Source organism: Intestinirhabdus alba (assembly GCF_009711095.1).
In the GTDB taxonomy this organism is placed as follows: domain Bacteria; phylum Pseudomonadota; class Gammaproteobacteria; order Enterobacterales; family Enterobacteriaceae; genus Intestinirhabdus; species Intestinirhabdus alba.
In genome coordinates this window covers 1-57,671 of record NZ_WMJZ01000007.1, presented here as the reverse complement: position 1 = coordinate 57,671, position 57,671 = coordinate 1, and the positions used below count along the sequence as shown (strand labels likewise).

General features: G+C 58.0%; 47 protein-coding genes and 5 pseudogenes (1 of these 52 running past the window's edge). 20 read left to right on the top strand and 32 right to left on the bottom strand.

What is annotated here, in order from left to right; all coding sequences use genetic code 11:
• Positions 1–42, bottom strand: the beginning of a protein-coding gene (gene yncE / locus GJV78_RS07005; RefSeq protein ID WP_155107652.1) for a 7-bladed beta-propeller protein YncE. 1,020 nt of this gene lie to the left of the window's left edge; 42 of the gene's 1,062 nt are visible here — the first part of the coding sequence; it begins with the start codon at positions 40–42; the stop codon falls past the left edge of the window.
• A 26-nt stretch (positions 43–68) separates the two neighbouring features.
• On the opposite strand from yncE, the gene GJV78_RS07000 reads away from it, so the two are divergent.
• Both GJV78_RS07000 and pqqU read left to right on the top strand, forming a co-directional pair.
• Complete coding sequence (locus GJV78_RS07000; RefSeq protein ID WP_155107651.1) at positions 69–323, top strand: hypothetical protein; 255 nt, start codon at positions 69–71, stop codon at positions 321–323.
• 11 nt (positions 324–334) lie between these two features.
• Entirely contained in the window at positions 335–2,455 is a 2,121-nt protein-coding gene (gene pqqU, locus GJV78_RS06995; protein ID WP_155107650.1) for a TonB-dependent receptor PqqU, read from the top strand.
• Between the two features lie 758 nt (positions 2,456–3,213).
• Here the strand turns inward: pqqU and GJV78_RS06990 are convergent.
• The 3 genes from GJV78_RS06990 to GJV78_RS06980 all read right to left on the bottom strand — a co-directional run bounded on the left by GJV78_RS06990 (position 3,214) and on the right by GJV78_RS06980 (position 5,896).
• A complete protein-coding gene (locus GJV78_RS06990; protein ID WP_155107649.1) occupies positions 3,214–3,894 on the bottom strand; it encodes a GntR family transcriptional regulator in 681 nt (226 codons plus the stop codon).
• Positions 3,895–4,234: 340 nt separating this feature from the next.
• Entirely contained in the window at positions 4,235–5,272 is a 1,038-nt protein-coding gene (locus GJV78_RS06985; protein WP_155107648.1) for an NADP-dependent oxidoreductase, read from the bottom strand.
• Between the two features lie 15 nt (positions 5,273–5,287).
• Positions 5,288–5,896, bottom strand: a complete 609-nt coding sequence (locus GJV78_RS06980) for a helix-turn-helix domain-containing protein (protein WP_155107647.1) — start codon at positions 5,894–5,896, stop codon at positions 5,288–5,290.
• A 37-nt stretch (positions 5,897–5,933) separates the two neighbouring features.
• Here GJV78_RS06980 and GJV78_RS06975 point away from each other — a divergent pair, with 37 nt between their 5' ends.
• Both GJV78_RS06975 and GJV78_RS06970 read left to right on the top strand, forming a co-directional pair.
• A complete protein-coding gene (locus GJV78_RS06975; RefSeq protein WP_155107646.1) occupies positions 5,934–6,452 on the top strand; it encodes a GNAT family N-acetyltransferase in 519 nt (172 codons plus the stop codon).
• Positions 6,449–6,898 carry a DMT family transporter gene (locus GJV78_RS06970; protein ID WP_155107645.1) on the top strand — a complete coding sequence of 150 codons (450 nt, stop codon included), beginning with the start codon at positions 6,449–6,451 and terminating at the stop codon, positions 6,896–6,898. Before GJV78_RS06975 ends, GJV78_RS06970 begins: the two co-directional genes overlap by 4 nt.
• Before the next feature lie 25 nt (positions 6,899–6,923).
• Here GJV78_RS06970 and GJV78_RS06965 read toward each other — a convergent pair whose 3' ends face one another.
• The gene (locus GJV78_RS06965; protein ID WP_155107644.1) at positions 6,924–7,157 is read right to left on the bottom strand and encodes a YdcY family protein; all 234 of its coding nucleotides are present in this window, start codon (positions 7,155–7,157) and stop codon (positions 6,924–6,926) included.
• Positions 7,158–7,925: 768 nt separating this feature from the next.
• Here GJV78_RS06965 and GJV78_RS06960 point away from each other — a divergent pair.
• On the top strand, positions 7,926–8,228 hold the full coding sequence (locus GJV78_RS06960) for a hypothetical protein (RefSeq protein WP_155107643.1): 303 nt from the start codon (positions 7,926–7,928) through the stop codon (positions 8,226–8,228).
• 390 nt (positions 8,229–8,618) lie between these two features.
• Here the strand turns inward: GJV78_RS06960 and GJV78_RS06955 are convergent.
• The 5 genes and pseudogenes from GJV78_RS06955 to GJV78_RS06935 all read right to left on the bottom strand — a co-directional run.
• Positions 8,619–8,813 (bottom strand): annotated as a pseudogene (locus GJV78_RS06955) (transposase); the annotation flags it as partial.
• Positions 8,814–8,847: 34 nt separating this feature from the next.
• Complete coding sequence (locus tag GJV78_RS06950; protein WP_167519418.1) at positions 8,848–9,555, bottom strand: FadR/GntR family transcriptional regulator; 708 nt, start codon at positions 9,553–9,555, stop codon at positions 8,848–8,850.
• Positions 9,556–9,996: 441 nt separating this feature from the next.
• A complete protein-coding gene (locus GJV78_RS06945) occupies positions 9,997–11,391 on the bottom strand; it encodes an MFS transporter (RefSeq protein WP_155107642.1) in 1,395 nt (464 codons plus the stop codon).
• 344 nt (positions 11,392–11,735) lie between these two features.
• Positions 11,736–12,776: an L-idonate 5-dehydrogenase gene (gene idnD / locus GJV78_RS06940; RefSeq protein WP_155107641.1), complete on the bottom strand. Its 1,041-nt coding sequence runs from the start codon at positions 12,774–12,776 to the stop codon at positions 11,736–11,738.
• Between the two features lie 33 nt (positions 12,777–12,809).
• Positions 12,810–13,580, bottom strand: a complete 771-nt coding sequence (locus tag GJV78_RS06935) for an SDR family oxidoreductase (RefSeq protein ID WP_155107640.1) — start codon at positions 13,578–13,580, stop codon at positions 12,810–12,812.
• A 319-nt stretch (positions 13,581–13,899) separates the two neighbouring features.
• Here GJV78_RS06935 and GJV78_RS06930 point away from each other — a divergent pair, with 319 nt between their 5' ends.
• The 4 genes and pseudogenes from GJV78_RS06930 to GJV78_RS06915 all read left to right on the top strand — a co-directional run.
• Positions 13,900–15,153: an enolase C-terminal domain-like protein gene (locus GJV78_RS06930; protein WP_167519417.1), complete on the top strand. Its 1,254-nt coding sequence runs from the start codon at positions 13,900–13,902 to the stop codon at positions 15,151–15,153.
• 203 nt (positions 15,154–15,356) lie between these two features.
• The gene (locus GJV78_RS06925) at positions 15,357–16,709 is read left to right on the top strand and encodes an SrfA family protein (protein ID WP_167519416.1); all 1,353 of its coding nucleotides are present in this window, start codon (positions 15,357–15,359) and stop codon (positions 16,707–16,709) included.
• Positions 16,710–16,712: 3 nt separating this feature from the next.
• A complete protein-coding gene (locus tag GJV78_RS06920; RefSeq protein ID WP_155107638.1) occupies positions 16,713–19,694 on the top strand; it encodes a virulence factor SrfB in 2,982 nt (993 codons plus the stop codon).
• Positions 19,691–21,832 (top strand): annotated as a pseudogene (locus tag GJV78_RS06915) (virulence factor SrfC family protein); the annotation flags it as partial. The gene GJV78_RS06920 and the pseudogene GJV78_RS06915, both read left to right, overlap by 4 nt.
• Before the next feature lie 16 nt (positions 21,833–21,848).
• On the opposite strand, the gene GJV78_RS06910 reads toward GJV78_RS06915, so the two are convergent.
• Positions 21,849–22,022: a GhoT/OrtT family toxin gene (locus GJV78_RS06910; RefSeq protein ID WP_155107636.1), complete on the bottom strand. Its 174-nt coding sequence runs from the start codon at positions 22,020–22,022 to the stop codon at positions 21,849–21,851.
• Between the two features lie 189 nt (positions 22,023–22,211).
• On the opposite strand from GJV78_RS06910, the gene yncL reads away from it, so the two are divergent.
• Positions 22,212–22,307, top strand: a complete 96-nt coding sequence (gene yncL, locus GJV78_RS06905; protein ID WP_155107635.1) for a stress response membrane protein YncL — start codon at positions 22,212–22,214, stop codon at positions 22,305–22,307.
• A 295-nt stretch (positions 22,308–22,602) separates the two neighbouring features.
• On the opposite strand, the gene GJV78_RS06900 is transcribed toward yncL, so the two are convergent.
• From GJV78_RS06900 to GJV78_RS06890, 3 genes are all read right to left on the bottom strand, one after another.
• The gene (locus tag GJV78_RS06900) at positions 22,603–23,442 is read right to left on the bottom strand and encodes a glycoside hydrolase family 25 protein (RefSeq protein WP_155107634.1); all 840 of its coding nucleotides are present in this window, start codon (positions 23,440–23,442) and stop codon (positions 22,603–22,605) included.
• Positions 23,443–23,456: 14 nt separating this feature from the next.
• Positions 23,457–25,418, bottom strand: a complete 1,962-nt coding sequence (locus GJV78_RS06895; RefSeq protein WP_155107633.1) for a peptidase U32 family protein — start codon at positions 25,416–25,418, stop codon at positions 23,457–23,459.
• Positions 25,419–25,496: 78 nt separating this feature from the next.
• Positions 25,497–26,033 (bottom strand): helix-turn-helix domain-containing protein, encoded by a 537-nt coding sequence (locus tag GJV78_RS06890; RefSeq protein ID WP_155107632.1) that lies wholly within the window; start codon positions 26,031–26,033, stop codon positions 25,497–25,499.
• A gap of 91 nt (positions 26,034–26,124) precedes the next feature.
• On the opposite strand from GJV78_RS06890, the gene GJV78_RS06885 reads away from it, so the two are divergent.
• A complete protein-coding gene (locus GJV78_RS06885) occupies positions 26,125–27,306 on the top strand; it encodes a benzoate/H(+) symporter BenE family transporter (protein ID WP_155107631.1) in 1,182 nt (393 codons plus the stop codon).
• Positions 27,307–27,409: 103 nt separating this feature from the next.
• On the opposite strand, the gene GJV78_RS06880 is transcribed toward GJV78_RS06885, so the two are convergent.
• Entirely contained in the window at positions 27,410–28,285 is an 876-nt protein-coding gene (locus GJV78_RS06880) for an AraC family transcriptional regulator (protein WP_155107630.1), read from the bottom strand.
• A gap of 172 nt (positions 28,286–28,457) precedes the next feature.
• On the opposite strand from GJV78_RS06880, the gene GJV78_RS06875 reads away from it, so the two are divergent.
• Complete coding sequence (locus GJV78_RS06875; protein WP_155107629.1) at positions 28,458–29,408, top strand: DMT family transporter; 951 nt, start codon at positions 28,458–28,460, stop codon at positions 29,406–29,408.
• Between the two features lie 10 nt (positions 29,409–29,418).
• Here the strand turns inward: GJV78_RS06875 and GJV78_RS06870 are convergent, their stop codons facing one another.
• The 4 genes from GJV78_RS06870 to rimL form a co-directional block, all read right to left on the bottom strand.
• Positions 29,419–30,087 carry a DUF3313 domain-containing protein gene (locus GJV78_RS06870; RefSeq protein WP_155107628.1) on the bottom strand — a complete coding sequence of 223 codons (669 nt, stop codon included), beginning with the start codon at positions 30,085–30,087 and terminating at the stop codon, positions 29,419–29,421.
• Between the two features lie 125 nt (positions 30,088–30,212).
• A complete protein-coding gene (tehB, locus tag GJV78_RS06865; RefSeq protein ID WP_155107627.1) occupies positions 30,213–30,809 on the bottom strand; it encodes a tellurite resistance methyltransferase TehB in 597 nt (198 codons plus the stop codon).
• Positions 30,806–31,810 carry a dicarboxylate transporter/tellurite-resistance protein TehA gene (gene tehA / locus GJV78_RS06860; RefSeq protein ID WP_155107626.1) on the bottom strand — a complete coding sequence of 335 codons (1,005 nt, stop codon included), beginning with the start codon at positions 31,808–31,810 and terminating at the stop codon, positions 30,806–30,808. Before tehA ends, tehB begins: the two co-directional genes overlap by 4 nt.
• A 231-nt stretch (positions 31,811–32,041) precedes the next feature.
• The gene (rimL, locus tag GJV78_RS06855; RefSeq protein WP_155107625.1) at positions 32,042–32,587 is read right to left on the bottom strand and encodes a 50S ribosomal protein L7/L12-serine acetyltransferase; all 546 of its coding nucleotides are present in this window, start codon (positions 32,585–32,587) and stop codon (positions 32,042–32,044) included.
• A 167-nt stretch (positions 32,588–32,754) separates the two neighbouring features.
• Between rimL and alr the strand changes: the two genes are divergently transcribed.
• Positions 32,755–33,975 carry an alanine racemase gene (gene alr / locus GJV78_RS06850; protein WP_155107624.1) on the top strand — a complete coding sequence of 407 codons (1,221 nt, stop codon included), beginning with the start codon at positions 32,755–32,757 and terminating at the stop codon, positions 33,973–33,975.
• 77 nt (positions 33,976–34,052) lie between these two features.
• Here the strand turns inward: alr and GJV78_RS06845 are convergent, their stop codons facing one another.
• From GJV78_RS06845 to GJV78_RS06830, 4 genes and pseudogenes are all read right to left on the bottom strand, one after another.
• Complete coding sequence (locus GJV78_RS06845; protein ID WP_155107623.1) at positions 34,053–34,277, bottom strand: YdcH family protein; 225 nt, start codon at positions 34,275–34,277, stop codon at positions 34,053–34,055.
• A 314-nt stretch (positions 34,278–34,591) separates the two neighbouring features.
• Positions 34,592–36,253: a glucan biosynthesis protein D gene (locus GJV78_RS06840; RefSeq protein WP_155107622.1), complete on the bottom strand. Its 1,662-nt coding sequence runs from the start codon at positions 36,251–36,253 to the stop codon at positions 34,592–34,594.
• A 188-nt stretch (positions 36,254–36,441) separates the two neighbouring features.
• Positions 36,442–37,950, bottom strand: a complete 1,509-nt coding sequence (locus tag GJV78_RS06835) for a carboxylesterase/lipase family protein (protein WP_155107621.1) — start codon at positions 37,948–37,950, stop codon at positions 36,442–36,444.
• A gap of 109 nt (positions 37,951–38,059) precedes the next feature.
• Positions 38,060–38,248: pseudogene (locus GJV78_RS06830) on the bottom strand (2-oxoadipate dioxygenase/decarboxylase family protein); the annotation flags it as partial.
• Between the two features lie 157 nt (positions 38,249–38,405).
• Here GJV78_RS06830 and pcaH point away from each other — a divergent pair.
• The 3 genes from pcaH to GJV78_RS06815 all read left to right on the top strand — a co-directional run bounded on the left by pcaH (position 38,406) and on the right by GJV78_RS06815 (position 40,897).
• On the top strand, positions 38,406–39,143 hold the full coding sequence (pcaH, locus tag GJV78_RS06825) for a protocatechuate 3,4-dioxygenase subunit beta (protein ID WP_155107620.1): 738 nt from the start codon (positions 38,406–38,408) through the stop codon (positions 39,141–39,143).
• Entirely contained in the window at positions 39,143–39,763 is a 621-nt protein-coding gene (gene pcaG / locus GJV78_RS06820; protein ID WP_155107619.1) for a protocatechuate 3,4-dioxygenase subunit alpha, read from the top strand. The genes pcaH and pcaG overlap by 1 nt, the downstream gene beginning before the upstream one ends.
• A gap of 207 nt (positions 39,764–39,970) precedes the next feature.
• A complete protein-coding gene (locus GJV78_RS06815; RefSeq protein ID WP_155107618.1) occupies positions 39,971–40,897 on the top strand; it encodes a LysR substrate-binding domain-containing protein in 927 nt (308 codons plus the stop codon).
• A 62-nt stretch (positions 40,898–40,959) separates the two neighbouring features.
• Here GJV78_RS06815 and GJV78_RS06810 read toward each other — a convergent pair whose 3' ends face one another.
• The 7 genes and pseudogenes from GJV78_RS06810 to GJV78_RS06785 form a co-directional block, all read right to left on the bottom strand.
• Complete coding sequence (locus GJV78_RS06810) at positions 40,960–42,078, bottom strand: S-(hydroxymethyl)glutathione dehydrogenase/class III alcohol dehydrogenase (protein WP_155107617.1); 1,119 nt, start codon at positions 42,076–42,078, stop codon at positions 40,960–40,962.
• Positions 42,079–42,111: 33 nt separating this feature from the next.
• Complete coding sequence (locus GJV78_RS06805) at positions 42,112–42,387, bottom strand: metal/formaldehyde-sensitive transcriptional repressor (RefSeq protein WP_155107616.1); 276 nt, start codon at positions 42,385–42,387, stop codon at positions 42,112–42,114.
• A gap of 657 nt (positions 42,388–43,044) precedes the next feature.
• Positions 43,045–43,350, bottom strand: a complete 306-nt coding sequence (locus GJV78_RS06800) for a hypothetical protein (RefSeq protein ID WP_155107615.1) — start codon at positions 43,348–43,350, stop codon at positions 43,045–43,047.
• 339 nt (positions 43,351–43,689) lie between these two features.
• Positions 43,690–46,998, bottom strand: a complete 3,309-nt coding sequence (locus tag GJV78_RS06795) for an autotransporter outer membrane beta-barrel domain-containing protein (RefSeq protein WP_155107614.1) — start codon at positions 46,996–46,998, stop codon at positions 43,690–43,692.
• An 886-nt stretch (positions 46,999–47,884) separates the two neighbouring features.
• Positions 47,885–48,073, bottom strand: a complete 189-nt coding sequence (gene ymcF / locus GJV78_RS23515) for a cold shock small protein YmcF (protein WP_330998788.1) — start codon at positions 48,071–48,073, stop codon at positions 47,885–47,887.
• 10 nt (positions 48,074–48,083) lie between these two features.
• Complete coding sequence (cspG, locus tag GJV78_RS06790) at positions 48,084–48,296, bottom strand: cold shock protein CspG (RefSeq protein ID WP_155107748.1); 213 nt, start codon at positions 48,294–48,296, stop codon at positions 48,084–48,086.
• A 539-nt stretch (positions 48,297–48,835) separates the two neighbouring features.
• Positions 48,836–49,029: pseudogene (locus tag GJV78_RS06785) on the bottom strand (ATP-binding cassette domain-containing protein); the annotation flags it as partial.
• Between GJV78_RS06785 and GJV78_RS24110 the strand changes: the two are divergent.
• Positions 49,029–49,110 (top strand): annotated as a pseudogene (locus tag GJV78_RS24110) (Tn3 family transposase); the annotation flags it as partial. The pseudogenes GJV78_RS06785 and GJV78_RS24110 overlap by 1 nt on opposite strands.
• A gap of 201 nt (positions 49,111–49,311) precedes the next feature.
• Positions 49,312–49,509 carry a hypothetical protein gene (locus GJV78_RS06775; RefSeq protein ID WP_155107613.1) on the top strand — a complete coding sequence of 66 codons (198 nt, stop codon included), beginning with the start codon at positions 49,312–49,314 and terminating at the stop codon, positions 49,507–49,509.
• Between the two features lie 245 nt (positions 49,510–49,754).
• On the opposite strand, the gene GJV78_RS06770 is transcribed toward GJV78_RS06775, so the two are convergent.
• Both GJV78_RS06770 and hrpA read right to left on the bottom strand, forming a co-directional pair.
• Complete coding sequence (locus tag GJV78_RS06770; protein WP_155107612.1) at positions 49,755–50,657, bottom strand: endonuclease/exonuclease/phosphatase family protein; 903 nt, start codon at positions 50,655–50,657, stop codon at positions 49,755–49,757.
• A gap of 236 nt (positions 50,658–50,893) precedes the next feature.
• The gene (gene hrpA / locus GJV78_RS06765) at positions 50,894–54,796 is read right to left on the bottom strand and encodes an ATP-dependent RNA helicase HrpA (RefSeq protein ID WP_155107611.1); all 3,903 of its coding nucleotides are present in this window, start codon (positions 54,794–54,796) and stop codon (positions 50,894–50,896) included.
• 201 nt (positions 54,797–54,997) lie between these two features.
• Between hrpA and azoR the strand changes: the two genes are divergently transcribed.
• Together azoR and GJV78_RS06755 are read left to right on the top strand one after the other, a co-directional pair.
• Positions 54,998–55,603: an FMN-dependent NADH-azoreductase gene (azoR, locus tag GJV78_RS06760; RefSeq protein ID WP_155107610.1), complete on the top strand. Its 606-nt coding sequence runs from the start codon at positions 54,998–55,000 to the stop codon at positions 55,601–55,603.
• Between the two features lie 358 nt (positions 55,604–55,961).
• A partial coding sequence (locus GJV78_RS06755) for a lipase family protein (protein WP_155107609.1) occupies positions 55,962–57,671 on the top strand: 1,710 nt, incomplete at its 3' end.

The following is a 57,671-nucleotide window of genomic DNA, read 5'->3' as shown; positions in this document are numbered from 1 at the left end:
AGAACCGCGCAGGCGCGATGAGAACAGTTGACGTAATTGCATGACGACTCCCTTTGATAAATACGGATATGAATGAATTGCTTCACATGGCTGACGTAAGCGATATCGCGCTTCGCTTTTTCATAGATGGGAATGGTAATCATTATTCATCTGAATGTGGAGCGTTTCTTCGCATCCTGGCTACAATTTTCATAATTTCTCCATTAATGCTTAACGCATGGCGTTACAAGGCGGTGTCTCACTCAGGCCCGGAGCAAGGCGCGGGCCGTAATGAAGGAACGCTCAGCGCCTGGCTTTTGATTACCTCACCTACTTATGGATAACGGGTCCCTTCATGAAGAGAGTCTCCGCACGACAAAACGCCCTCCCCGCGCTGTTATTCCCGCTTTTTCTTTCACCCACCGCCCTTGCGGAAGACGTCGACGATAAGCAGACGATGGTCGTCAGCGCCACGCCGCAGGTGGTGTCTGAACTGGATACCCCCGCCGCCGTCAGCGTGGTGGAGGGAGACGATATACGCCAGGCAACGCCGCGCATTAATCTCTCCGAATCGCTGACCGGTGTGCCGGGCCTGCAGGTGCAGAACCGGCAGAACTATGCTCAGGATCTGCAGCTGTCGATTCGCGGCTTTGGTGCCCGTTCAGCCTATGGCGTGCGCGGTATTCGTCTGTACGTGGACGGCATTCCGGCCACCATGCCGGACGGCCAGGGCCAGACGTCAAATATCGATCTCAGCAGCGTAAAAAGCGTTGAGGTGCTGCGTGGCCCCTTTTCCGCGCTGTACGGCAACGCCTCCGGCGGGGCGATCAACGTCGCCACGGAAACGGGGAGCCAGCCGGCCGTCGTCGAGAGCAGCGGTTATTACGGCAGCTATGGCAGCTGGCGCTACGGCCTGAAGGCCAGCGGCGCGACGGGAGACGGCACCCGGCCGGGCGACGTGGATTACACCGTTTCCACCACCCGCTTTATCACCCACGGCTACCGCGACCATAGCAGCACGCGCAAGAACCTGGCGAATGCGAAGCTTGGGGTACGTCTTGACGACGTCAGCCATTTGGCCCTGATAGTGAACAGCGTGGAGATTAACGCCGGCGATCCCGGCGGCCTGACAAAGGCGGAATGGCGTGCCGATCCGCAGCAGTCGCCGCGGGCGGAGCAGTACAATACCCGCAAAGACCTGCGGCAGACTCAGGCAGGGCTGCGCTATGAGCGTCAGCTGAGCGAGCGGGATGACCTGAGCGTGATGCTGTATGCCGGAGAGCGGGAGACCACCCAGTACCAGTCGATACCGATGGCCCCGCAGCTCAGGCCGTCCCACGCCGGGGGCGTCATCAGCCTGCAGCGGCACTATCAGGGCGTTGACGGCCGCTGGACTCACCGCGGCCGGCTGGGAGTGCCCGTCACCTTCACCGCCGGCCTGAGCTATGAAAATATGAGCGAAAACCGCAAAGGATATACCAACTACCGCCTGAGCGACGGCGTGCCACAGTATGGCCATAAAGGCGACCTGCGGCGCAACGAGCACAATCTGATGTGGAACGCCGATCCCTATCTGCAGACTCAGTGGCAGCTGATGGAAAAGCTCACGCTGGAGGCCGGGGCGCGCTACAGCTCGGTCTGGTTTGACTCAAACGATCGCTATGTGACACCCGGCAACGGCGACGACAGCGGGAGCGTCGGCTACCATGAATGGCTGCCCGCAGGCGCGCTGAAATATGCCGTCACCGACGCATGGAATATTTATCTCGCCGCAGGACGAGGCTTTGAGACGCCGACCATTACGGAACTCTCCTACCGGGCCGATGGCCGGAGCGGAATGAACTTCGACCTCAAACCCTCGACCAACAATACCGTTGAGATCGGCAGCAAAACTCGCCTCGGCGACGGCCTGCTGACCGGGGCGCTGTTTCAGACCAGTACCGATAACGAGCTGGTCGTGGACGCCAGCAGCGGCGGACGGACCACCTGGAAAAACGCCGGCAAAACCCGCCGCCAGGGAGCGGAGCTGTCGTGGGAGCGACGCTTCGCTGGCGACTGGCGGGTGAAGACCAGCTGGACCTGGCTGGACGCCACCTATCGCCGCAACGTCTGTAAAGATACGGGCTGCAACGGTAACCGGCTGCCCGGCATTGCCCGTAATATGGGCTATGCGTCGGTTACCTATACGCCTGACGAGGGCGGGTACGCCGGTGCCGATGCCCGCTATATGGGCGATATGATGGCGGATGATAAAAACAGCGCCAAAGCCCCCTCTTTTACTACGGTCGGGCTTAGTACCGGCTATAAAATTAGCTACCGCGGCCTGACGGTCGATATTTTCGGGCGGGTGGATAACCTGCTGGATAAAGAGTACGTCGGTTCAGTTATCGTTAATGAATCGAACGGCCGCTATTATGAACCGGCGCCTGGGCGAAATTACGGCGTGGGAATGAATCTGGCATGGCGCTTTGAATAGCAAAGCGCCATGCACCTGGCTTATGGCCCGGCTCAGTGGCTATCTGTCCGGTATAAGTCGCGTCGGCACTGCAGGCAGAAATGAACTCGCTTACCGGGATACTTGCGCCATAAATAACTTTTAATTTCCGGTGACCCGCAGTAATAGCATTGTGTTCCTCTGCCGGTGCGGGTGGTCGGGTGAATGCGCCAGTATTCTTCGAGGGTAGGATAATTTTGTCGCCACTCTTTATCATTAACGCGAATAAACAGATACCACAATAGCCATAAAAAGGGTAAAGACAGAATATATGAATAATGAACCTTGAATAATATTATTATTGCAACGACTACTGCTATGGCAGACGCCTGGCGCGGATGGCGTTTCACCCACCGGCCCGTGCGATAGCCGATACCCTCTGAGGCCTTAATATGCTGATTCATAAGATCGTCCCTGTGAATGTAATCCACGGGCTATGATAGAATATTTCGCCAGAAAAGGCAGGCCTTAAAGGCCTGGTTCACCAGGCGTTATTAGCGCAGACAGCGCGTACCCGCAGTAACTGAGGATGATCCGCGAGGCTCACCGGGAGGCCGACTTTACGGGCGTTCAAAACGCGATGTGTTTTATGCAGGCACGGCTCAGGTTCAAAATAGTAAGTAAACCCGCCTGATGGGTCAGACTCTAACCTCTGACCCACTAAATATCTGATTACCCTCGCCTGCGTCGGGGCGCAAAATAAGCAGGCCCCACGGGGATAAATTTCAGCAGTCGGGAAGCTATTCAGGCACGGCGTCGCTGGCGTACTGCTGCTTAACGATAGCGCTATTTTTATGAATTACCTCCAGCAGACGGCGACGGCTCAGCTCTTTATCGCCGCTCTCCAGGGCGGCCAGTAAGTTCTGATAGTAGTCCACGCTGTGCCGATACGCTTTCGCCGGCGCTCCGCCATACAAAAAGTGCAGGCCCGGCCCCATCCGCACCCAGAGCTGCTCAATCAGCTCGCTCAGCGTTGGCATATTGGCATAAGCATAGATCTGAAAGCGAAACGCGCGGTTGGCCAACAGCCGCGCCTCCATAGCGCCGCTCTCGTACGCCTGCCGGTACTCCTCCAGCAGATGCCGCAGGCTCTGCAGACGGGCTTCGCTCATCTGCCCGGCGGCGGCGGCCACCGCCATACCTTCCAGCTCGCAGCGAATAGTATGAATTTCATTCAGCCCCGCCAGGCTGATTTCCGGAACCATAAAAGCCTGTGCCGGAGCGATAGCCAGCGCGCGGGCGGAAACCAGCCTCAGCAGCGCCTCCCGGACCGGGGTAATACTGATCCCCAGCTCGGCGGCAATATTTTTGGTGATAAGCCTGGCTCCGGGCTTCAATGCGCCAATGCTTAGCTGATGCTTTAATCCATTTTCCACCTGGGAGGTCAGGCTGATATGTTGCGTTTTTTCCAAACCGGGCATTCTGTTTCCTTCAATATTGATAAAGCCGCTCAGGCCGCGTTCGCGAGTCGGGGAGGCGTGCTGTCGATGCTTGCCTGGCCTGAGGTAAAGCGTGCTGTTGGTCTGAATACAGCGTGCGCAATGCGGCAACTGACGGACAGGGTCTGGCGGTTAATCCTTCGGGAATTAACCGCCAGAAAAGGGTTAGCCTGGTGTGATAAGGAGCAAAATCGTAAGAGTTCATACCGTTGCGTTATTTTTTACTTTATTAACTATCGCAGGATATTTGTAGTGCTTTAATTAAAGCTGGAAAAACAAAATTTGCACATTTTTTTCAGGCGACCGGGGCCGCCTGTTATTCTCAGTCATCGTCCGCCACGCGAATCACAACTTTACCGAAATTTTTGCCGGTCAGCAGCCCGATAAAAGCCTGCGGCGCGTTTTCCAGGCCGTCGGTGATTTGCTCGCGATAATGGATTTTGCCCTCCTCTACCCAGCGGCCCATCTCCTGGTGAAACTCGTGGATCCGGTGACCGTAGTCCTGGTTGATAATAAACCCCTGCAGCCGGATGCGTTTTTTCAGCAGCGTTGCCATCAGCAGCGGCAGGCGGTCCGGTCCGGGAGGCAGATCGGTGGCGTTATAGCCGCTGACCAGTCCGCACAGCGGGATGCGTGCCGAGGTATTCAGCAGCGGCAGAACGGCGTCAAATACCTTCCCGCCGACGTTTTCGTAATAGATATCAATCCCCTGTGGACAGGCTTCCGCCAGCCGCCGGGCAAAATCGTCGGCGTGACGATCCAGGCAGACGTCAAAGCCCAGGGTTTCAGTGGCGTGTCGGCACTTCTCCTCACCGCCGGCGATGCCCACTACCCGGCAGCCTTTGAGCTTGCCGATCTGCCCGACCGTCGCCCCAACCGGACCGGTGGCGGCGGCCACTACCAGCGTTTCGCCCTCCTTCGGCTGACCGATATCCAGCAGCCCCATCCAGGCGGTGAAGCCGGGCATACCGAGGATGCCCAGCGACCATGACGGATGCTGCGGGTTCTCGCCCAGCTTAACCAGCCCCGTACCGTCGGAGATGTCATAATCCTGCCAGCCGCTGTAGCCAAGCACCCACTCGCCGGGGCTGTAGTCCGGGTGATTCGACGCCACCACGCGGCTTACCGTACCGCCCACCATCACTTCACCAATCCTGACCGGCGGCGAATAGGATGGCTCATCGCTCATCCTGCCGCGCATATAGGGATCAAGCGAAAGATAGATGCTGCGCAGCAGAACCTGCCCTTCGCCAGGGGTGGCGACCTCGTCCTCTTCAAAGCGGAAATTACTCTCTACCGGCGCGCCCTGCGGACGTGACGCCAGCACCCAGCGGCGATTACGCTGTGCCTGTTGGCCCATGATTTTCTCCTCTGATTATGATGATTGATCAATAGTAGCAGTCCGTGTCGATCCTGGGTTGCCCGCAAGGTTGAGACGAACAATCAGATAAACGCAGGGAGAGCCGGTTTCGTTCATAAACCGGCAGTCGTTCGGTGGCCCCAGCGCCAGGCAATCTCCGGCGCGCATTTCATGGCGTATTTCCCCTTCGACGAACACCAGTTCCCCCTCCTGCAGCCAGATCAGCTGTCTGGCCTGGTGATAAGAGGAGGCGGGCATGGGGATATCGCTGCCCGCCGGCAGCGTTATCTGCACCAGCTCCAGCTCCCCGCGGGGCGAGATATGGCGGCGCAGGTAGCGGCTCTGCGGATCGCTCCACACCGGCTGGTCGGCGCAGCGCAACAGCCTGCCCTCCTGCATCTCGGCGCGGGCGATCAGCGTCGACATGCTGATGCCAAAGGCACCGGAAAGCCGCCCCAGCAGCGTCGCCGTCGGGCTGCTCTCTCCGCGCTCTATTTTGTGGATCATCGCGCGCGACACGCCCGCCAGTCCGGCAAGCTCCGTCAGCGACCAGCCGCGCGATTCGCGTTCAAGACGAATTCTTGCCGCGATCCGTTGATTTATGCTGTCTTCAATAGTATTCATAACGTAATACTATAGTGAACAATCGCTGAGGTTCAATATGACCATTCGGTTTGCCGGAAAAGAGGACTGCGCCGCCATCGCGGAGATTTATAACCATGCGGTGCTGCATACGGCGGCGATCTGGAACGATGAGACGGTGGATGTCGACAACCGCATCGCCTGGTATGAAGCGCGGCAGCTGGCGGGCTATCCGGTGCTGGTCAGCGAAGAGAACGGCACGGTGACCGGCTACGCTTCGTTTGGCGACTGGCGCAGCTTTGACGGCTTTCGCCATACCGTGGAGCATTCGGTTTATGTGCATCCGGACCACCTGGGAAAAGGGCTGGGGCGAGCGCTGCTTGGCAGACTGATTGAAGAGGCGCGCGCCTGCGGCAAACACGTGATGGTGGCGGGCATTGAATCGCAGAATCGGGCGTCACTCCGGCTGCATACGGCGCTGGGCTTTAGCATCACCGCGCAGATGCCGCAGGTTGGCACTAAATTTGGCCGCTGGCTGGATCTGACCTTTATGCAGCTGCAGCTTGACGATCGTCAGGAGCCGGACGGGCGACAATGAATCACGCATCTACCCTCGCCTTTCTGATCGCGGCGGGCATTGGTCTGGTGGTGCAGAACACCCTGATGGTGCGCATCAGCCAGAACGCATCGACGATCCTTATCGCCATGCTGCTGAATTCGCTGGTGGGAATGGCTCTGTTCGTCAGCATCCTGGGCTTCAGACAGGGAGCCGCGGGGTTTGGCGAGCTGCTCTCCAGCGTACGCTGGTGGACCCTCATTCCCGGCCTGCTGGGATCGTTTTTTGTCTTCGCCAGCATCAGCGGCTATCAGAACGTCGGCGCGGCCACCACTATTGCGGTGCTGGTCGCCAGCCAGCTGATCGGTGGCCTGGCGCTGGATATCCTGCGCAGCCAGGGCGTACCGCTGCGGGCGTTAATCGGCCCGCTATGCGGCGCGGTGATGCTGGTTATCGGGGCGTGGCTGGTGGCGCGACGCGCGTTTTAAACCCGCGTCGGCTGCGGCGTGGCCGTCAGATAATCGTTCCGCCCCGGGTCAGCAGCTCCCGGCGCGCCTCCATATCTTCTTTATGCTGCCGTCCGTGGTGGGCAATGGCGGTACGCAGGCGCTGCTGCTGGGCGTAGCGCTCCTCCCGGCTCAGGGCCGCGTCATCGCTGAGGGCGATAAGCAGTTCATTCATATGAGCGATAACGCCCTCATCAATAGCAGCGTCAACGCGGGCGCTGATCTCATCCAGGTGCGACATAATGACTCCTCTGATGCTTAGCTGGGCCGCCGGAGGGTGCAGAACGCGCGGGTCGCGCGACCTGATGCGCCTGCCCCAGGGTTACCGGAGGCGGCCGGGTTTACTTTTATATACTCTAAATAATTCGAATTGCAGGACAAAGCGCAGCGCGTTTTGAACAGCCGCAGGCTGCCTTCGGTGAGAGGCAGGGATGTCTCTCATTAATCCCCGGGAGCTTACTGGAGTAAGTGACCGGGGTGAGCGAGAACAAATCAGCTAAGCTGATTTGAACGCCGCTGGCGGCGGCCCTTCAGGGTGAGGCCCCGGGGCCGAATAAAGCCAACGCACATGCAACTCGAAGTATGACGAGTATAAATCGTTGCTCGTCAGGCTGCGCGACGTAGAACGTTTTACCATTCCGCGGCCTGGCGGACAGGCGCATCATACTCCTTATTGCCCCGGCGCGCGGCTCTTAATACATCTACAGCCCGGCAGCACGTTGCGACATTGTCCGGAGCGGCGTTATGTCGATGCCGGAAAAAACATGATAAACTCTGTGCTTAAAAATGGAATAACAGGACTTAGTGTCTGGCCCATAAGGCTGGTTTACCTGTCATTTTGAACCAGGACAGCGCTCGCACAAAGCGCATCGCGTTTTGAACGCCCGTAGGGACGGCCCCGGGGGGAAGCTTCGCAGATCCGGTTGTGGCGTACTGTCCGTGTTCAAACTGCCCGCGGCAATTACGCCTGGCGGACAGGTACATAGTCCTCAAATTTTTAAGGAAAAAAATGGAGCTTTTTATTTCTCTGGCCTTTTTGGGTATTGGGCTTATAGTTTTCCACTGGAAACCTTATCCCTATAAAATATTATCAAGCATAATATTATATTATGCCATCAGGCATGATACACTGCTTCAGTGTATATATGTGGCAATAACAGGCATCGCATTAATCTCCCTGTGCTTTATAAAAGCCAGTAAAAACGGAAAAGAAATTTTCTATTTTTCTATGCCTTGCTGGCTGGAAATAATATCATGTGCGGTAAGGTTAATTGACCTACAACACCAGTTTTTTAAAACTTATGATATTTAAAGGGGATTGTCAGAACCGGTATGATATTCCGCATTAATACCTATTGATAGTATCTTACTTTCGCATCGAGAGGGCCAACAGGCACAGAGATTTTAGTTATTCAGAGCGAGGATGGTACATTTTTTCTGATTTTGTTAAATAAATCATATTATTTTACGAGAATGTAAATTATTTCCTTGAGATTTTTCTCAAAAGAAAGAAATAAAAGAAAAAATATACAATTACTGTCTGTATTTTCCAGGTGAAAAGAATAAAACAGCATCCGGAGTAAGAAGCAATGGTGATGTCTTTGTCCTGATGGTGCAATTCTTTACAGACGACGCATGATGTCCAATCATTTTGTCCCGATTCGGTCACGGCCCAACTTCCCACTCCTGGATATTGTCAACTGTAAGTATCTTTGTTTATCACACTGCCATTCTGACGAACTTTAACAACAATACAGCTCATATAAATAATGGGATACGGCGCATCCAGTAGCCGGTTTTGCCACTCAGTGACCTGCTCTTTTACGACGTCCATCAGCGAGGGTGACACATCGGCGTCGTACATCTCTTTGAAGGTGGCGACGATTAAACGCGCGGACGCTGCCTGGGTTCAAAGCGGCAAGTAAACCCGTCTACTGGGACAGGTTTTTAATTTTCTCAATCGCGATATTGTTGTCCGCCATCGCCTCGTTAAGGACGGCCACGGCGGTGGTGGCGTCGCGATTTTTAATGGACATGTACACTTTGATATGCGCCTCCACGCTCTCAAGCGTAATGCCCAGCGCGCGGTTAAGCTCTTCCAGATAATAATAATAAACGTCTTTAATCGAGTTCATCACGTTATAAAATACGCTGTTATGGGAGGCTCTGACAATGGCCAGGTGGAATTCATAATCCGCCTCAGAGTATTTTTTATAGTCGTTTTTATTGATCAGCATATTATTGAGCGCCTGCTCCAGCCGAAGAATATCTTCGTCGGTGGCATGGCTGACCGCCAGCTCCACGCATTTAAACTCCACCGTCTGGCGAAAGATCATCATATCGTGAAACTCTTCGCGGCTCAGGTGCATCACCGGGCGGGCGTCGTTGCTCAGCATCTGGGGCGTAAAGTGCTCGTTAACGTAGCTGCCGCTGCCCTGGCGGGTGACGATAATCCCAAGATCGCGCAGCCGCTGCACCGCGCTGCGAATACTGACGCGGCTGACGTGAAAGGATGCCGTAAGCTCTGCCTCGGATGGCAGGCGGCACCCTGCTCCCCAGGAGCCGTCCAGCAGCTTTGCCTTAATCTGTTCGAAGACCTCGTTGACCACGTTTTGTTTCTGGATCGATTTAATACTCACGCCGGTAATCCATAAGATGTCCTGTGCCTGTCATACTTCAGGCTGCATGTGTGTTGGCTTCTGGTTACTTGTCTCATCCATGAGACTCGCCCTGACGGACCGCCGCTGCGCGGCGTTCAAATCTGCTCCCGACAGATTTGTCACTCACCGAAGGCGACCTGCGGTCGGGAAAATTCGTTCCTGACGAATTTGTCGCTCGCTTGCCGCGTGATTCGGCCTGCGGCCTCACCCCTTCGGGGCCAGCGCTACGGCTGTTCAAAACGCGCCGCGTTTTGTCATGCAACTCGAATTATTTAGGGTATATGTGCGCCTGGGGTCAGCGCACGCGGCTAATCTGAGTGAGTCAGAGCATGCAAAAATAAACTATACCTCATTCCTCTTTTGACTTCACCGTGGCGTTAGCAGGATAGCCGACAATGCGCCGGCCCCACCCGCCGGGCGTTAAGAGTAGCGCTCCGCTTTCGCCGTCTGCCCCGCGCCATAGCGATCCGATACCGCGCCGTCGGCGGCGTTCTCCGGCGCGTTAAGATCCCGGTCCCGGACCTCCGGCATCAGACAGGACGACAGCAGACCGATGCAGGAGTAAGCGATCAGCATAATAAAGATGGGATACCAGGAGCCGCTGATCTGGCAGAAGATGCCCGCCAGCAGCGGCCCAAGTCCGGTGGCGAACAGGCCGCCGATCTCTTTAGAGATGGCCATCTGCGCGAAGCGGTTCTGCGAGCCGAACATCTCCGCCATGGTAATGCCCTCAATGGCCGCCTGCCCCAGCACCGCAAAGTTATGGATAAGGATCAGGCAGAGCATAATGGTCCCCGGGTTCTGCGTCTTATCAACGATGAAGGAGAGCATCGGCCAGGCGAGGATAATAGAGCAGCACGTTAAAACCATATAGGGAATGCGTCGGCCAATCTTGTCCGATATCCAGCCGATAAGCGGAATCGTTAAAAAACCGACAACGGAGCTGAGCATCATCGCATCCGCAGGCAGCGACTTATTAAACAGCAGCGTCTGAACCATATAGCCGGCGAGGAAGGTCTGAATAATGCCGGAGTTACCCGCCTGACCAAAGCGCAGCCCGGTCGCCAGCCAGAAAGAACGGCCCTTCATGAGCTGCCAGACAGGCCCGCTTCTCTGCCGCTGCGGGCGCGCCGCCTCGCCGTCGCTGACGGTTTCAAATACCGGGCTTTCCTTCAGGTTGAGCCGCAGCCAGATGGCAAAGCCCATCACCACAAAGCTGGCCAGGAACGGAATACGCCACGCCCAGGCGACGATGGTTTCATTATCAAAGCAGAAAAACATCACCGCCCAGATAGCCGTCGCGCTCAGAGTACCGCAGTTGGTGCCCATCGCCACCAGAGAGGAGATAATGCCCTTCCTCCCTTTTGGCGCATACTCGGCCAGCATAGTGCTGGCACCGGAAATTTCCGCTCCGGCACCCAGCCCCTGAATGATTCTCAGGGTAACCAGCAGCAGCGGCGCAAGAATACCCACCTGATGCCAGGTGGGCAGTGCGCCAATCAGCGAGGTACAAACGCCCATCAGGGCAATGGTAATAAACAGGACCTTTTTCCGCCCGACCTTATCGCCCATTTTGCCAAAAATAACCGCGCCGACGATGCGCGCAACGTAGCCCGCGCCGTAGGTGCCCATTGCCAGAATTAACGCCATCGCGCCGGATTGTTCAGGAAAAAATATTTCATGGAACACCAACGCCGCGCCCAAAGAATAGAGCTGGAAATCCATAAATTCTAACGTCGTGCCAAGCCAGCCGGAGACCGATGCTCTGACCAGATCGGCGGTATTTCGCTCTGCTGCAGGAGTTGAATGACTCATACTTTCACCATACGGTTAGAAAAATAAATAACGATATCGGTTATCAACACGATATATCCGTCATGCTTCAGGCTGCATGTGTATTAGCAACCAGGGTATAAATGAGCGATATTCCTGCCCTCATTAAAAGCAGTCTGTAATCATATAAAGTTGATTCCGCGCGCTGCTCCCTTCGGGGCAACGCTTTACGGCTGTTAAACTCGCCCGGCGTTTTGCCATGCGGCTTCAATATATCCAACGAACAGCCGGCCGTATTTCACCGCTAATAATTCAGACTCGCCGGACGCGGAATAGTTTTGCTCCCGACGCCACCTTCAGGCTGCACGCCAGGAGTTAACTTATTATTAAAAGTTGACCAGCACTTTTGACGATAGCGTTTTATCGCTGGCGGCTATCAGTGCCTCTTCTATATTAGAGTACGGATATTGCCCGGAAATAATGGGCCGCGGATCGATTAACCCTTTTTCCAGCCAGGTGACCGCGGTGGTAAATTCATCGATAAAACGGAACGATCCCTTCCAGGCAATTTCTTTAACCAGCATCTGCGCAACCGGGAAATTCAGCGGGCTTTTGCCCATCCCGATCTGCACCACCACGCCGCCGGGGCGGGTCGCCAGCACGCTGGACGCGATGGCCGCTTCAGCACCGCTGGCCTCCAGCGTGACGTCAAAATAGCCCCGGCTGGCCGTGTAGCGGGCCATGTCGTCTGCGGCAGCCGGATCGACGGCCGTATCGGCTCCCATCCTGACCGCGATATCCCGACAACGCTCGCTCAGATCGCTGGCGACAATTTCTGCTGCTCCGGAAGCCTTAGCGGCGGCAATGGCCAGCGCACCGATTGGCCCGGCACCAATGACCAGCACCTTCTTGCCCACCAGGCTGCCCGCGACGTTCAGGGCATGAATCACCACCGCCGTCGGCTCGGCAAAGGCCATGACTTCAGCGGGAACGCGCTCATCGTAGGGAATGCACTGAGTCCCGGTGACCTTAACGTACTGGGCAAAACCGCCGTGCACGTGCGGATTAAACTGGGCGCTGCCCATAAAACGCATATTCTGACAGGCGTTTTGTTTACCCGCATAGCAGTATTCGCAGCGCTGGCAGGGCTGCGATGGATTAACGGCGACTTTCTGCCCCACCTTAAGCCGGGAGCCGACCGGCGCATGATAAACACGACCGCAAAATTCATGGCCGATAATTAACGGATGCTTAATTATCGAAAGTCCGGCGTGGCCTTCATAATAATAGTGAATATCTGAACCGCAGATCCCGCCGCATTCTACTTTAACCACCACCTCTTCCGCAGAATATTCCAGCTCCCGGCGGCCGATAACCACGTCCTTTTTGCCGTTTACCACGCAGGCATCAAATTCTAATTTAGGCATAATATTTTCCTGATTTTATTTTTGGCGGAGGAGTTACAGAACGGCCAGCCATCCACCGTCAACGTAAATAATCTGCCCGTTGATGTAATCCGATGCTTTTGACGATAAAAATACCGCCGTGCCGATTAACTCTTCCGGACGGCCCCAGCGCTGCGACGGATTACTGCTTTTCACCCAGCCATCGAACTGTTTATCTTCAATAAGCGCGGTGTTCATGTCGGTCAGGATATACCCCGGCCCGATGGCGTTGGTCTGTATATTAAACTGCGCCCATTCGGCGGCCATTGAGCAGGTGAGCATTTTGATCCCCCCTTTCGCCGCCGTATAGGGGGCGACGGTGGGTCTGGCCGCCTGGCTGGTCAGGGAGCCGATATTGACAATTTTGCCGCCGCTTTGGCGGGCGATCATTCGTCTGGCCGCCGCGCGGGATACCAGAAACGCGCTGGTCAGGTTGGTATCAATCACCTTCTGCCAGTTCTCCAGCTCCAGCTCCACCATCGGCTTGCGGTACTGAATGCCCGCGTTGTTGATCAGGATATCCACCTGGATACCCTGCTCATCAAGGCGGGTAAAGGCGGCCTCAATCGCCCGTTCGTCGGTGACGTCAAAGGCGATACCCTCGGCGTGATACCCCTGGCGAGTCAGCGTGCTGACCGACTCCGCCAGCAGCGTATCGCGAATATCGTTGAGGATAACCCGCGCGCCGGCGGCGGCCAGCCCCTGGGCGTAGGCAAACCCCAGCCCGCGCGCAGAGCCGGTGATCAGCGCCGTTTTACCCGTCAGATCGAATAATGCATCACTCATGTTACGTCTCCCCTTAAATATGTATGACGACTATCATATCCAAGGGTGTGGTGTTGCCATCATAAAATCAATGCGCAAGAAATATTTTTGCAATAAAGATCACACACGACGTAAAAACAAGAAACAAATCAACGTTAACTTGTTGAATAAAATCAATTAATAATAATTGGTGAGCGTTATCACATAATAATAACCTCAGCGATAACCGACAGAGTAATCATGATATAACCCCTTCAAAGTTGTAGGACAACTCACCTATTGTAATTATTGTTGTGCTGCGCGTGATGTGGCTTATATTCAGTAAAATTAAGGAGTTAACGTGGGTAACCTGAAAATCACCAATGTGAAAACCATTCTGACCGCGCCGGGGGGGATCGATCTGGCGGTGGTCAAAGTTGAAACCAGCGAGCCAGGCCTGTACGGTCTGGGATGCGCCACCTTCACACAGCGTATCTTTGCGGTAAAAAGCGCCGTTGATGAGTACATGGCACCGTTCTTAATCGGTAAAGATCCGTCGCGCATTGACGATATCTGGCAGTCGGCCGCCGTCAGCGGCTACTGGCGCAACGGCCCCATTATGAACAACGCCCTCTCCGGCGTGGATATGGCCCTGTGGGATATTAAAGGCAAGCTGGCCGGGATGCCGGTCTACGATCTGCTGGGCGGAAAGTGCCGGGACGGCATTCCCCTCTACTGCCATACCGACGGCGGCGACGAGCTGGAAGTGGAAGACAACATCCGCGCCCGGATGGAAGAAGGCTATCAGTACGTGCGCTGCCAGATGGGAATGTACGGCGGTGCCGGCACCGAGGATCTGAAGCTTATCGCCACCCACCTGGCAAGAGCGAAAAATATTCAGCCGAAGCGCTCTCCGCGCGGCAAAACGCCGGGGATCTACTTCGATCCTGAGGCCTACGCGAAAAGCGTTCCGCGCCTGTTTGACCATCTGCGCAATAAGCTTGGCTTTGGCATTGAGTTCATTCATGACGTCCACGAGCGCGTTACGCCGGTCACCGCCGTTCACCTGGCAAAGGCCCTGGAGCAGTATCAGCTGTTTTATCTGGAGGATCCGGTGGCACCGGAAAATATCGACTGGCTGAAAATGCTGCGCCAGCAGGCCTCCACGCCCGTGTCAATGGGCGAACTGTTCGTCAATATCAATGAGTGGAAGCCGCTGATTGACAACCGGCTGATTGACTATATCCGCTGCCACGTCAGCACCATCGGCGGCATTACCCCGGCGAAAAAGCTGGCCGTCTACAGCGAACTGAACGGCGTACGCACGGCGTGGCACGGGCCTGGCGACATTTCGCCGGCGGGCGTATGCGCGAACATGCATCTCGATCTCAGCTCACCCAACTTCGGCATTCAGGAGTATACGCCGATGAACGACGCCCTGCGCGAGGTGTTCCCCGGCTGCCCTGAGATCGATTACGGCTACGCTTACCTGAGCGGCAGGCCGGGGCTGGGGATCGATATTGACGAAGCGAAAGCGGCCCGGTATCCGTGCGAGGGCGGTATTCCCTCCTGGACAATGGCGCGCACGCCGGACGGCACGGTCTCCCGGCCCTGACGCCGGGTAAAAAGAGCACGGGGCAGAGCGCAACGGCGGTCTGCCTCGTCCCCCTCCCCCGACGCGCGATTTTCGTTAAGTCTTTTTAAAAACGTCAAGATGCCTATGGCGTGATAATTCACTGCTTTTAGCCTCTCTTCCGCCGTTTGCCCGCTGGCATAACCCGTAAAGTAAATGGGTGAAAAAGCCTGAGGGACAACAACGTGGCAAAAACTCTCCTGCGCAGCGGCAATCTGGATGACTATCAGGCCGTGGGCGGCGGCGGCCAGGCCGTATTTGATTCAGCGCTACAAATTCGTGAAACGCTCCGGCTGCGCAGGCAGCAGGCGCTGGTGGAATGTCTGGCGATCCCGCAGGTCAACGACGGCGGCGATCGGGTCGACTGGTACTCGCCCATTGCCGGTCCAGTCGTCGCCTGGAAGGCGGCGGACGAGGAGACGCGCCGCCGGGCCTTGCGCCACCTCTCCGGTATCATGGAAAGCGCCGCGGCCCTGAGCCGCAAAAGCCTGCAGTCGAATAAAACTGCCCTGCAGCTGTTCGGCTCGCTGCTGGAAAAGGCGGTACAGTTCCCTGGCGAAAACCACGTTTTTCTGGTCGACGGCAGGCCGGTGATCGCCTTCTGGGGGTTCGTTAACCTTAATGAAACCCCCCGGGACGACGTGCTCGCCTGCCTGGAGGTGTGCGAGGCGCTTCCTGAGCCGGAGGTGATGGCGCTGCCGCCCGACCCTGAACCGGAGCCAGAGCCGCCCGCGATCGTCTTTGCCAGAGCGGATGAACCGCTGCTGGCACCGCCCCCGGTGATTGTGCCGGAACCTGAAGCGAAACCTGAACCTTCGCCGCTTCCCGAAGCCGCCGCTGAAAGCGAACCGCCTGCCGCTAAATCGGGGCGTCGTCTGCTGCCGTGGAGCCTGCCGCTGGCCGCGCTGATTGTCGCGGCGGCGGCGGTGCCGCTGCTGTGGAAGTCTGAGGCCCCGCCCGCGGCCGCCATCAGCGAAGCTCCGCCGCTTCCCGCGCCGGTTATTCCCCCGGCTAAGCCGCTGCCCGAGCTGACCGCCAGGCTGCCGCTGCGCCCGGCGGCGGTCACGCCCCCGCCCCCGCCGCCGCCCGTCGAGAAGCCGGTGCCGCCAAAGGCCCCCCCCGTCGAGGAGCCGATCACCATCGCCGCCATTCCTAAAGACGCCCTGGTGATGGAGGCCGGACAGGTGAAAGCGGGCACCACCCGCTTTTTAAACGGCAGCTGGCGGGCCATCATTGACGTGAAAGATCCGGTTACCGGCAAAGCGCCGTCGCTGCGCTATCAGATTCAGAACAATAAAGGTACAGCCAGGGTGGTGCATGGCAAGAACATCGTCTGCCGCGCCGAGATCTTCTCCGGGCTGCACGGGACCGGCGAGCTGATGATCAAGAGTCGCGGTCACGCCCGCTGCGCCGACGGTTCACGCTACCCGATGCCGGAAATCACCTGCCGGGCGGGGGTCAACGACGTGGCGATTTGTACGGCGCGCTATGCCTCGCACGCCGGCATCCCGTTAACGCTCAAAAAGACAGGGACCTGATTTATGCTGGTGAATCTGTGTGATTACAAACAGAGCGTGACGCTCATTGCCAACAGCGGCGTTCAGTTTCTCGACTTCGGCCTGACGCCCCAGGAGTCGGCCCATCACGGCCGCTTTGTGCGCAAGACGGCGAACGGCCCGCTGCTGCGCCTCGACTATGACCTGGCCCATGATCGCTATACGCTGCCCGCCCGATCCGGCCAGCAGCCGGAGGTGGTGAAGCCTGAAAGTACCCAAAGCCTGCACTATTCGCTGGAGGTGCTCGACGGCGTCTGGCTGCCGCTCCCCTTCCTGCGCTTCAACCCCCCGCGCATCTTTACCGAAGGCCCGGACAACTGGGCGCGGGTGCAGGTGCGCAGGCTGGCGCAGCCGGACGCCGCGGGCAACAGCCACCGTATTACCCTGGCGCTGGACTGCCAGCTCAGCGAAAACGCCCCCGCCGGGCTGGCCCCCTGCCACAACGATCTGCTGAACGGCACCCGCTTCGCCCTGGCCTGGCGCGATGACGAAGTGGCCGACTTTCTTGACCAGACCTGGATTGACGGCTGGCTGCGCGAGGCGTTCCTTCACCATGTCAACCAGGTGGAAAACCGCTCCGGGCAGGCGATCCAGCAGGCGCTGCGCAGCTTTGAATATCAGGCCCACTGGCTGAACCTGCTGGCGCTGCTGGGAGAGCAGCTTCAGGTGCCGGAGGTGAAGCTGGTAACCCATACCCTCAGCACCCCGGCGATACCGGTGGATCTGATCCTCGACGTCGGCAACACCCATACCTGCGGCGTCCTGATTGAAGATCATGGCGACGCCAACGACGGCCTGCGCCAGACGGCGGAGCTGCAGGTGCGCTCCCTGAGCGAGCCGCAGTTTCTTAACGACCCGCTGTTCACCAGCCGCCTGGAGTTCTCCGAGGCGCGCTTCGGCAAGCAGCACTTTTCCGTGGAGAGCGGGCGCGACGACGCCTTTGTCTGGCCGTCGATCGTCCGCGTGGGCGACGAGGCGCGCAGGCTGGCGATGCAGCGCACCGGCACGGAGGGCAGCAGCGGCATCTCCAGCCCCCGGCGCTACCTGTGGGATGAAACGCCGGTGCTGCACGACTGGCGCTTCAGCCAGCTGAACGGCAAAACCCGGCGCGAGCCGCCCGCCACCGCCTTTCCGCTGATGAACCTGATGAACGACAACGGGCAGCCGCTCTACGCGCTGCCCCAGGACGAGCGCCTGCCGGTTTTCTCCCCGCAGTACAGCCGCAGCACGCTGATGACCCATATGCTGTGTGAAATTCTGGCCCAGGCCCTGGGGCAAATTAACAGCGTGGCGACCCGGCTGCGGCTGGGCTTTCCCGCCTCGCCGCGTCAGCTGCGCACCCTGATCCTGACCCTGCCGTCGGCGATGCCGAAACAGGAGCGCGAAATCTTCCGCCAGCGCATGTTCGAAGCGATTGCCCTGGTCTGGAAGGCGATGGGCTGGCACCCCCAGGACGACGATTTCAGCACCCGCCCGCAGCGGGAAAAGAGCATCGTACCGGTGCCGGAGATCCAGATGTCGTGGGACGAGGCCAGCTGCGGACAGCTGGTATGGCTCTATAACGAGGCAATCTCCCACTACGCCGGGCGCAGCGAGGCGTTCTTTAACGCCCTGGCCCGGCCGGATCGCCTGCCGGAGCCGGGGGAAGTCCGCGGCCGGGCGCTGCGCGTCGCCTCCATCGACATCGGCGGCGGCACCACCGATATGGCGATCGTCCACTACCAGTTGGATGACGGCGTCGGGGCTAACGTGAAAATCACCCCACACCTGCTGTTCAGGGAAGGCTTCAAGGTGGCCGGGGACGATCTGCTGTTGGACGTGATTCAGAAATGCGTACTGCCCGCCCTGCAGACCCGCCTGCAGCAGGCCGGGGTCAACGACGCCGCCGCCCTGCTGGCGACCCTGTTCGGCGACTCCGGGCGCATCGACACCCAGGCCGTCCTGCGCCAGCAGACGGCCCTGCAGCTGTTTATGCCGCTCGGCCACGCGGTGCTCTCCGCCTGGGAGCAGAGCGACGTCAACGATCCGCTGGCCGGGCTGCACGCCACCTTCGGCGAGCTGCTGGCGCAGCGCCCGACGCGCAACGTGATGAACTATATTCAGCAGGCCATCGAGCACGCCCTGCCGGCCGGGGCCTCGCCGTTCGACCTGTTCAGCGTGCCGCTGCAGGTACAGTTCAGCCGGCTGCAGGAGGCGCTGCTGGCGGGCCAGTTTACCCTCGCCTCGCCGCTGCACGCGGTCTGCGAGGCCATATCCCACTACTGCTGCGACGTGCTGCTGATCACCGGCCGCCCGGCCTGCCTGCCGGGCGTACAGGCGCTGATCCGCCATCTGCAGCCGGTGCCGGTCAACCGTATGGTGTGGATGAATACCTACCGGGTCCATGAATGGTATCCCTTTAGCCAGCAGGGGCGCATCGGCAACCCGAAATCCACCGCCGCCGTGGGGGCGATGCTCTGCAGCCTGGCGCTGGATCTGCGCCTGCCGCGCTTTAACTTCAAAGCGGCGGATATCGGCGCTTACTCCACGGTGCGCTACCTCGGCGTGCTGGACAATACGGTAAATACCCTGCGCGACGAAAACGTCTGGTATCACGATATCGATCTCGACAGCCCCGACGCCGCCCTTGACGCCCGGCTGCATTTTCCGCTGCGCGGCAACGTCACCCTCGGCTTCCGCCAGCTGGCCAACGCCCGCTGGCCCGCCACCCCGCTCTATACGCTGAGCATCAACTCCGCCGGGCTGGCAAAAACCATTGCCGGCGACGGCGTGCTCAATGTGCGCCTGCGGCTGTGCGGGGGCGACAGTGAAACCGGGCCGGACGCCTTCGTACTGAGCGACGCCTGGCTACAGGACGGCAGGCCGGTTGCCGCCGACGCCCTGACCTTAAAACTGAATACGCTGGCCGACCGCCGACACAGCGGCAGCCACTACTGGATCGACAGCGGGAGCGTGTACCTGAAATGAGCAAGACGTTGAATACCACCGAGGCCGTCGCGGCGTGGATTAATCAGACCCGCCGGCACGCCGCCCGCCTCGACGATGAGGCGGACGCCCTGCTCACCCGCATCGATATGGCTACCGGCACCGAGGCCGCGCTCAACGCCGCGTCCGGTGCCGCCGGGAGCATCGGGCTGTACGGCTATTCGCAGGCGGCAAAGGCCCATCTTCTGCTGACGCTGTGCAGCCGTGGCGACGGCAAACTGCCGGTGATCGCGGCGGACCGCAGTTTTGACTACTTCAGCCATATCAATCCCGGCCATGGGCCAGCCAATATGGCGCTGCGCTTCACGCACGGCGCGGCGCAGAGCGACGCCGACTGGCCGCTGCGCCTGCGGCTGGTCGATGAGGCGGAGCTGGTGCAGATTTTTATTGCCAGAGCCTGCGCCGCGGGCGACGTCCGGCCGGTGGAGAAAACGATTATCGAAGCCCGGCTTCAGCAGTGGCAGTCTCTGCGTCAGCCGGGGGCGGTTCTGGGCCTCAGCGCAGGAGACGTGGGGTCCGTCGCCCGCTTCTGGCGTCGCTGCGTTCCTTCGGCGCAGCAGCAGATTGACGATGCCCTCTGGCACCAGTTCGCCACCCTGCTGCCCGCGGTCGATCTCTCCACTCGCGCCAGCGCCTGGTCGCTGCTGTGGGGAGAGCAGCCGGAGCTGACGCAGCAGTGGCTGTCCCTGGCCCGGGCGCTGCAGCAGACCGGCCACGCCAGGGAGCTGGCGGCCCCGCTGAGCCTGCTGGTTGACCGGTTCGGACTGCCAACGGAAACCTTTATTATGCAGGGAACCCTGGCCGGGGCGGAGGGGCAAAGCGACGTGATGGTTCATCCCGTCTTTGAGCAGCAGCTGCATCCGGCGGTCAGCCTGCCGCTGGATACGCTGGCGCTGTTGACCCGGGAGCTGGAGCTTTGCGTGGAGACGTCGCTGCTGGAGAGCGTGGATGTGCTGGATATCCCCCAGGCTCCACAGGAGCCTGTGCCGCCGCTATGGCGGGCGAAGCTGGGCTGGCTGCTGGAGCACTATCGCCAGCAGCTGCAGCCGGACGTGCTGGTTATCTGCAACGCCGCCGCCGCCCGCGCGCAGACGCCTGGCGTCGCCAGAACGCTGCTGGGCTGGGCGCACGACACCCAGCCCGCCCGCGATGCGGCGCTGCCCGGTCTGGTCTGGGCGATTACTCCCCATGACGCGCGCTTCGCCACCGGGCAAAACCTTGATGAGGCGGTACAGCAGCTGATGGGCAAGCCGGGCCAGCGCTGGGGCACCCTGCAGGCGCTTGACGCGCACAGCCTGCAGCGGCTGGTTGAGTGGCTGGCCCAGGCCACCTCCGCTCCCCAGCGCGAGGCGCGCCTGCAGGCCCTGCGCGAGCAGCATCTGCAGCATCTGCGCGATCTGCTGTTGACGATCACGGACGCTTCGGTTCAGACCGAGCACGTAATTCGTCAGCTGCAGGCTCAGGCGGCGCATCACGGCGATCTGCTGGACGGTCTGCTGCCGCCGGTACAGCACTTCGACGCGCTGCTGCGCGTGCAGCAGCCCCGGGAAGAGCAGGTCAGCGGGCTGTTTAATGAGGCGATCGATCTGTTTGCCGGGGAAGCAGAGACGCCGCAGCGGGAGGAGCGACAGGAAACCGGCCAGCGGGCGCACCGGATGTGGATCAACCACGTCCGCCAGTGGAGCCGCAGTGAGAGCAACGCCGAGCGCGCGGGCGTAGAGCCGGCTGTCCTGCGGCAGGTGGTTGATATCCTTATCGCCACCAGCTACCGGCTGAATCTGCCGGCTCAGCTGCAGCAGATCATGCAGCGGGAGGCGGTGTGCGGCGCGCAGCTGCACGCCTGCGTCGCCAATTTTATCGCCTGGCTGGGCTACGCCGACGTGGCGGAGAGCGAGCGCCCCGCCAGCCGCATCCAAAAGGAGGCAAGCATCTTCAGCGCCGCGCAGCGGCAGCCGATGGGGCGTTTAACGCAGCTGGCGGAGCGGCCGGTTCACGCCGCCAGCCGCTACGTTTACGACTGGCTGGTCGCGCTCTATACCCGCGCCGAAGAGAATAAGGAGTATACACATCCGCAGGCGCTGACCGAAGAGGATCGCCAGGCGCTTGAGGCGCTGCTGGCCGGTCCGGCTGCGCCGGTCAAAACAGCGAAAACAAAAGCGCCACGGGGAAGCTCATCGGCCAGGTCGCGCCAACCAGCGCCGCGCTAAGAAAGCGGATGCGTTTTTTATCGTGTGAAAGAAACCAGGTGACAAGAAAAGCGATAACCGCCATGACGCCGTAAAACACCAGCATTTTTTGGTAGAGAGACATAAAGGATATCCGGGGTGCAGGTTTGCCAGACATAATATGCGCTAAAATTTGATATAAATCAACTTTATTGCCTTGACAGAGCAGAAAATAAATTTAAGGAATTTCTTAAAGTGAACGGAGCAAGGTACATTCTTGCGGTTTATGGCAACCCGTACTATATACAAAGGGGTTATAAAAAGAGGTGGAAAAATGAACGTTTCCAGTAAAACCGTAGTGCTTATTAATCTCTTTGCTGCTGTTGGTCTTTTCGGCCTGATCTCGATGCGATTCGGCTGGTTTATGTAACTTAGTGCTGAAGTGCGGTTTACCTGATAGCCTCGCCTCTCTGCTAACGGTTACCGACGCCAGGAAAGAGGGAAAATGCGCCCAGGTTTTTCATTGTTATGGTGAGCCCCTCTCTCCTGAACTTTCACTCTGTTTCTGCCTGTCATTGGAGCTGGCGGAAAAACACCTCAAAGATGCAACCGGCGATATCGCCCGGAACTTGCTGTAGTTGGCACAATGGTTAAGACAGCCCCCGAAGAGTCATTACCCGACTTATTCCTTAACGACTCAATAACCGGGCGACTGGCGGTGTTTGCTAAGGATGAAGCAGAGCAGTAAATTGCTCGTTGCTGCCCTGGAATACATTCAAATCTACGAAGGTGTCTACACCATTAAGACGTCCACGGTTAGCAAATTGCCAGAAGATCCACTGGCGTGCGCCTTCCAGCACAGGTTGCCGCCAGATATCGCGGATCCATAACGGATTATCGTTAAATTCATTCTGTAGGTGATCGTCATAAAATTCCCGGGTGGCATAGAGAATGACTTTTTGCTGATAAACCGTCTCCAGCATTGCCATCATTGCCCCTACTTCCGCAACGATCTCCCTGTGTTGCCGAGGCGCGCAGTTTCCTCCATATTCCAGATCCAGCACTGGCGGCAGGGCGTGAGGGCTAATGGGTACGGTGGCGATAAAATTTTCCGCCTGCACTATGCCGGATTTACAAAAAGTAAAGAAATGGTAGGCTCCGGTGATGATTCCCTGTGCCCTGGCACCACGCCAGTTAGTTTCGAAAGCGCTGTCTTTAAAATTCTCGCCTTCTGTTGCTTTGATAAAAGCGAACTGAATTTTCTGTTGTTTTAGCTGGGCCCAGTCAATAGATTGTTGATGGTGGGAAATATCAATTCCCTGGATCGGAAAAACCTGGCGAGAAGGATAGTTAAAACGGATCCAGCCTTGATAGAAGGCGGTTCGGGTTAGCCCAGCAAGTAGCGCTAACGCCAGCACCAGCCAAATGATATTTCGTCCCTGAGTCAACATGGCTTCCTGCCATAACAATGAAACATGATGGCATGCTAACACATTCAGACATAGAGGATAGCCTGTATCCTCCTGTCGTACTTCGGACATCTGAACGATGCGATAGCGTGCCAAACAGCCTGCTGGCTTCAGCTCCGGCGCTTCGGCAGGGTCTTTACCAGCGCCTCCGCCGTAACGGAGGCCACCACGCTGCCCGGCGGCGGCGATTTGATAATATGATTTTTGATCCTGCCGATAACGTGCATCTCACACGATCGGCAGTCAAACTTCAGGGTCAGCACCTCATCGCCATTGACCAGCTGCATCGGCGTCGCCTTCCAGCTCTTGATGTTGCCCTTCGCCTGCTTTGGACAGAGGTTAAAGGCGAAGCGCAGGCAGTGTTTGGCAATCATGACCGGCACCTCGCCTCTCTCCTCATGGGCCTCATAGGCGGCGTCGATCAGCTGGACGCCGTAGCGGTGGTAGAACTCGCGCGCCTTGTGGTTATAGACGTTGGCGAGATAGCTCAGGTGCGACTGCGGATAGAGCGGCGCGGGATCGGCCTCCGGCTTCCGACGGCCCCGGGGCCAGGCGGCCAGCCGCGCGGCGTCCAGCATCGCCACCGCGTCCCGACGCAGCTGGTTAAGCTGGCCGCCCGGCACAAACGGCGCGCCGGGCAGGGTAATCTGCACGTCGCGGGGAGCGTAGCGGGTCTGACCGAACTTGCTCAGACTCTCCCTCAGGTTGTTCAGCGCCGCCTCCGGGTTTCGGGCCTCGTCGAACTGGCCGTCCAGGGTGTGGGTCACGCTGACCCCCTCCTCGCTGGTCAGCGTCAGGATCAACTGCTCCCGCCAGCCCCCCAGCGCCACGTCCACCGCCACCCGGCGCTCGCTGGAGGTGCGGCTCAGCGCCTGCTGCCAGCTATGGTCAAGGTTACGGTTCAGGGGCTGATCCGGCCGCGCCTTGTGCAGATCGGCGGGCATCTCGTTGGGCCAGACGCGCCAGCGATTGTCGCCGATCTTCTCCACCGTGTTGGCGCGAAAGCCCACCGCCTCGCGCTTAATCAGCACGTTGAGGCCGTCGCCGTTGGCCAGCGGCTCGCTGACCGCCACGTCGAGATGGTCTTTCGCCACCTTCAGCACTTTCCCTATCGGCAGGCCAATATATTTTGGCGAGTCGAAGGCCCCGATATCTCCCCGGCGGGCGTTAACAAAATAGTCGGTGCTGCCGCGGTGGAAGGTTTTGTCGGTTGAGGGGGTGAAGAAATGCCGGGTGCGGCCCGAAGAGGCGCGCGCCAGGTCGCCGCGCGCGTCGATAATGGCGTCCAGCTTCTGTCGGTAATGGGCGGTAATGTTCTTCACATAGGCCATATCCTTGTAGCGCCCTTCAATTTTGAAGGAGCGCACCCCCGCGTCAATCAGCGCCTCAAGGTTGGCGGTCTGATCGTTGTCCTTCATCGACAGCAGGTGCTTTTCCCAGCAGACCACCCGGCCCTGGTCGTCTTTCAGAGTGTAGGGCAAGCGGCACGCCTGGGAGCAGTCGCCGCGGTTGGCGCTGCGTCCGGTCTGGGCGTGGGAAATATAGCACTGGCCGGAGTAGGCCACGCACAGCGCGCCGTGAATAAAAAACTCAAGGGTGGCGTCGGTGGCCTGATGAATGGCGCGGATCTGCGCCAGGTTCAGCTCGCGGGCCAGCACAATCTGGCTGAAGCCGACGTCGGAGAGAAATTTCGCCTTCTCTACGCTGCGGATATCGCACTGGGTGCTGGCGTGCAGCTCAATGGGCGGAATATCCAGCTGCAGAATCCCCATATCCTGCACGATCAGCGCGTCCACCCCGACGTTGTAGAGATCGTGGATCAGCCGCCGGGCCGGCTCCAGCTCGTCATCGTGCAGAATGGTGTTAAGGGTGATAAACACCTTTACGCCGTAAAGATGGGCGAACGGCACCAGCTCAGCGATATCCCGCAGGCTGTTGCCGGCGTTATGCCGCGCGCCAAACCCCGGCCCGCCGATATAAACGGCGTCCGCGCCGTGCAGTATGGCCTCTCTGGCGATGGCGGTGTCGCGGGCCGGACTGAGTAGTTCGAGACGTTCGGGGGGCTGGCGCATACGGTTACTCTTATCTGATAGCAGCAAAATGGCGGCTATTGTAGTCACAAGCGCGGCGTTGCGAAATAGTTTTCCCGCTTAACTGTGCGGGTAATGGATCAGCGAGTGAAAGTGCGTCGTCTGGCCGCTGGCGTTGCGGTAGGCGTGGGGCCGATCGCCGGCGAAACGTACGCCCTCCCCGGCCTTCAGCCTTCGCCAGCGGTCGTCGAGACGCATCTCCAGTTCGCCGGAAATGACCACCACGTGCTCAACGACCCCGACTTCGTGGGGGGTAGACTGGCTGAGCGCGCCGGGGGCCAGCAGAATAGAGAGGTGGTCAAAGCGCAGCTCCGGGTCCCACGGAAACAGCGGCGTTACCACCATTGCCTGCTGCTGCGGGTCATAGGTGGGCGGATGTTCGGCCTCCGGCGGTGAAATAAAGGTGGAGAACGGCACGTTCAGGCCGGTGGCGATCTTCCACAGCGTGGCCACCGTCGGGCTGGACTCGCCGCGCTCGATCTGGCCGAGCATCGCTTTCGATACGCCGGTGGCCGCCGCCAGCTGTGACAGGCTCCATCCGCGCTGCTGGCGCAGACGCTTCAGCGTAGCGGCCAGAAAATAAGTCAGGTTTTCCATCGATCTTCTCCTGCAAAACGGCAGCTTATCACTTGTCGGCGAACGCACAACTGCTACAGTAAGCGGACGCTATAACGCACAAGGAGCCGCCATGCGTACTTTTACTCTGCCACTGCCTACCCTGCTTTCCGGTTTTATCGCCGTGCTGATCGGCTACGCCAGCTCGGCGGCCATCATCTGGCAGGCGGCGCAGGCCGCCGGGGCCAGCCCCGGACAAATCGCCGGCTGGATGACGGCGCTGGGGATCGCCATGGGCGTCAGCAGCCTGGCGCTGTCGCTCTGGTATCGCGCGCCGGTGCTCACCGCCTGGTCCACGCCGGGCGCGGCACTGCTGGTTACCGGGCTGCAGGGGCTGACCCTGGCGGAGGCGGTTGGCGTATTTATTATCGCCAACGCCCTGATTGTGCTGTGCGGGGTCACCGGGCTGTTTGCCCGTCTGATGCGGGTGGTGCCACATTCGCTGGCGGCGGCGATGCTGGCGGGAATTCTGCTGCGCTTCGGCCTGCAGGCGTTTGGCGCGCTCGACGGGGAGCTGGCGCTGTGCGGCAGTATGCTGCTGACGTGGCTGGTGCTGAAGGCTGTGGCTCCCCGCTACGCGGTGATTGCCGCTATGCTGGTCGGGATGGCCATCGCCCTGCTGCGAGGTGACGTTGTCACAGATAGCGTGAGCTTCGCTCCGACCCTGCCGCAGTTTATCGCGCCGCGCTTCTCGCTGGTTCACACCTTCGGGGTGGCGGTTCCGCTGTTTCTGGTGACCATGGCCTCGCAAAATGCGCCGGGCGTGGCAACCATGAAGGCCGCAGGCTACAACCTGCCGGTTTCCCCGCTTATCGTCGCCACCGGGCTGCTGGCGCTGCTGTTCTCCCCTTTCGGCGTCTATTCAGTATGTATCGCGGCGATTACCGCCGCCATCTGCCAGAGTCCGGAGGCGCATCCCGATTCGGGTAAACGCTGGCTGGCCGCCGCCGCCGCGGGGGGATTCTATCTGATTGCCGGGATTTTCGGCGGCGCGGTAACCGGCGTTATGGCGGCGCTGCCGGTCAGTTGGGTGCAGATGCTGGCGGGCCTGGCGCTGCTGAGCACGCTGGGCGGCAGCCTGCACCAGGCGCTGAACAATCCGGCTGAACGCGACGCGGCGATCGTCGCCTTTCTGGTGACCGCCAGCGGCGTCACGCTGCTGGGTATCGGCTCCGCCTTCTGGGGACTGGTGGCCGGCGGTATCTGCCACGCGGTATTCAGGCTGTGTCCCTTAACCGCTCGTGAACGTCGCTGACGGTCGTTCAGATTCGGGGCAAGGCGCGAGCATTCCAGATGCACGGCGAGCAACGCGGCAGCGGACCTGAATAGCTCCAGCCCGACGTCGTCGCCATGCCCGGTTAAGCCTGAGCCGCCGCCCGTAGCTGCGACGGCGTTTTGCCGGTAGCCTGCTTAAAGCGGTTGCTGAAGTGGCTGGGCGAGCTGAAGCCGCAGGCCAGCGCGATATCCGTTAAGGCGCGCCGGGTGTGCAGTACCAGCTCCCTGGCCAGCGCCATCCGCCGCTGCATCACGTACTGATGCGGGGCCATCTTCATCGACTGGCGGAACATCCGCGCAAAGTGAAATTCGCTCAGCGCCGCCTCGTGCGCCAGATCGCCCAGGGTCAGCGATTCAGACAGGTGGGCCTCAATATACGCCAGCACGTTGCGCAGAGTCGCCGGGGCCAGCCCGCCGGTGACCCTCGGCAGCCGCCACTGCACGCTGCTGTAGCGCTGAAGCAGATGAGTCATCAGCAGCGTTGAGGCGGCGCTCAGGGCCAGATGGTTGGCGGCCTGCTGCCAGTCGTTGCCGAGGAAAAACTGGCGATAGATGGCGGCGATCGCCGGATCGTCGCCAAAATGGCGCTCCTCCAGCGTCAGGCGATACGGGCTTTTATCCCATATTTTTTCGCCAATCTTACGCAGGTGCGCGTCGGTACAGTAAAGATGAATAAAAGAGAGATCGTCGCGGATATCCCAGGTCGACTCGCTCTCTTTCGGCATCAGGCAGAAGCGGTCCGGCCCACCGCCGTTTTTCCAGCCGCCCGCCGTTCGGTAGTAGCTTTCATAGCCGTCCGCCACGTAGAGGCTGAGGGTGTGGTGATCGCAATACTGGGTAAGGGTGTCGCGCTTATTCGACCAGGCCGCCAGCTGGATGCCGGAGTGCAGCGCCACCGACTCGTGCAGCACGGCGTTATGCCGGAGCAGGTTTTCGAAAGCGTTGTAAGTACAGGTCATGCCACTCCTTCAGCAACGGATTACCAGGCCGCCAGTTTATCGCAGCCGCAGGGGGCGAGCACCCTCTGTCGGAAGAAAAGCGCAAGATTTTGCAAGTCCCCCGCAGGCGAATGAAAGCGCCGTGTCTCCGCCTGCGGCACAGTAGCCGCCTGAGAAATCAAGAGGGAAAAGTATGAACGCACTCCTGTACGGGCTGGTTACTATCATATGGGGCACCACCTGGATCGCCATTGGTCTGCAGCAGGGGCCGGTTTCGGCACCGGTCTCTATCTTCTGGCGCTTTGCCGTGGCCAGCGCGCTGATGATACCGATTCTGCTGGCGCGCGGGAAGCTGCGCGGACTGTCGGGACGCGACCATCTGTTCTGCCTGCTGCAGGGCGGCTGCGTGTTTTGCTTTAACTTCTGGTGTTTTTACAGCGCGACGGCGTGGATCAACACCGGGCTGGAGTCGGTCATCTTCTCTATGGCGATACTGTTTAACGCGGTCAACGGCTTCCTTTTCTTCGGCCAGCGTCCTCCCGCACGCTTTTACCTTGCCACCGCCTCAGGACTGACGGGTATTGTGCTGCTGTTCTGGCAGGATCTGTTCACCGGCGGCTTTAGCTATTCGCTGCTGCCGGGCATTGGCCTGAGCGTACTGGGCACCTTTGGCTTTTCGCTGGGCAGTACGATCGGCCTCCGCCATCAGAGGAAAGGCCTGGCGGTGTTAACCACCAACGGCTGGGCGATGTTTTACGGTACGCTGCTGCTCGCCGGGATTGCGCTGGCGCGCGGCGACAGCTTTATGCCGCAGCTGACCGTCCGCTACCTTGGGGCGCTGTTTTATCTGGCGATCTTCGGCTCGATCGTGGCCTTCGCCGCCTGGTTTACCCTGGTCGGACGCATTGGAGCCGGCAACGCCGCCTGGTGCACGCTGCTGTTTCCGCTGGTGGCGCTCACGCTCTCCACCTTCTGGGAAGGCTATGTCTGGCGGGCAAACGCGGTGGCCGGTCTGACGCTGATCCTGCTGGGGAATCTGGTGATGTTCGCCCGCCCCGGCGTCCTGCCGCGTCTTTCCGGGCATAAAAAAACGCCATCTGCGGATGGCGCTTCGCTGGCAGACGGCGGCGCGAATCAGACCTGAACTCAGCGGCCTATTTTTTATTCACATCAAACATGGTGGCATCCGTCGCCATGTTATCCACCACCTCTTTCAGGCTCTCCACGGTCAGCGGCGTGCTGGCGTTGTTCAACACTTTCCCCTGCCCCTGACGTACCACCTTCACCACCGGCCTGCCGCTGGCCGCGTCGATAAGTTCGCCTTCAAAGTAGAGATGGGTATTTTCACTGCGATGGCCGGTCGCCATCTGCGTGCCGGCAATCACCAGCGCCACCGGGATCACCTCGTAGAACTGCAGCCCTTTTGGGCTGGTATCCACGCCGGTGATGGCCCCGCGGAAGATCAGGCTGCGCGGGCCGGGCGTAGTGACCAGCGGTTTACGTTCGGCAATGGCGGTTTTCAGCGAAGCGTTGGTGTAGTTCAGCAGCTTGTCCAGCACCTGCTGCCCTGTCTGGGTTGTCGGCTTTGGCGTCGGATAATAGGTTATCGGGTGCCAGACGATAGTGTCATAATTTGCGTCGTTGAAGCCGGGGGCCACCCAGCGCAACACCGGCTGCCCGGATGCCGAGGTGGTCTCTTTCAGATCGGAATAGCTGCTTAAAAAGCCGGAGAATTTCTCCGGCTGAGTGACTTTTGATGCACATCCCGAGAGCGCCAGCAGGCAGGCCAGCGCCGCAACGTTGGATAAAGCATGGCTACGCATGAAACGATTCCTTAAATTTGCCGATATGCAGCTGAAATCGTAGCAAACGAAACGTGTTTCCGTACTGCTAAAAACGTAACGGTTTTCCTTCTGCTTCTGCGCCCGTCGCCGGGCGCAGAAAAGCATCAGCCAGCCTTACGCGCCAGCAGGGTGGCGAAGCGCAGCTTAATGCGGTTGCCGTCGGCGTCGGTGCGGTGCAGCTGACCGACATCTTCGTTGTACTTCAGCCGATCCCAGCCGGCGTAATAGTCGCGCAGCTCGCCCTCTTTAAAGGCGAACGGGAAGCCGACGGTGCAGGGAAAATCGGCGGTGTCCATTGCGGCGACGATCAGGTTATAGCCGCCGGGCTTTGTGCAGCGCTGCATGTTGGCGATAAGCCCGGGAATGGTCTGCGCTTCAAGGAACATCATGACCACGGTGGAGAGGATAAAATCATACTCGCCCTCAAAGCTCAGGGCGTTGAGATCGACGACCTTCGTCTGCAGATTCGTCAGCCCTTCCGCCGCCTTGATCCGCCCAACGTTGGCGATGCTCATTGCATTTTTGTCCCACGCGGTGACGTCATAGCCGTTTGCCGCCAGCCAGAGGCTGTTGCGGCCGTTCCCGCAGCCCAGATCCAGGGTTTTGCCCGGCGTAACGATTTTTGCCGCCGCCAGCACCTCTGAGTGGGTGCGGGTTAAGTCATATTTTTCGGTAAAGTAGTTTTCATCGCGAAGGGTCATGAGTTGTCCTCAGATTGGGTTAATGCGGCGCGTTCGCTTTTGATCAGCAGCTTTCCCTGTATCAACAGCACAAAGGTGCGAATCAGCAATAGCCCAATAATAACGTTAGTAAAAATAAACAGCGGAACCGCCAGCGTATGGAAGAATCCCGTCGTCTCGCTGTGGCCAAGATGCAGGCCGGTGGTCGCCAGCGCCGAGATGCCGAACGAGAAGCTCCAGAAAGAGGCATTAAACGGCTGGGCAAGATACCACGGTATCAGCCGCAGCATAAACAGCAGCTGCAGCAGACCGTAGCCGAAAAGCATTTTCGCCAGCACGTCGCACTCCCCGCCGTTGACGCTCAGCCAGGCGCTACAGGCGACCAGCGCCGGCGCAAGCTGAATGCCAAGGGAGGTGCGCAGGGCCATCGGCAGCTCTCCGGCGCTGCGCAGGCGCTGCAGGATCGCCGGCTCCAGGCTCAGCCAGGAGAAGACGCCCGCGCCGAGAAACACCACTCCGGCGTCATGATAACCCAGCGCGCCGCAGGCCATGGCGCTAATAAAGTTATTGGCGACGGTTGGCAGGTAAAGACCCGGCGTGGTGGCCTCCCTGGGATGGGAGCCGCGCCACAGTCCGGCGTTTTGCCAGGCGGCGTAGAGCAATTGGCAAACCACGCCGACGCTGAACAGGCCGACGGCCAGCGGGCGCAGCCAGGGCGCGCACCCTATTGCCACCAGCATGGTGGTAGCCGGAAACAGGCTGACGAAGCTGCTCATCACCGGATGGCGCATCTCAGCAAGGACGCTGCGCGGGAAGCGCAGCAGCCGGGTGAGAAACGCCAGCGCCAGCAGGCTCCAGATGACGATCGCCAGAATCACCAGACCGTCGCCAATCCAGTGGCTGACCGGCCAAATCTGGCTGGCATAGCGCCAGGCGAAGCCCATCCCAATGGTGCCCAGCACCATACCAAAATAACCTGCCGGAAGATTGAGTACCTTATCGCATGACTTTTTTTTACTCATTTTTTTTAAATTATAAATAATATTTGAAATGCATTTTATGGAATTCGACGCCACATAGCCAGCCTCACAGAACGGGCGGCCGCAAAAATATAGACGAAGCGGTGCCGGGTAACCGCCTGCCGTCCGCCAACAGGGTCAGCGGCCGGCCTTGATAAAGGCCGGAACCCGGCCGTTTACCCGCGACGGCGGGAGCGCGCGGGGCGACAATAAGTGACAACGTCACCCAAAGATTCACGCCGGATCGCCATCAATAATGCGCGCGTACAGGTTCACATCATCGTAACGGCCGTTGAGAAACTCGGCCTGCTTCAGGCAGCCTTCCAGCAGAAAGCCGTTGCGCCGGGCCAGCCGGTTGCTCGCCGGATTATCCACGCGACAGCGGATCGCAAAGCGCCGGATTTCGCCCCGCTGCGCATAGTGGCGGATCAGCGCCTGCAGCGCCCGCGATGCCACGCCCTCCCCCTGCCGCGCCTCGTCCAGCCAATAGCCGATCCAGGCCGTCTTGTTCAGCGGCTCGATCTGGTTGAAGGCCATTACGCCGATGACCTGCTCCCCGTCAAAAATAAGATACATTTTGGCGTAGCCACGCCGGTGCAGCAGCATATTGGCCTGCACGTTCTTGCGCGTATCCTCTTCCGTCGTAACCAGCTGCGGCCAGTTTAGCGTCTGCTGCAGCCACGCTCTGTTTTTCATTACCAGCCGATGCAGCGCCACCACGTGGTTTTCGTTTACCGCCCGCAGCGTCAGCCCGTCGTTAACGTCAATTTGTTCATTCATAGCCTTTTCTCGTGCAAATCTGGGGGCGCTGGCGTCTTTTTTTCGTTATTACGCAACAGATTAGCCGCTATCCCGGTGGTTTTTTCCGTTAGTATAGTTTGGCACCTTCCCTGCAGAGGAGGGTACGCCACATCAAACACAACACACATATTTGCAAAGGAAAGCGCATGATCCTGTCTTCACGTCATTTAGCCCTGCTCCCGCTGCTGCTGATAACCGCCTGTCATCAGCCCGGCCCCGCCGCAAAGAAAGATCCCGTCGCTGTCAGCCAGCAGCAGACGGTGGCGAATACCACCCTGGAAATATCCCGTAGTGCCCTGGAATTCAATATCCATAAGGTACAGCAGCTGTTGGGAAGTCAGACCCGGCTGTGCGCGATCCTTAAAGGGGACGCCTACGGCCACGGTCTTTCCCTTGTAACCCCGATTATGCTGCAGAACGGCGTTGAGTGTATCGGCCTTGCCAGCAATGAGGAGATCCGTACCGTCCGTCAGCTGGGCTTTACCGGCCAGCTGATGCGGGTGCGCAACGCCACCGAAGATGAGATGCGCCAGGCGGTGGACTTTGATACCGAAGAGTTGATTGGCAATCTGGAGATGGCAACGCGGCTGAATGCCATCGCCGTGGAAAAGGGAAAAACGCTGCGCGTTCACCTGGCGCTGAATTCGGGCGGCATGTCGAGAAACGGACTGGAGGTCAGCAGTACCGCCGGGCTGGAGCAGGCCCGCGCCATTGCCGCGCTTCCCGGCCTGAAAATCGTTGGTATTATGTCCCACTTTCCGGAAGAGGACGCGGCGGCCGTACAGCGCGATCTCGCCCGTTTTAAGGCGCAGTCCGCCCAGGTGCTTAAGGCCACCGGCCTTAAGCGGCCGGAGGTGACGCTGCACGTCGCCAATACCTTTGCCACCCTGACGGTTCGCGACGCCTGGCTCGATATGGTTCGCGTGGGCGGCATTTTCTATGGCGATACCATCGCCAGCAGCGACTATAAGCGTGCGATGACCTTTAAATCCGCCGTCGCCGCCGTTAACCGCTATCCGGCAGGCAACACCGTAGGCTATGATCGGACCCGGACCCTGAAACGCGATTCGCTGCTGGCTAATATTCCCACCGGCTACGCGGACGGCTACCGTCGGGTGTTCAGCAATGCCGGGCACGTGCTGATCCGCGGACAGCGGGTGCCGGTGCTGGGCAAAACTTCAATGAATACGGTGATGGTCGACGTTACCGATCTGCCCCAGGTCACCCCCGGCGATGAGGTGGTGCTTTTCGGCAGGCAGGGCAGCGGCCGGATCGACGCAGAGGAAGTTGAGGAGATCAGCGGCGCGCTTTTTACCGAGATGTCGATTCTCTGGGGGGCGACCAACAGGCGCGTGCTGGTCGATTAACCGGCGATTCCCGCCGCCTTATGCAGAAAGGGCTTCCCGCCGACAGGAAGCCCTTAATTCAGGTGGTGGAACGTTACTCAGCCTTCGCTGGCGCTCTCCTTCTGCAATATTTTCAGCAGGTCATCCTTCAACTGGAGTTTCTGTTTCTTCAGGCGAACAATATCCAGACTGTACCCACGGCCGTCGGCCCCTTCCAGGCGGGCAATTTCGTGATCGAGGCTGTTGTGTTTTTCAAAAAGAGACAAAAAGCGAGGATTCTCGGTTTTCAGTCGGGTAATCAGATCTCTGTATTCTGGAAACATACGCTCTCCCTGTGAGTAGCCAAAAGAGGTGTATCAGGCTATGTCCCGTAACCGTTCGTGAGCGTCGCTGGCGGTCATTCAGGTCCGGGGCAAGGCGCGAGCCGTAATATTTGGTTATTCCAGATGCACGGCGAGTAACGCGGCAGCGGGCCTGAATGGCCCCAGCCCTGCGGGACGCGAGCCACGCCCGGTTACGGGACACAGCCTAAAAATACACGACCCAGCTTACCTGCTTAGGTTGCGAAAAAATGCGAACAGGATCGAGTTTAAATCTTGTACAGCCCCCCCTCCCCGCCGCCGGGCGGGGAGGCGGCCTACGCCGGGCGCATCACCCGGTCATCAACATAGCGCCGCTGCTCCGGCGGCGGCGGAAAATACTGATACAGCCAGGTTTCACTGATCGCCTCACCCCGACAGCGCAGAAACAGGCGCATATCCACCGGATCGGCCGATGCGGAGGTGGGATACCAGTCAAACTGAATGCGGTAGCCGTCGAACGGCTCAACGTAAAGGATTTCTATCTGCCTGGCCTCGCCGCCGGAAAGGGTGATAACCGGTTCAATGCCCTTCGGCGCGGCCGCCTGCAGATCGCCGCCAATGAAGTCAATAGCGAAGCGTCGCGCCCACGTTTGCGGATAGTGCTCGCCCGGTGCCCAGCCCTCCGGAAAACCGCCCATTCCGGTACGGGTAGCCATCACCCTGGCCAGCGGCGATTGCACCGGCGGCTGCGCGCTCCAGTACAGGCGGTAGTTAAACGCCAGCTCGTCCCCGGCGGAAATTGCCTTTTCCGGCTGCCAGAAGCAGACCACGTTATCCAGCGTTTCGCCGGTGGTCGGGATCTCCATCAGGGCAATCGCCCCCTTTCCCCACCGGTTACGTGGCTCCACCCACAGGCTCGGGCGCTTGTTGTACCAGCCGATAACGTCCTGGTAATGGCTAAACTCGCGATCCAGCTGCAACAGGCCGAATCCCTGCGGATTGTCGTCAACGAAGGCGTTAAACTGCAGCTTCTGCGGATTATTCAGCGGACGGCAAATCCATTCGCCGTTGCCGCGCCACATCGCCAGGCGATCGGAGTCGTGGATCTGCGGATGGATGGTGTCGCACATCCGGCGCTCGCTGGTGCCGCAGCTGAACATGCTGGTCATCGGCGCAATCCCCAGCTGCTGGATGTTCTTGCGGGCGTACAGGCGGTTGTCCACCTCCATAATCGTCCGGGTTTTCTCGCAGCGGATGGTGAAGCGGTACGCACCGGCGATGCTGGGGCTGTCGAGCAGCGCGTAGACGGTAAAGGTTGTCGCTCCCGGCTTCACGGTTTCGAACCAGAAGGCGGTAAAGTCAGGGAACTCCTCCTGGCCATTGGCGTAGGTATCAATGGCCAGCCCGCGGGCGGACAGCCCGTACTGATAAGTATCATCCACCGCGCGGAAGTAGCTGGCTCCCAGAAACGACACCACGTCGCGGCGCGCCAGCTCCGGCGCTTTAAACACCCGGAATCCGGCAAAGCCGAGATCGGTCTGCCCTTCCAGCTGCGCCGTATCAACGCCCGCATCATGGTATCTGAACAGCTCAGGACGAAAGTGGATCTCACGGGCCTGATGGCTGACGGCGTCTACGGAGAACATTCGCACCCGGCGGCGAAAGCCCATTCCGACGTGGAAAAACTGCGCGTCCAGCTGGCGGCCCTCGACGTTGTTCCATAACGAATGGGCGGCGTCATACTGGATGCTGTTATAGGCCTGCGGCGTCAGGTTGGCCAGCGTCTCCGGCAGCGGTCGCGGCGCGCCGCCCCACGGCTTTTGCGCCAGCTCGCGGGCGGCGGATTGCAGCACCCCAAAGTCAAAACGTCGGGAATGGCCGTCGGCAATCTCTGAATCCGCGGCAAACGCGGCGCGGGAAAAGAGCGAAGCAATACCGCCGGTGCCGTGGGCGGCGGCCATCGCCAGTGAACCTGTGATAAATCGTCTGCGATTCATGCCTGGAAGTGGATCCTTCTGGTGGGGTGGAGAGTCGCGCGCTGGTCGTCGCAGCGGCAGGTTGCGTGCCGCCCACTCTAGACAAAAATCGCTGATAATCCAATTGCCGCCCGGCCACATATTGCGCAAAGCAGAAAATATTTTTCCGGGCGGCGGCGGGAGGAAATTTATCGCCCCGGGTTTCCGTTCTAATCGAGGCTGACGTGGTGCTTCATCACCCGCTTAAACAGCGCCAGCCGCGCGCGCATAAAGCGCTTCTCAACCTTAAAACCGGCAAACTTGTTCAGCCCGATACGCAACAGCCGATCCCGGCCGGACAGCGAGGCGGGCCAGGGCACCGGCCCCGGCAGCACGTCGCAGGCGCGGCCGGCACGGCGGGCGAAACTCACCCAGTAGTCGGCGACATGGGCGGCAAAAGCCAGATCGCCGGCGCTGGCATAGCGTCGGGTCGGCTCCGCCAGCGTCAGGGTATCGAAGACGTACGGCAGCTCATTGCCGTGCCAGGTGCCGTGGGGGTAGGTCTCGTGCTCAGATTCGGCCACGTAGTCGAACCAGTAGCGCCAGCACGGCTCCCCCGCCCGCTGCTGCGCCTGCATCACCACGTAGCCCAGAGTGGTAAACGCCATGTCGCGACAGACCTGACGCCCCAGCCTGGCGTCGCCCTTCACGCCGGGATAGAGCAACCGGATCAACCCCAGGGCAAAACGATGCTTACGGCGCAGCTTCTCGATCTCACCGGCAGGATCGACGTTGAACACCGCCATTACGCTCGCTTCATCGCTGTTGGAGCCAATCAGCACCGGCATCGGCTGCTGTTTTCCGGCGAAGAAGACGTCAAGCATCGGCTCAGGTAGCACCGCATCGCCGGCGATCGGCGTTGGGGCTATGTTAAAGGGCGCGCCAAGAGGCCAGAAGGTCTCCGCCGGGATCGCCCGCAGCTGTTCGGCGGTGGCGTCAGGCAGGTTAAGATGCTCCGCCAGCGCCACGCCCTTCTTCAGCGCCGCTTCGCGCGGAGTATCGGGCAGGGTGTAGGCGCTCTGGACAATGGCCTTATGGAACAGCCCCTTTGCCCGGGGCGAGGCCATCAGCGACAGCACGCTACGCGCCCCGGCCGATTCGCCGAACAGCGTGACGTTCTGCGGATCGCCGCCGAAGGCGGCAATATTCTCCTGCACCCAGCGCAGGGCGGCGATCTGATCGAGGAGGGCAAAGTTATGAATAATTTCGCCCTCCTCGCCGTCGAGGGCCGGATGTGCGAAAAAGCCCAGATGCCCCAGCCGGTAATTGACCGTGACGATCGTCGCCTCGCGACGCGCCAGCGCCCCGCCGTCGTAAACCGGCAGGCTGCCGGCACCAAGGGTATAGCCGCCCCCGTGCAGCCAGACCATGACCGGCAGCGGCGCGCGACGCACGGCCGGTGACCAGACGTTGAGATAGAGACAATCTTCTGAGAAGTGGCCCGGATCGCCGCCGCCGATCTCCATGCAGTATTCGATATCCTGCCAGCTGGCGCAGGAGAAGCGCCCGGCGTGCCGCACCTCCGTCCACGGCGTAACCGGCCGCGGCGCGCGCCAGCGCAGTTCACCGACCGGCGGCTGGGCAAAGGGGATGCCGCGCCAGACGTGGAGATCGTTCTCAGTAACGCCGAGAAGTTTACCCTGCGCGGTTTCAACCAGCGGGTGTGAGGAATGCAACATATCCTTTTGTTCCGTCAACTATTACATCCCTACAGGATACCGGGTTCAAAGCAGACCGCAACGCCGTTTGCTTTGCTCCTCCGCCTGCGGGTACAGCGCAAACTCATCAAGAGAGAGCGTAATAGCCGACCGGATACATGCCCATCACCGCGAACATCCGTCGCAGGGTGAACAGTTCCAACGCGGATCGCGCCGTGGTGCTCGTCGGCGTTGATCAGCGCCTCATGCAGGCCGGGATTATTTTCCAGCACCCGGCGACCAATTCCAGCAGCGCACCATACTGCGGCACCTCCTGCTTTTGCTAAATCCACTCTGCGCCAGCGCTCAGGGCGTAATCCATAGCCAGGGGTTATATAAAAACCGGTGTAAATTCACTTTAAATTAACAGATCATTTACACACACTCATTGGCGACAGAATGACAAAGAAAACGTCTCTTTACCTACGGAGTTCGCTATGAGTGAAAAAGGGTCCCCGAGCGAGATTGTTCATCGCGACTATAACTGCCATCCTCCCGCCTTCGCCCCCGGTTATAAGACCAGCATCCTGCGCTCGCCGCGCAACGCGCTGATCTCTTTGCAAAGCTCGCTGTCTGAAATCACCGGGCCACAGTTCTGTCAGCACGATCTGGGGCCGCTGGATAACGATTTGATCATGAACTATGCCAAAGACGGCCTTCCGGTGGGCGAGCGCATTATCGTTCACGGCTATGTGCGCGACGGATTTGGTCGTCCGATGAAAAACACGCTGGTGGAGGTCTGGCAGGCCAACGCCGGGGGTCGCTACCGGCACAAGAAAGATCAATACCTCGCGCCTGTTGACCCCAACTTCGGCGGCTGCGGCCGGGTGCTGACCGATGAAAACGGCTATTACTTCTTTCGCACCATCAAGCCCGGCCCTTACCCCTGGCGCAACCAGGCCAGCGACTGGCGGCCGTCGCACATTCACTTTTCGCTTTCCGGTGACGCTTTCGCCCAGCGCCTGATCACCCAGATGTACTTTGAGGGCGACCCGCTGATCCGCCAGTGTCCGATTGTGAAAACCATCAATAACGATGACGCCGTGCGCACGCTGATTGCCGGGCTGGACATCCACGCCGCCGTTCCGCTGGACTGCCTGGCCTACCGCTTTGATTTGGTGCTGCGCGGACAGTGCGCCACCCTGTTTGAAAACCGCACCCAGGGAGCCGCATAATGAAAAGCTATTTCCCGGAAACCGCCTCGCAAACCGCCGGTCCTTACGTCCATATCGGACTGGCACCGGACGCCGCCGGATTTCATATTTTTGAGAAAAACTTCTGCGCCACGCTGGCCAACAGCCATACCGAAGGCGAGCGGATTACCATCGAAGGACGGGTGATTGACGGCTCCGGCACGCCGGTACGCGATGTGCTGCTGGAGATCTGGCAGGCCAACGCCCACGGGCGCTATAACCATCCGGCGGATCGGCAGGAGGAGAAGCCGGTTGATGCTGATTTTCGCGGCTGGGGGCGGAGCTGCTCCGACTTCGACAGCGGCGTCTGGCGCTTTGAAACCGTGAAGCCCGGCGTGGTCACCGGACGCGACGGCCGCCCGATGGCCCCGCACGTTAACCTGTGGATCGTGGCGCGCGGCATTAATATCGGCCTGAACACGCGCATGTACTTCTCCGATGAACAGGAGGCCAACCGACGCGATCCGGTGCTGAACCTGATTGAATGGGAGGTTCGTCGCCAGACCCTGATCGGCCAGCGTGAACGACGCGGGGACGAGATCGTCTACCGCTTCGATATTCACCTGCAGGGAGAACAGGAAACGGTCTTTTTCGACCTGTGACCCGCGTTCTGCCGTTGCCGCCCTGCCTCTGCTGGCGGGGCCGGCACCGACGCCCCTTTTCTCCTCCCCGGCCTCCTGGCGGATAAACGTGACGACACAAATAGCTGTAACTCAATTGCATTAAATGTTAATAATAATTTGCAATGAGGTTATCAAAAGCAAATAACTTAACTTGTCACCGCTACGGCTCTGTTTTTAACATCGCTTATGGAAAAAAATAGCCTGTTCAGTCAGCGCATTCGTCTGCGCCACCTACATACTTTTGTCGCCGTTGCTCAACAAGGAACCCTGGGACGCGCGGCAGAAACCCTCAGCCTCAGCCAGCCGGCGCTGTCGAAGACGCTAAACGAGCTGGAGCAACTGACCGGCACCCGCCTGTTTGAGCGCGGCCGCCTTGGGGCGCAGCTTACTCCGTCCGGCGAACAGTTTCTGATCCACGCGGTAAAGGTGCTGGACGCGCTGAACACCGCCGGGCTGGCGCTGAACCGCAGGGCCGGGCTGGATAGTGCCGTGGTGCGCATCGGTGCGCTGCCGACCGCCGCGCTGGGCATTCTTCCGACGGCGATTGGCCTGTTTCATCAGCAGCAGAAAGAGGTCACGCTGCAGGTGGCCACCATGAATAACACCATGCTGCTGGCGGGATTAAAATCCGCTGAGATCGATATCGGCATAGGGCGGATGTCGGACCCGGAGCTGATGAGCGGCCTCAATTATGAGCTGCTGTTTCTGGAGTCGCTGAAGCTGGTGGTACGCCCCGGCCACCCGTTGCTGCAGCAGACGGTGACCCTCAGCCATGTGATGGAGTGGCCGGTGGTTATCTCGCCGAAGGGCACGGTGCCGCGCCAGAACGCCGAGGCGCTGCTGCAAAGCGAGGGCTGTAAGCTCCCCTCCGGCTGTATCGAGACGCTGTCGGCGTCGCTGTCGCGCCAGCTGACGGTGGAGTATGACTATGTCTGGTTCGTGCCCTCCGGCGCGGTAAAAGAGGATTTGCGCCAGGCGACGCTGGTGTCGCTACCGGTTCCAACCCACGGCGCGGGGGAGCCTGTCGGCATTCTGACCCGCGTGGATTCGCCCCTCTCCTCCGGGGCGCAGGCGTTGATTAACGCCATCCGGAAAACGATGCCGCAATTCTGATCGATTAGGCGGTGTCCCTCTATCGGGTCGGACACCACCTGAAATCCGGCAGAAGGTGCTGGTCAGCTGTCGCCAAAGTGGATCACGGTGCGAATGGACTTCCCTTCGTGCATCAGATCGAAGGCTTCATTGATCTGCTCAAGGGGCAGACGATGGGTAATAAACGGGTCGAGACGGATTTTCCCGGCCATCGCCTCTTCAACCATCCCCGGCAACTGGCTGCGCCCTTTGACGCCACCAAAGGCCGAACCGCGCCAGACGCGCCCGGTAACCAGTTGAAACGGTCGGGTTTTAATTTCCTGACCGGCACCCGCAACCCCGATAATAATGCTTTCGCCCCAGCCCTTGTGGCAGCACTCCAGCGCCGCGCGCATCACGTTGACGTTGCCGATGCACTCAAAGCTGAAGTCGACGCCGCCGTCGGTCAGCTCCACGATGATCTCCTGGATTGGCCTGTCAAAATCGTTCGGGTTGATAAAGTCGGTGGCTCCCATCTCTGCGGCCAGCGTAAATTTCTCCGGATTGGTGTCAATCGCCAGGATACGCCCCGCCTTCGCCTGCACCGCGCCCTGGATCACCGCCAGACCAATGCCGCCGAGGCCGAATACCGCCACGCTGTCGCCCGCTTTCACCCTGGCGGTGTTGTGCACCGCGCCGATGCCGGTCGTCACGCCGCAGCCCAGCAGGCAAATTTTGTCCAGAGGTGCCTGCGGGTTAACTTTCGCCAGGGAGATCTCCGCACAGACGGTATATTCACTGAAGGTGCTGGTGCCCATATAGTGATAAATCGGCTCGCCGTTAAAGGAAAAACGGGTGGTGCCATCCGGCATCAGGCCTTTGCCCTGGGTGGCGCGCACCGCCTGGCAGAGGTTGGTTTTGCCGGATTTACAGAACTTGCACTCGCCACATTCGGCGGTATAGAGAGGAATAACGTGGTCGCCCGGCTTCAGGCTGGTCACCCCTTCACCGACCTCCACGACCACCCCGCCACCCTCATGGCCGAGCACCGCCGGGAAAACGCCCTCCGGATCGTCCCCCGAGAGGGTAAAGGCGTCGGTGTGGCACACCCCGGTATGGGTAATTTTTACCAGCACTTCCCCCTTTTTCGGCGCTTCCACGTCAATTTCAACGATTTTTAGCGGCTGGCCAGGGCCGAATGCAACTGCAGCACGTGATTTCATCTGTCTCTTCCCTTTATTACGAAGTGAATAGGTCTATTTTAGATAAGCGCGGAGAAGGTGGCCGACTTCAGCCATGCGAACGGCGCGCTGATCGGGGGTGGTCTCCCCGCTGACCAGTTCGTCCTTCAGGTGGATCTCCACCATTTCGCCCATCAGACCGTTGGCGGCACCGCGCACGGCGGCAATCTGCTGCAGGATAGCCAGGCAGGGTTCGCCGGAGGCCAGCGCCCGTTCAAGCGCCTCAACCTGCCCGCGAATACGACGAACGCGGGTGAGGATACGTTTTTTATCTGCAGGTGAATGCGGCATACGCCCTCCTGATACTATAGGGGGGTATGGTATCAAGTCGTTATCTGTTTGTAAAAGTTATAATTTACTGAGTATCAGAGAGTTACGCATAAATAACTGGCCTGGCTGGTGGAGCACACCCGGTCATTGGCGATCAGGATCTGCTGTACTTCGATATTGACGTTGTAGTAACGGGTAACCTGGATATTTTTATAAAGGCAACAGAATTCACCATGCTTCGTGAATTTAATTCGGTGGATCGGGTCAATGCTTCAATCATGATGATTCCGGTAGCCGTAAAAAACAGATCCGGGAAACATTTATCGCGCATCCTGAAAGAGTCATGCAGGAGTGCCAGACTGCTGAAAAATGGGGAGACCAGGGTTATCTGGGAAGTATTATTAAGCCTGCGCTGTGGCCGGTTCTCATGCCGTAGTCAGCTATAAATGTAACATAGCAACAAAAACCATGATCGGTTAGAACCCTGTTCTGGCATACTCACTCAAAGATTCTCTGTATGGAAAAACATAAAATTAAAGGAAAGCCTGCCTGAACTACTGAGAATCGAAACATCAGTAACGAGTTAGACGTGATGTTTCGATTTCATTTACGCCATCAAAAATTATGCGGATGAGTTCAGGTTATCGCGCCGGATAATAACGCTTTGCCCATCGTTGCTTAACGCGATTTCTTTTCCTCCGATCGCGCAAGCTGGTTCAGCACATCCCGGTTATTTTGTATATCGATTTGCGCGTTCTGTTTTGCGGTCTGAATATAGGTTTCACAATCCGCCTCACTGATAGAGAGTGTTCCCCGGCGGGTGAACTCAGCCAGAATCCTGGGCATAATCTTAATATCACCATAACCTATAGATCGACCCTTAAGAGTACAAAGATCAATATCATTATAAGACGACAGTGGACGAGACTGCGCGCAGCCGGCAAGTAAAATAACGGCGACGCCGGTTAAAAGTAATTTTTTCATTGCTCTGACCTTGTGATTAACTAAAGATGCGTTTTTTGCGTACGCTGCCCGGATTTAACATAGCAGGCAAAATAGCCCTGAGGGTCCAGGTTTCAGGCAATAAAAGCTAACAGGTATCAGCTTCTCAGCAAAACTCATTTTAAACGCTGTTTGGCAATTATTTAGGTATTGCACACAATCGACGGGCCGTGGCGTGAAATATCACGGGATAGTAAAAATGGTCAAAGAGGCTCAACGCCACCTCTTTGACCACGGTTTGCCGCACGCGGCGGCAAGGGATAAGGCTCTCCGGTAACCCAGTAAATTACGGCCTGCCGAATCTCCTTTTATTCTCAGGGATCAGAAACGCCATGAGGCGGACAAATTTCCCGCCACCGCGCTATAGCCGGAACGCAATCCTTCGCTTTCAATTGCGATATCCAACGCAACGTCGGGATTGATTTTGTAGCTTATTCCCGCTTTTACCCCCAGCGCGTCGCGGGGTGTCACCTGATTTTTGGCGTGAAATTTTGCGCTACGATAGTTGACGAACGAAGCGTGCTGCGTGGCGTCGCCATCCAGCAGTTCATGTTCCCAGGTAAGCTGCATCCTGGCCGCGAACGCGCCTCCGGAAGCAAGCGGCATAGCCCAGTTCCCTTTTACCCCGATACTCGAGCGCAGCGAGTTGAAGTTCTGCGCATCCAGCATCAGTCGGGTGCCGTCATCGCCGCTCTCCTTCACGCCAGGGCGATGTAACAGCGTGTAGTTTAATGATGCTACCGGCCCGGCGCTTAACGTATCATTTAACGCCCAGCGATAGCCTCCGCCGCCCGTAAGGGAGCCGGTTAATCCGGTCCAGCTGGCCTGGTGGCCTGCTCCGTAGGTGTCGACATTAATGCGCCGCTCCAGCCGCTTCTCTTCAATGCCGAACCGGCCATTGCCGAATAAATAGAGCCCTTCGGGTCTTTCAGAACCGTAACGCGCCTGAAGCCCCAGGTTGAACGCGGTGGTTTTGCCATGCGCATTTTCTGGGGATTTCACCGTCACCGACTGGCCGCTGACGGCACCATGAAAGCCATAGATCCAGTTGTCGTCCTGCTCATTTTGCTTTTCAGCGCCAAACAATACGCCATAGCTGCGGGCGCTGTAACCAACACGACTCCCCTGCCGCTGTTGCCACGAGCCGCCGCCAAAGGGGATGGCAAAGCTGTGCCACTGGCCCTCCGCCAGCCGCGTCGGCGTCACCGCGGGATCGGTGTCGCTGACAATCCGCGTTATCTGCTGTTCACGATGAAGAGAGCTGGCAAGCATGGCGCTCCAGGCTGCCGGGGTCAGCTGCTGCAAAGCGCTGCGGATACTTCCGCCGTCGGCAGCTGAAAAATCCAGAGTACGGTACAGCGGCTGTATATCCGAATCGGCTATCGACACAATTTTATCCAGCGCCTCGCCCACCCGTCGCGCATTGTCGTCCGGCGCATACTGGCTGTAAGCATTAGCGGCGCGCTGCATCGTGAACTGCAGACCATTCCCTTTCAGAGACGCCGCCCGTAGCGCCAGCGTGGGCGAGCTGTGCAGGCTGTTTACCTCGCTGAATTGACCGCTGTACGAGGCGGCCGGGAGTAAAGCCTGCGAATCCAGCCGCCAGTCTGCCGCATACCAGCCGGGCTGCGGCACAAACGTTAGCTGGCCGCCAAGCTGCGCATGACCGTCAATCTTCAGCGTATCATGCCCACCGCGACCATCGACCTCCAGCAGCAGCTGTCCGCTGTCACCCTGCTGATAGTTACCGACGATGGTGATTTGCCCATATGAATTGCCCGGCGTGAGAATGCCGTCATTCACAAAATACCCATCCCGATTGAGGGTGTAGCTGCCGTTACCGGCCAGCGTTGCGCCAGGCGCAATATACATGCTGTAAATCTGATAGACGCCGTTAAGCGAGGTTTTTCCTCCGCGCGCGCTTAACGCCAGATTGTTAATACCTTCGATATTGCCGCGGTAGTTCAGGGTAAAGTTGGGATCGGGACGATCCGTCGCCTGACCTTGCTCATTGGCCAGGCGTCCGAAAGAGAGCTGCGTTAATCGCTGCTGACCATAGAAATTTTTCTGGTTATATTCTGAATAAATATTTCCCTCCAGCCTGGCACCGTTTAATAGCGAAATATTACCGACCAGCGCGTTGGGTGAAATATATATCGCGGCATCTTTACCGGCGACTCGCCCGCTGATGTCGACATTGTCAACCAGGGCACCCTGCAGCTCAGGTAAGGGTGCCGCAGTATAACCACCTACGGTATGGAGCCAGGAGCCGCGATACTCCGTCTCGTTACCCAGGAGGTTATTGCCAAAATCGAAGCTAATGGCGATGCCGTTATCTCCCTGCGCCTGAACGTCGCCGCGCTGAATAAGATTATGCTGTTTACCGTAGGTAAACATTATTCCCCGTCCATTAGGCCCATCGGCGTAAACCCGGGTTCCTGGCTCGATGCTCAGCGTATTATTTTGCCCATCGATACGAATACCGGCACCGCCAGCGCCTGCCGTCAGCAGATTCGCCTGCTGAAACACGCGGTTATTGCTGCCATAAACGTGCAGCCCAAGCCCCTGCGTCGCGGTATTATAGCGTTCCGCCAGATAGCCATCGCCCTGCTGGTTACGCAAAAAGTATCCATTCTGGTTAATCAGCGTCTGCCCGCTGCCATAGAGCGAAAAGCCGAAGAAGTTGCGCCGATCGATCTGATATCCCATATCCTGCAGCAGCGCCAGCTCCGCTTCCATAAAGGTGGTGTAGTTGCGGTAGTTCTGGTGGCTCATCATGCTGTTCTTCAGCTCGATATGGCTCATATAATTATTATCAACCCAACCGTTTTCCGTCAGCATTTTTACCGGTACGCCAGGCATCGCACCTGCGAGCACTTCATCAACATATTTGCCGGTGAAATAGCCCTGATCGCGCCGTACATCAAAGCCGCGCGGGTCCCATGGATTATTGCATCCACGGCACAATATGACCTGCCCTGGCCGGGCAGCCTGACCGTTATCATCCCGCAGATGGCTGGCCCAGGGGCCTAAAGGGAAGGCCTGGAATGCCGGCGTGTATGTTCCCCATCCCCGCCAGTCGTTAACCTGGCTCATGATGCCCAGACCGTGGGCCAGCTCATGAACCGCGACGCTGACCAGATCGGTCTTTCCGGTGCGCGGCAGCTGCGCGGGAACATACGGAACGTCGTCAAAATCCAGTTTCCCCATAATGAACTGAGCATGTGAACCAAAGGTTAACTCTCCGGTATCAATACCGCTCAAAGCCCCCTGTAGCTGAGTCAGGGTGATAACACCATCGGATACGAGACCGCTAGTACCGGCGGCATTCTCAACGTCAAACGTACCGACATTGATAATGGCGGGTAATTGCCCGGGTATGGGGGTGATAATCCCGGCCCAGTAGCGCATGGCATCAAGTATCTTTTCTTTTTGCTGCCGATTCAGATCCCAGCTGGATACCACTGGTGACGGCCAGTCCGGTATAAACGGGCCGTCGCCAACGTCAAAAAAGCGCACCTCAAACACCGCGCTGTTTTGCGGGCTATAAATCAAGTGACGTTCCCCGGCCCAGGCGTGATGGCTGGCAAATAAACCGGTTAACGCCGCCGTTATAAGAAGTTTTTTCATATTTATACATCCATCCGTGTTTAAAATAATCGTTATTTCAAGAAGCTGTGTCTTAAATAGTTCAAGTTGCATGACAAAACGTAAATTGTCCTGAGCGCTGGCCCGTCAGAGCGAGGCTTAGGGAAACGCACGTGCAGTCTAAAACAGGAATGAATATATAACTTCATATCCAACCTCAATAAATCATAAACAAAACGCACAAATAGCGTGATAGTATCCGGGTACATTTCAGAGACTGTTGCCATAAAACGGTCACACAGAAAAAACCTTTTGATTTCTTTTGGTTAGGGAGAAGTAAAAACAACCCTCAGGCCAGGTGATAGATGCGCCTGTTAATTTTCAGAATATCGCTCAATCCAAAATCAGTGGCTATCCGATGAATTAAACCTAGCCGGCACGTCGTTTTTAGCAATTTAAAAATGGGTTTCTTTATTAGCTTTGGCAGATGTAAACCACAAAAGGGGTAGCCGTCTGCGAAAGAGTAGTATGACGCGAAAACAGCGATATTATTCAGCAGAGTAATTTAAAATTTACTCAAGATGCCATGCGTTATGAATGGATACCTTTCAGGTTAATGAATTATGCCCGTAATCATTGAAGACAGAAGGCTGGCGTTCGTTCACGATCCTCAGGCTTTACGTCTGCATCAGCCCCTGACGGTGAGTTTCTGAACCGTGGGATAAAGCCCGAAAAGGGTGGCTCAGACCATACGCACCGGTTGCTGCTCACGTTCAGACTGACGCGACAATGCCGCCTCTGGTAAATATCTACTAAAGAAATGCTGGCTAACAGCAATAAAAAATCCGGAAATGACAGGCATTCCCGGATGATTAATAGTGGCGCAATCGTCAGCCGCTCAGTTTAGCCCGGCACGCGCAGCGGGTATTTACTTGCGAAAATCCAGCGTGCCAGCGCCTGAAGAAGCGAGAGCGGCAATATGATCAAACGTAATCATTGGCGATTTACAGAAGATACATTTCGCACCAAACGGATTGCTTTCAGTTACATCAAAAGTTGATGTTCTGTACTGTGAACCATGGCAGCATGGGCACCTGAAGTGAATATAATCAGAAATAACAGCGACCTCAAAGTGCCACGACGTTAACCGCCGACGGGCCTTTAGGCCCCTGCTCTACGGAAAATTCAACTTCCTGATTTTCGTTGAGCGTACGGAAATCGTTGCCCTGAATGGCAGAAAAATGGACAAATACATCCTTGCTACCATCTTTCGGCGTGATAAAACCAAAACCTTTATCAGGATTGAACCACTTGACTAAACCAGTCATTTTATTTGACATCATTAATACCTTTCGTTGAGTAAGCTTTAAAAGCAATAAGGTCTGAAGAAAAGTTATCAGAGAGAAAAAACCTAAAGGAAATCTCAAGAAGGACTAAAGATGAGAAATATTACAATGACTACTTCAGATAATTTCGTATCAAACCGCGCAGCTATTAACGCATGGTTAACCACACTTAGCAAGCGTTAGTTTTGTAAAGAAAAAAGCGTCTTTTTTACACAACCCGTTTCTCTTTCCGAAGATGCTATAGCGCTTTTTTTCATTTTACCCGGCGTTCTGGAGATTCAGAGAACAATATTTTTAGATGGCGAAAAAAACGTTTGAATTAATTGATCCGGTATCGCCCGGAGGTTACCGCCGCAGCCCGACGGCACCAGGTCATAAAAATCATTTCATTTGTCATACAAATGGCTATACTACCCGCTTCCGACGTAGACCCGCTATCTTCGCCTGCACTACGGGTCTGGTTTAGTGCAGGCGCTTTTTAGCAACGTGAACCCGCAGCTGCCCGCCGGCATCAGCGGCTTACGGGCGAACTAAATGATGTTATCTGCAATGGAGCCCCGAAAAGGGAATCGTCCTGCAGTATCGTACCAATCCTCTGGCGTACCTGAAAATAATCGGGGTGCGTTTGCGGTATGCCAAATGTTCTGATCGTTCCTTCATCAGGGAGATGAATCCCAAGAATAAGTTTCACCAGCGTCGATTTTTCGCACCCTGATTTACCGGTAATATGTCTTTGCCCTGATGCATCTGCTGGGATTTGCGTTCTGTCCGCGAATCAGGGATCTCCATGACAAAAAGCTGTTTATCAAAGGAAAAGCGGAACAATACCCGACGCTTCAGTCACTAATATCAACGACCAGCCAAAAGCACCTAAAAAATAACACATGTCATATTTGCTTATAATTCCCTGACTCGTTGTTAATATTTAAAATGCATAAATTTGACTCAAATCACTTTCCTATGTTTCATTTAATTTAAATTACTTCATGGCTTAACTAAGGAGATACTTATGAGTTATTCATATATAGTTAAATCCTCAACACATCTGCCAAGAAAATATAATACAAATGAAGTAATGGATTTGCTTTATAAAGAGGGTAGGATAAAAAAATTAGCCCGTAGGTTTTCTGCTTCTACAGGGATTGATAACAGATTTATATCAATTGAACTGGAGAGTATAGGGGCTGTTTTGTATAAACGTGTATGACACCGATATTCTATTGTAATTACCTGGCCTGTTCGTAAAACAGGCTTAACGTACACCTGAGGTGCTGGACGCCCGGCGCTCCCTGTTTTCGGTGCTTATCAGCGCAGTGCAGGTGAGAAATAACCTGCTGCTGGCACACTGTATAAGGCGCAGGCCGGGGCAACAGGCTGAGAAGGGTAACGCACCGGACAAACCGCTAAAAAACGGCCTGCCGGCAATTATTCACGCTGTTCAGACGCTCTGTCTTATTGTTCCACCAGTTCCAGATCGGCGATAACGGGCAGGTGATCGCTGGCCGACGACCAACGGAACTGGGCGGAATCATGGGGAACAGTCAACTGCCTGACGTTCCATTTCTGCCCTTTAAAGGTGAAAATATGATCGATATCTATCGCCGGATTCATAGCAGGCCAGCTGCGGGTATCCGTTCCCTCCTTCACCACCTCGTTAAAGAAATAGCTAATTTCCTTCACCGGCTGCTCTTTATCGGTTGAGTTGAAATCACCGGCGAGGATCTTAATCGATGACGCGATGTCTTTAAAATCTGACTTCGCGTCGCCAATGCTCAGATCTAACAGATAGCGGACCTGCCCGGTTCGAATCGTCGGATCTTTTTGCCAGTCGAGATGAGTGACCATAATAACGGGCGCTGAATCAAACCCCGGAACCTCGACTTGCGCCAGCAGCACCACACGCTGTTCAGCATCTCCTGAAGGCAGTTTTAACACCTGTGAATGCAGGATTTTATATTTTGACAGCAGGCCAAGCCCATACTCTCCGCCGTCAAAATCCAGCGCCTTACCAAACGCATAGTGCATATTGTTGGCTTCGGCGAGGGTTTTTAACTGATCGATTTTCTGACTGCGCTTCGTTTTGTTATCCACTTCAGGCACGGCGATGATATCAGCATCAATTATTTTAATTGCCGAATTAAGTTGCGTGAAATCGGTAACACTATCAGCGGCTTCATTCTTGCCGATATTGTAGGTTGCAATCCTTAAATGCGGCTTGTTCTGGGTATAGATTTTATTCGGAATCCCGCCCTTTTGTACACTAAGCACCTCATTTCCCGAGAAATTACCGTCAGCCCAGGCATTAAGCGCCAGGCAGTTGAGGGTGACTAAGGCCAGCGTGGCAACTTTTTTCATTGGGAGCGACTCCTGTATTGAATGATTGGCGTCAGTGTACTGAAAGAAAATATTTATTTACGTGATGAATACCTCAAACATATATCGCAGCAGAAATTAAGTTATAATTTCTTAACAATCTCATCCCTGGGCTCCGGCCCAACAGAAGATCGATGGATTTCCATTTTTGACAGGCTCCGCCTCTGGCTGGACAAACACCGCGAAAGCAACAGGAGACGAAGCCTGGCGGGAGAGCGTCAGCCGCTTATCTGCGCCATCGCCTGCAGGATGCGCTTGTCGGAGATCGGATACGGGGTGCCCAGCTGCTGGGCGAAGTAGCTGACGCGCAGCTCCTCAATCATCCAGCGAACGGCCTTAACGTCCTCGTCCTCGCGGCGGGCGGGCGGCAGCTTGTTGAACCACTGCTGCCACGCCTGCCGGACGCTCTCCACCTTCAGCATCTGCGCGCGGTCGCGGTGCGGATCGATTGCCAGCTTCTCAAGGCGTTTGTCAATCGCCTGCAGATAGCGCAGCGTGTCGCCGAGGCGCTTATAGCCGTTGCCGGTAACGAAGCCGCGATACACCAGGCCGCTCATCTGGGCTTTGATATCCGACAGCCCCAGCGCCATGGTCATATCCACCCGCCCCTTCAGGCGCTTGTTGATGGTAAAGACGGCGGTCAGGATCTGCTCCACCTGCTTCGCGATATCGACCACGGTGTCGTTCAGCTCCGCGCGCACCTTTTCATGCAGCGCAGCAAAGCCCTCTTCCGTCCACACCGGCCCGCCGGCCTCGTCAATCAGCCGGTCCACGCCGCAGGAGATGCAGTCGTCAATCAGCTCCAGCACCTTGCCGTAGGGGTTAAAGTAGAGGCCGAGCTTGGCCTTGTTTGGCAGCTTCTCGTGCAGGTACTTGATCGGCGAAGGAATGTTTAACAACAGCAGCCGCCGCAGCCCGCTCCACATCGCCTGCTGCTGCTCCTGTTGGTTGTCAAACAGCCTGATGGCGACGCTGTCGCGCTCGTCCACCAGCGCCGGCCACGCCTTCACCTTATAGCCGCCGCGCTTCTGCTCATAGCTCTCCGGCAGCTGGCCAAAGCTCCAGATGTGCAGCCCGCTCTGCTCAATGCCGTCGTCCGCCACCGCCGAGAGCGTCTCCTGCACCTTGCCCTTCAGCGCGTCCTTCAGATCCTGCAGCGAACGCCCCTCCTGCAGCTTCCTGTTTTTATCATCCACCACCCGAAAGGTCATCTTCAGATGATCGGGCACCTGATCCCAGTGCCAGTCGTCGCGATCGACGGTGACGCCGGTCATCCGCCGCAGCTCGCGCTCCAGCGCGTCCAGCAGCGGCAGCGCCAGAGGAGTGACGCGGCCCAGAAACGCCTCGGCGTAGTTCGGCGCGGGCACAAAGCTGCGGCGCACCGGCTTGGGCAGCGACTTAATCAGCGCAATCACCAGCTCGCGACGCAGCCCGGGGATTTGCCATTCGAAGCCGCTCTCCTCCACCTGGTTGAGCAGCGGCAGCGGAATATGAACGGTAACGCCGTCGGCGTCGGCTCCCGGCTCAAACTGGTAGCTCAGACGCAGCTTGAGGTTGCCCTGATGCCAGAAGTTGGGATAATCGAGCCGGCTGATGCTCTCCGCCCCCTCCTTGATCAGCATACTCTTTTCAAAGTTGAGCAGGTCCGGCGTCTCGCGGCTGACCCTCTTCCACCAGCTGTCAAAGTGGCGCGCGGAGATCGCCTCGTGGCTGATGCGCTGGTCGTAAAATTCAAACAGCGTTTCGTCATCCACCAGAATGTCGCGGCGGCGAGACTTATGCTCCAGCTCCTCTACCTCCGCGCGCAGCCGGAGATTCTCGCGGAAGAAGGCGTGGCGCGTCTGCCAGTCCCCCTCTACCAGAGCGTGGCGGATAAACAGCTCCCGGCTCAGGGCCGGATCGATCTGGCTGTAGTTCACCTTGCGCGCGGCGACGATCGGCAGACCGTAGACGGTGACTTTCTCCGTCGCCATCACCGCACCCTGCGCCCGCTCCCAGTGCGGCTCGCTGTACGAACGCTTGAGCAGATGCTGGGCGACAGGTTCCACCCACTCCGGGTCGATTCGCGCGGCGATACGCCCCCACAGGCGGCTGGTTTCCACCAGCTCTGCCACCATCGCCCACTTCGGCGGCTTTTTGAACAGGCCGGAGCCGGGGAAAATAGAGAACCGGGCGTTGCGCGCACCGGTATACTCCTGTTTATCCGCGTCTTTGATGCCGATGTGCGACAGCAGCCCGGTGAGCAGCGCAATGTGAATTTCCCGATACTCCGCCGGCTCGCTGTTGACCGGAATGCCCAGCTCTTTCACCACCTGGCGCAGTTGGGTGTAAATATCCTGCCACTCGCGCACCCGCAGGTAGTTGAGGAAATCGATCCGGCACTGGCGGCGGAACTGGTTGGAGGAGAGCGCCTTCTGCTGCTCGCCGAGGTAGTTCCACAGGTTGACGAAGGCCAGGAAGTCAGACTCCTTATCGTGAAAGCGGCGATGCTTCTCGTCGGCGGCCTGCTGTTTATCCATCGGGCGCTCGCGCGGGTCCTGAATAGAGAGCGCCGAGGTGACGATCATCGCCTCGCGCACGCAGCCGTGTTTCTGCGCCTCCAGCACCATTCGCGCCAGCCGCGGATCGACCGGCAGCTGGCTGAGCTGGCGGCCAAGCGGCGTCAGCTTATACGTCGTCTGCTGCGCGTCGGCGGTGATGGCCCCCAGCTCCTCCAGCAGGCGCACGCCGTCCTGTATGTTGCGCTTGTCCGGCGCTTCGACGAACGGAAAGGCTGCGATATCCCCCAGTCCCAGGGCGGTCATCTGCAGAATGACCGACGCAAGGTTGGTGCGCAGAATTTCCGGCTCAGTAAACTCCGGGCGCGACAGGAAGTCGTCTTCCGAATAGAGGCGGATACAGATCCCCTCCGACACGCGGCCGCAGCGGCCTTTACGCTGGTTGGCCGAAGCCTGCGACACCGGCTCGATCGGCAGCCGCTGCACCTTAGTGCGGTAGCTGTAGCGGCTGATGCGCGCGGTGCCCGGATCGATAACGTACTTAATGCCCGGCACGGTGAGCGAGGTCTCCGCCACGTTGGTGGCCAGCACGATGCGCCGCCCGCCGTGCGGCTGGAAGACGCGGTTCTGCTCACTGTTCGACAGGCGCGCGTACAGCGGCAACACTTCGGTATGGCGCAGGTCGAGCTTGTTCAGTGCATCAGCGGTATCGCGGATCTCCCGCTCGCCGCTCATAAAGATCAGGATATCGCCCGGGCCTTCGCGCCCCAGCTCATCCACCGCGTCAAAAATGGCCTGCAGCTGGTCGCGCTCGGCGTCGTCGGCCTCTTCCACGATCGGACGATAGCGCACCTCCACCGGGTAAGTACGCCCGGAGACCTCAATAACGGGCGCATCGTTGAAGTGCTTTGAGAAGCGCTGCGGATCGATGGTCGCCGAGGTGATGATAACTTTCAGATCCGGACGGCGCGGCAGCAGCTCTTTCAGATAGCCGAGCAGGAAGTCGATGTTCAGGCTGCGCTCGTGCGCTTCGTCAATAATAATAGTGTCGTACTGCATCAGCAGCCGGTCCTGCTGGATCTCCGCCAGCAGAATACCGTCAGTCATCAGTTTGACGAGGGTGTTTTCGCTGACGCGATCGCTGAAGCGCACCTTATAGCCGATGCAGCCCCCCGGCTCCGTCTGCAGCTCCTCGGCGATGCGGTTCGCCACGGTACGCGCCGCCAGACGACGCGGCTGGGTGTGGCCAATCAGCCCCTTCACGCCGCGCCCCAGCTCCATACAGATTTTCGGCAGCTGGGTGGTTTTCCCGGAGCCGGTCTCCCCCGCCACGATGACTACCTGATGGTCGCGAACGGCGTCAAGGATCGCCTGCTTTTTCTGGCTGACGGGCAGGTTTTCCGGATAGCTTATCGCCGGGCGCGATGCTTCACGCCGCGCCACGGTAGCCGCCGCCTGCGCGATCTCAGCCGCCATCTGCTGATAGATGGCCTGCTGTGCCTCAGGATTTTTAACTTTCTTCACGCCGTGCAGACGGCGGGAAAAGCGCTGCCGATCGCGCAGCATCAGCGCGTCAAGCCGCTGCTGCAGGGAGTGAAACGATAATTTTTGCTGTTCGTTCATAAGGTTATGGGCAGTGCTCTGCCGGATAAAATCGTTTATAAAGAATCGACGTAGAGTACCACATCGGCCCCCTGCCTGTGTTGTTCAATAATTTTGAACTTTCGCTTCGATATATTGCGCTATCACTGGGTCATGATTGTGAATAGAGTGTGAACAAGCAGCGGGGCTGGCCCCCTTCAGACATTGATAAAGGAAACATTCATGAGCAAGGTATTAGTTCTTAAATCCAGTATTCTGGCCGGGTATTCACAGTCTGGTCAGCTCGCCGACTATCTGGTGGAGCAGTGGCGCGAAAAGCACTCCGCTGACGAAATTACCGTTCGCGATCTGGCGGCAACGCCGGTGCCAGTACTGGACGGCGAGCTGGTTGGCGCGCTGCGTCCGGGAGATGCGCCGCTAACCCCGCGTCAGCAGGAGGCGCTGGCGCTCTCTGATACGCTGATCGCCGAACTTAAGGGCCACGACGTTATCGTTATTGCGGCACCAATGTATAATTTCAATATTCCGACCCAGCTGAAAAACTACTTTGATCTGATCGCCCGCGCCGGCGTGACCTTCCGCTACACCGAAAAAGGTCCGGAAGGGCTGGTTACCGGCAAGCGCGCGGTGGTGCTCTCCAGCCGCGGCGGCATTCATAAGGATACGCCAACCGACCTGATCGCGCCGTATCTGAAGCTGTTCCTCGGCTTTATCGGCATTACCGACGTCAACTTTGTCTTCGCCGAAGGGGTTGCTTACGGCCCGGAAGTGGCAGCAAAAGCGCAGTCCGACGCCAGGGCAGCTATCGATAGCGTAATTGCCGCGTAATCCCTGGTCTCCCGCCGCCGCGGGAGGCTAAGAGCCTGGCCCGCCAGACGTTATTGGCGCAGCCACTCTGGACGCGGACACCGCACAGGAAGTGGAGCATACACGCAGTACGTGAGGATGATTCGCGATGCTCACCCCAGGGGCCGTCCTTACAGAGGTTCAAAACGCGATGCGTTTTGTGCGTGCACTGCCCTGCTCCAAAATGGCAAGTGAAAGAGTTCAGATTGACTACAGCCCCTCCCGGATATGCCGAATCCTGGCGCTATACCGACAATCAGAAACGGGTGATTTTGGTTAAGTTCTGCCTGATGTATGATGGGTCAGTATTTAACCAGAGAAACCAAAAGGATTTGCGGGCATGACGGATGCGAAAGACAACACAACGGTGACCTGCCTGAGCCACAAAATGAAGTACAAAGAGGTCGCCTGCGGTAAGCAGCGGATGCGTTGGCTGGAGCTGCAGTTTGTGGATGAGAACAACAATCCGGTTTCCGGACTCAACGTGCAGTTGGAGTACTATCCGCTGGCAACGGCGGCAGAGCTGGCGCTGTGGGCCAGGGGCGGCCCCGCTCAGTTTGACCCCACACCGCCGTCTGACCCGCCCGCCGGTGTCACTGACAGTCAGGGGCTGGTGCGGTTTGATAATTTGTACTGGATTAACGTTGGTGTGAAAACAGACGGTCAGCAGCTGGCCGACGAGATGGAACAGCGCCCGCTGGGCCTCAGCCGCAACCCGAACGGCCAGGATCCTGTTTCCCGACCAGAAACGCGCGTTGGGAGATGGCGTTCAAACGTGCAGATTAGTGCAGAACAGCGCGGCTATGACCATCATTATGTAACCATCGGTGAGCTGTGTGACCGGATGCCTGATATCCCTGAATGGTCGGATAAAGAGCCGCCACGCTTTCACTTTCCGCATGGAACCGTGCTGAAAGGCACGGAAATCGTCCGGGAGGCGCTGGAGAAACGGCATGTGATAGAAATTTGCCCGTTCCGGGCGTGGTCACTGGTGCTACACGACACGAAAGACTATTCGCTGGCGAATGGTTATAACCTCGGCGTGATGGCTGATATGGCCTATGCAAAAAGCGGAAATTCGGTGATTAAACCGTTTTTCCTGGAAAATTGTCTGGATTTGTCCACGACGCCGAGATATGAAGAATTTCCGTCATTTCCTTACGCGCTGGTTGTGGATGTGCCGTTCCGTGAGCGCTACATCACCGCAGAGTTTCTGGATTCCTCCCGCCTGAGTGACAACGCTCCCGCCCGACTGCTGATTGACAGCACCCAGCTTTTTTACGTGGAAAATGCGGATCATATTATTGTGGCATGGCGGGGAACTCAGGAGGTGCCGGACTGGATCACCGACGGCTGGTACTCACCGCAGCCGTGCCCGGCTGAGCTGGCTAAAGCCGGTCGTATTCACGGCGGCTTTCTGGAGGCATACCAGCTGGCAAAGGAGCGGTTTAGGGATGTTTTTGATAACATTAAAGACCTTTTGAATAGAGGAAAAAAGTTATTTATCTGCGGGCACAGTCTGGGTGGGGCGCTGGGGCTGATCTATGCGGCAGAAATGAAGGGATTTGCGCCGATACTCTATACATACGGAATGCCCCGGACCTTTACCGCGGATGCTGTGGGTAACCTGTATCAGATTATCCACTACCGGCACGTCAATGACAGCGACACCATCACCAGCGTGCCGTTTGATGCCAATCTGGATAACTGGCTGTACGGTAAATTTGGCCCTCTCGGCACCACGCTGGGCTTTTTCTGGACGCTGACGGTCGAGCTGCCGGCGCAGATGGCGGGAGCCTATATCGGTGAGCATTACTGGCAGCCCGGCAGCCCGGTGGTCTTCTTCCGCGCCACGCAGACCCGTACCTGGCTGGAATGCAAAGCGATAAACAACTATTCCTGCCGCCGCCTCAAATCCAGCGATATGTACAAAGTTAAACTGTTCCTTGTCCCGTCGCTGTCTGAGGTGAAAAATACAGAGGCAAAAGAGGCGCAGGAGGCGTTTATCGGTGAGTTTCCGGCCGAGGATATCCGGAAGATTTTCCCCCGG

Excerpts from the sequence above, each read along its gene's own strand:
- GJV78_RS06875 (WP_155107629.1), top strand. The coding sequence starts at position 28,458 with ATGAACGCACTCCTGTACGGGCTGGTTACTATCATATGGGGCACCACC.
- pcaH (WP_155107620.1), top strand. The coding sequence starts at position 38,406 with ATGAGTGAAAAAGGGTCCCCGAGCGAGATTGTTCATCGCGACTATAAC.
- GJV78_RS06965 (WP_155107644.1), bottom strand. The coding sequence starts at position 7,157 with ATGTCGCACCTGGATGAGATCAGCGCCCGCGTTGACGCTGCTATTGAT.
- GJV78_RS06815 (WP_155107618.1), top strand. The coding sequence starts at position 39,971 with ATGGAAAAAAATAGCCTGTTCAGTCAGCGCATTCGTCTGCGCCACCTA.
- GJV78_RS06990 (WP_155107649.1), bottom strand. The coding sequence starts at position 3,894 with ATGCCCGGTTTGGAAAAAACGCAACATATCAGCCTGACCTCCCAGGTG.
- GJV78_RS06910 (WP_155107636.1), bottom strand. The coding sequence starts at position 22,022 with ATGTCTCTCTACCAAAAAATGCTGGTGTTTTACGGCGTCATGGCGGTT.
- tehB (WP_155107627.1), bottom strand. The coding sequence starts at position 30,809 with ATGACCCTTCGCGATGAAAACTACTTTACCGAAAAATATGACTTAACC.
- GJV78_RS06835 (WP_155107621.1), bottom strand. The coding sequence starts at position 37,950 with ATGTTGCATTCCTCACACCCGCTGGTTGAAACCGCGCAGGGTAAACTT.
- GJV78_RS06840 (WP_155107622.1), bottom strand. The coding sequence starts at position 36,253 with ATGAATCGCAGACGATTTATCACAGGTTCACTGGCGATGGCCGCCGCC.
- rimL (WP_155107625.1), bottom strand. The coding sequence starts at position 32,587 with ATGAATGAACAAATTGACGTTAACGACGGGCTGACGCTGCGGGCGGTA.
- GJV78_RS06795 (WP_155107614.1), bottom strand. The coding sequence starts at position 46,998 with ATGAAAAAACTTCTTATAACGGCGGCGTTAACCGGTTTATTTGCCAGC.
- GJV78_RS06810 (WP_155107617.1), bottom strand. The coding sequence starts at position 42,078 with ATGAAATCACGTGCTGCAGTTGCATTCGGCCCTGGCCAGCCGCTAAAA.
- GJV78_RS06800 (WP_155107615.1), bottom strand. The coding sequence starts at position 43,350 with ATGAAAAAATTACTTTTAACCGGCGTCGCCGTTATTTTACTTGCCGGC.
- GJV78_RS06945 (WP_155107642.1), bottom strand. The coding sequence starts at position 11,391 with ATGAGTCATTCAACTCCTGCAGCAGAGCGAAATACCGCCGATCTGGTC.
- pcaG (WP_155107619.1), top strand. The coding sequence starts at position 39,143 with ATGAAAAGCTATTTCCCGGAAACCGCCTCGCAAACCGCCGGTCCTTAC.
- GJV78_RS06870 (WP_155107628.1), bottom strand. The coding sequence starts at position 30,087 with ATGCGTAGCCATGCTTTATCCAACGTTGCGGCGCTGGCCTGCCTGCTG.
- GJV78_RS06985 (WP_155107648.1), bottom strand. The coding sequence starts at position 5,272 with ATGGGCCAACAGGCACAGCGTAATCGCCGCTGGGTGCTGGCGTCACGT.
- azoR (WP_155107610.1), top strand. The coding sequence starts at position 54,998 with ATGAGCAAGGTATTAGTTCTTAAATCCAGTATTCTGGCCGGGTATTCA.
- GJV78_RS07000 (WP_155107651.1), top strand. The coding sequence starts at position 69 with ATGAATGAATTGCTTCACATGGCTGACGTAAGCGATATCGCGCTTCGC.
- GJV78_RS06970 (WP_155107645.1), top strand. The coding sequence starts at position 6,449 with ATGAATCACGCATCTACCCTCGCCTTTCTGATCGCGGCGGGCATTGGT.
- pqqU (WP_155107650.1), top strand. The coding sequence starts at position 335 with ATGAAGAGAGTCTCCGCACGACAAAACGCCCTCCCCGCGCTGTTATTC.
- GJV78_RS06770 (WP_155107612.1), bottom strand. The coding sequence starts at position 50,657 with ATGAAAAAAGTTGCCACGCTGGCCTTAGTCACCCTCAACTGCCTGGCG.
- GJV78_RS06980 (WP_155107647.1), bottom strand. The coding sequence starts at position 5,896 with ATGAATACTATTGAAGACAGCATAAATCAACGGATCGCGGCAAGAATT.
- GJV78_RS06960 (WP_155107643.1), top strand. The coding sequence starts at position 7,926 with ATGGAGCTTTTTATTTCTCTGGCCTTTTTGGGTATTGGGCTTATAGTT.
- GJV78_RS06885 (WP_155107631.1), top strand. The coding sequence starts at position 26,125 with ATGCGTACTTTTACTCTGCCACTGCCTACCCTGCTTTCCGGTTTTATC.
- GJV78_RS06895 (WP_155107633.1), bottom strand. The coding sequence starts at position 25,418 with ATGCGCCAGCCCCCCGAACGTCTCGAACTACTCAGTCCGGCCCGCGAC.
- GJV78_RS06920 (WP_155107638.1), top strand. The coding sequence starts at position 16,713 with ATGCTGGTGAATCTGTGTGATTACAAACAGAGCGTGACGCTCATTGCC.
- GJV78_RS06805 (WP_155107616.1), bottom strand. The coding sequence starts at position 42,387 with ATGCCGCATTCACCTGCAGATAAAAAACGTATCCTCACCCGCGTTCGT.
- GJV78_RS06975 (WP_155107646.1), top strand. The coding sequence starts at position 5,934 with ATGACCATTCGGTTTGCCGGAAAAGAGGACTGCGCCGCCATCGCGGAG.
- GJV78_RS06880 (WP_155107630.1), bottom strand. The coding sequence starts at position 28,285 with ATGACCTGTACTTACAACGCTTTCGAAAACCTGCTCCGGCATAACGCC.
- cspG (WP_155107748.1), bottom strand. The coding sequence starts at position 48,296 with ATGTCAAATAAAATGACTGGTTTAGTCAAGTGGTTCAATCCTGATAAA.
- GJV78_RS06845 (WP_155107623.1), bottom strand. The coding sequence starts at position 34,277 with ATGTTTCCAGAATACAGAGATCTGATTACCCGACTGAAAACCGAGAAT.
- alr (WP_155107624.1), top strand. The coding sequence starts at position 32,755 with ATGATCCTGTCTTCACGTCATTTAGCCCTGCTCCCGCTGCTGCTGATA.
- yncL (WP_155107635.1), top strand. The coding sequence starts at position 22,212 with ATGAACGTTTCCAGTAAAACCGTAGTGCTTATTAATCTCTTTGCTGCT.
- GJV78_RS06935 (WP_155107640.1), bottom strand. The coding sequence starts at position 13,580 with ATGAGTGATGCATTATTCGATCTGACGGGTAAAACGGCGCTGATCACC.
- tehA (WP_155107626.1), bottom strand. The coding sequence starts at position 31,810 with ATGAGTAAAAAAAAGTCATGCGATAAGGTACTCAATCTTCCGGCAGGT.
- idnD (WP_155107641.1), bottom strand. The coding sequence starts at position 12,776 with ATGCCTAAATTAGAATTTGATGCCTGCGTGGTAAACGGCAAAAAGGAC.
- GJV78_RS06890 (WP_155107632.1), bottom strand. The coding sequence starts at position 26,033 with ATGGAAAACCTGACTTATTTTCTGGCCGCTACGCTGAAGCGTCTGCGC.
- hrpA (WP_155107611.1), bottom strand. The coding sequence starts at position 54,796 with ATGAACGAACAGCAAAAATTATCGTTTCACTCCCTGCAGCAGCGGCTT.
- GJV78_RS06775 (WP_155107613.1), top strand. The coding sequence starts at position 49,312 with ATGAGTTATTCATATATAGTTAAATCCTCAACACATCTGCCAAGAAAA.